Annotated in this window: 56 protein-coding genes and 1 tRNA gene (2 of these 57 cut by a window edge); 28 read left to right on the top strand and 29 right to left on the bottom strand. The window is 67.3% G+C overall.

The window, feature by feature from the left end; translation table 11 throughout:
- On the top strand, positions 1 to 2,563 hold the 3' portion of the coding sequence (locus N5D20_RS00990) for a TonB-dependent receptor (RefSeq protein WP_279914945.1). The gene continues 176 nt to the left of window position 1, outside the view; only the last 2,563 of its 2,739 coding nucleotides appear in the window; its start codon lies off the left edge, out of view; the stop codon is at positions 2,561 to 2,563.
- Positions 2,564 to 3,193: 630 nt separating this feature from the next.
- Here the strand turns inward: N5D20_RS00990 and ychF are convergent.
- The 9 genes from ychF to N5D20_RS00945 all read right to left on the bottom strand — a co-directional run bounded on the left by ychF (position 3,194) and on the right by N5D20_RS00945 (position 10,757).
- Positions 3,194 to 4,285, bottom strand: coding sequence for a redox-regulated ATPase YchF (gene ychF / locus N5D20_RS00985; protein ID WP_043403185.1), 1,092 nt, complete (start codon positions 4,283 to 4,285; stop codon positions 3,194 to 3,196).
- Between the two features lie 98 nt (positions 4,286 to 4,383).
- Complete coding sequence (locus N5D20_RS00980) at positions 4,384 to 4,965, bottom strand: DUF4375 domain-containing protein (RefSeq protein ID WP_237707035.1); 582 nt, start codon at positions 4,963 to 4,965, stop codon at positions 4,384 to 4,386.
- Between the two features lie 41 nt (positions 4,966 to 5,006).
- Positions 5,007 to 5,585: an aminoacyl-tRNA hydrolase gene (gene pth / locus N5D20_RS00975; protein WP_019338143.1), complete on the bottom strand. Its 579-nt coding sequence runs from the start codon at positions 5,583 to 5,585 to the stop codon at positions 5,007 to 5,009.
- A 48-nt stretch (positions 5,586 to 5,633) separates the two neighbouring features.
- Positions 5,634 to 6,251: a 50S ribosomal protein L25/general stress protein Ctc gene (locus N5D20_RS00970; RefSeq protein WP_014036085.1), complete on the bottom strand. Its 618-nt coding sequence runs from the start codon at positions 6,249 to 6,251 to the stop codon at positions 5,634 to 5,636.
- A 110-nt stretch (positions 6,252 to 6,361) separates the two neighbouring features.
- Positions 6,362 to 7,321 carry a ribose-phosphate diphosphokinase gene (locus N5D20_RS00965; protein ID WP_005415400.1) on the bottom strand — a complete coding sequence of 320 codons (960 nt, stop codon included), beginning with the start codon at positions 7,319 to 7,321 and terminating at the stop codon, positions 6,362 to 6,364.
- 140 nt (positions 7,322 to 7,461) lie between these two features.
- Positions 7,462 to 7,538: transfer RNA gene (locus N5D20_RS00960), tRNA-Gln, on the bottom strand.
- A gap of 11 nt (positions 7,539 to 7,549) precedes the next feature.
- Complete coding sequence (ispE, locus tag N5D20_RS00955; RefSeq protein ID WP_109815179.1) at positions 7,550 to 8,419, bottom strand: 4-(cytidine 5'-diphospho)-2-C-methyl-D-erythritol kinase; 870 nt, start codon at positions 8,417 to 8,419, stop codon at positions 7,550 to 7,552.
- Complete coding sequence (lolB, locus tag N5D20_RS00950) at positions 8,416 to 9,075, bottom strand: lipoprotein insertase outer membrane protein LolB (protein ID WP_279914946.1); 660 nt, start codon at positions 9,073 to 9,075, stop codon at positions 8,416 to 8,418. The genes ispE and lolB overlap by 4 nt, the downstream gene beginning before the upstream one ends.
- Positions 9,072 to 10,757 (bottom strand): tetratricopeptide repeat protein, encoded by a 1,686-nt coding sequence (locus N5D20_RS00945; RefSeq protein ID WP_029550819.1) that lies wholly within the window; start codon positions 10,755 to 10,757, stop codon positions 9,072 to 9,074. Before N5D20_RS00945 ends, lolB begins: the two co-directional genes overlap by 4 nt.
- 63 nt (positions 10,758 to 10,820) lie before the next feature.
- On the opposite strand from N5D20_RS00945, the gene hemA reads away from it, so the two are divergent.
- From hemA to ppk2, 4 genes are read left to right on the top strand one after another with little or no spacing between them, the layout of a single operon-like run.
- Positions 10,821 to 12,104, top strand: a complete 1,284-nt coding sequence (hemA, locus tag N5D20_RS00940; protein ID WP_010481752.1) for a glutamyl-tRNA reductase — start codon at positions 10,821 to 10,823, stop codon at positions 12,102 to 12,104.
- On the top strand, positions 12,082 to 13,164 hold the full coding sequence (gene prfA / locus N5D20_RS00935; RefSeq protein WP_010481754.1) for a peptide chain release factor 1: 1,083 nt from the start codon (positions 12,082 to 12,084) through the stop codon (positions 13,162 to 13,164). The genes hemA and prfA overlap by 23 nt, the downstream gene beginning before the upstream one ends.
- Before the next feature lie 5 nt (positions 13,165 to 13,169).
- Positions 13,170 to 14,876, top strand: a complete 1,707-nt coding sequence (locus N5D20_RS00930) for a tetratricopeptide repeat protein (RefSeq protein ID WP_279914947.1) — start codon at positions 13,170 to 13,172, stop codon at positions 14,874 to 14,876.
- 46 nt (positions 14,877 to 14,922) lie between these two features.
- Positions 14,923 to 15,705, top strand: coding sequence for a polyphosphate kinase 2 (gene ppk2 / locus N5D20_RS00925; protein WP_019338137.1), 783 nt, complete (start codon positions 14,923 to 14,925; stop codon positions 15,703 to 15,705).
- A gap of 544 nt (positions 15,706 to 16,249) precedes the next feature.
- On the opposite strand, the gene N5D20_RS00920 is transcribed toward ppk2, so the two are convergent.
- Positions 16,250 to 16,819, bottom strand: coding sequence for a TlpA disulfide reductase family protein (locus tag N5D20_RS00920; protein ID WP_019338136.1), 570 nt, complete (start codon positions 16,817 to 16,819; stop codon positions 16,250 to 16,252).
- A complete protein-coding gene (locus tag N5D20_RS00915) occupies positions 16,816 to 18,090 on the bottom strand; it encodes a YihY family inner membrane protein (protein ID WP_019338135.1) in 1,275 nt (424 codons plus the stop codon). Before N5D20_RS00915 ends, N5D20_RS00920 begins: the two co-directional genes overlap by 4 nt.
- 77 nt (positions 18,091 to 18,167) lie before the next feature.
- Between N5D20_RS00915 and wrbA the strand changes: the two genes are divergently transcribed.
- The 3 genes from wrbA to N5D20_RS00900 all read left to right on the top strand — a co-directional run bounded on the left by wrbA (position 18,168) and on the right by N5D20_RS00900 (position 19,658).
- Entirely contained in the window at positions 18,168 to 18,761 is a 594-nt protein-coding gene (gene wrbA / locus N5D20_RS00910) for an NAD(P)H:quinone oxidoreductase (RefSeq protein ID WP_010481764.1), read from the top strand.
- Complete coding sequence (locus tag N5D20_RS00905) at positions 18,758 to 19,093, top strand: DUF2069 domain-containing protein (protein ID WP_043398172.1); 336 nt, start codon at positions 18,758 to 18,760, stop codon at positions 19,091 to 19,093. Before wrbA ends, N5D20_RS00905 begins: the two co-directional genes overlap by 4 nt.
- 79 nt (positions 19,094 to 19,172) lie before the next feature.
- Positions 19,173 to 19,658 (top strand): asparaginase domain-containing protein, encoded by a 486-nt coding sequence (locus N5D20_RS00900; RefSeq protein ID WP_010481766.1) that lies wholly within the window; start codon positions 19,173 to 19,175, stop codon positions 19,656 to 19,658.
- Between the two features lie 119 nt (positions 19,659 to 19,777).
- On the opposite strand, the gene N5D20_RS00895 is transcribed toward N5D20_RS00900, so the two are convergent.
- The 6 genes from N5D20_RS00895 to sufT form a co-directional block, all read right to left on the bottom strand.
- Positions 19,778 to 21,517 (bottom strand): S8 family peptidase, encoded by a 1,740-nt coding sequence (locus N5D20_RS00895; protein WP_029379778.1) that lies wholly within the window; start codon positions 21,515 to 21,517, stop codon positions 19,778 to 19,780.
- Between the two features lie 365 nt (positions 21,518 to 21,882).
- The gene (locus N5D20_RS00890) at positions 21,883 to 22,905 is read right to left on the bottom strand and encodes a M23 family metallopeptidase (protein WP_010481769.1); all 1,023 of its coding nucleotides are present in this window, start codon (positions 22,903 to 22,905) and stop codon (positions 21,883 to 21,885) included.
- 1 nt (position 22,906) lies between these two features.
- Positions 22,907 to 23,242: a transcriptional regulator gene (locus N5D20_RS00885; protein WP_010481771.1), complete on the bottom strand. Its 336-nt coding sequence runs from the start codon at positions 23,240 to 23,242 to the stop codon at positions 22,907 to 22,909.
- Complete coding sequence (locus tag N5D20_RS00880; RefSeq protein ID WP_049408966.1) at positions 23,239 to 23,895, bottom strand: hypothetical protein; 657 nt, start codon at positions 23,893 to 23,895, stop codon at positions 23,239 to 23,241. The genes N5D20_RS00885 and N5D20_RS00880 overlap by 4 nt, the downstream gene beginning before the upstream one ends.
- A 174-nt stretch (positions 23,896 to 24,069) precedes the next feature.
- On the bottom strand, positions 24,070 to 25,164 hold the full coding sequence (locus N5D20_RS00875; RefSeq protein ID WP_279914948.1) for a branched-chain amino acid aminotransferase: 1,095 nt from the start codon (positions 25,162 to 25,164) through the stop codon (positions 24,070 to 24,072).
- 59 nt (positions 25,165 to 25,223) lie between these two features.
- Positions 25,224 to 25,775, bottom strand: a complete 552-nt coding sequence (sufT, locus tag N5D20_RS00870; protein ID WP_005415385.1) for a putative Fe-S cluster assembly protein SufT — start codon at positions 25,773 to 25,775, stop codon at positions 25,224 to 25,226.
- Between the two features lie 122 nt (positions 25,776 to 25,897).
- On the opposite strand from sufT, the gene N5D20_RS00865 reads away from it, so the two are divergent.
- Complete coding sequence (locus N5D20_RS00865; RefSeq protein ID WP_010481778.1) at positions 25,898 to 26,317, top strand: hypothetical protein; 420 nt, start codon at positions 25,898 to 25,900, stop codon at positions 26,315 to 26,317.
- A gap of 111 nt (positions 26,318 to 26,428) precedes the next feature.
- On the opposite strand, the gene N5D20_RS00860 is transcribed toward N5D20_RS00865, so the two are convergent.
- Positions 26,429 to 27,889 (bottom strand): NAD(P)(+) transhydrogenase (Re/Si-specific) subunit beta, encoded by a 1,461-nt coding sequence (locus N5D20_RS00860; protein WP_010481779.1) that lies wholly within the window; start codon positions 27,887 to 27,889, stop codon positions 26,429 to 26,431.
- Positions 27,886 to 28,206 carry an NAD(P) transhydrogenase subunit alpha gene (locus N5D20_RS00855; RefSeq protein WP_010481781.1) on the bottom strand — a complete coding sequence of 107 codons (321 nt, stop codon included), beginning with the start codon at positions 28,204 to 28,206 and terminating at the stop codon, positions 27,886 to 27,888. Before N5D20_RS00855 ends, N5D20_RS00860 begins: the two co-directional genes overlap by 4 nt.
- Before the next feature lie 98 nt (positions 28,207 to 28,304).
- On the opposite strand from N5D20_RS00855, the gene N5D20_RS00850 reads away from it, so the two are divergent.
- The 3 genes from N5D20_RS00850 to N5D20_RS00840 are packed head-to-tail and all read left to right on the top strand — an operon-like array spanning position 28,305 to position 29,668.
- Positions 28,305 to 28,889, top strand: a complete 585-nt coding sequence (locus N5D20_RS00850; protein WP_029379779.1) for an RNA polymerase sigma factor — start codon at positions 28,305 to 28,307, stop codon at positions 28,887 to 28,889.
- A complete protein-coding gene (locus N5D20_RS00845) occupies positions 28,886 to 29,212 on the top strand; it encodes a hypothetical protein (protein ID WP_010481783.1) in 327 nt (108 codons plus the stop codon). Before N5D20_RS00850 ends, N5D20_RS00845 begins: the two co-directional genes overlap by 4 nt.
- Positions 29,213 to 29,215: 3 nt before the next feature.
- Entirely contained in the window at positions 29,216 to 29,668 is a 453-nt protein-coding gene (locus tag N5D20_RS00840) for a DUF3106 domain-containing protein (RefSeq protein WP_010481784.1), read from the top strand.
- A gap of 85 nt (positions 29,669 to 29,753) precedes the next feature.
- On the opposite strand, the gene N5D20_RS00835 is transcribed toward N5D20_RS00840, so the two are convergent.
- A complete protein-coding gene (locus tag N5D20_RS00835; RefSeq protein WP_010481785.1) occupies positions 29,754 to 30,833 on the bottom strand; it encodes an NAD(P) transhydrogenase subunit alpha in 1,080 nt (359 codons plus the stop codon).
- Between the two features lie 52 nt (positions 30,834 to 30,885).
- A complete protein-coding gene (locus N5D20_RS00830; protein ID WP_279915057.1) occupies positions 30,886 to 33,207 on the bottom strand; it encodes a DUF1631 domain-containing protein in 2,322 nt (773 codons plus the stop codon).
- A 331-nt stretch (positions 33,208 to 33,538) separates the two neighbouring features.
- Here N5D20_RS00830 and N5D20_RS00825 point away from each other — a divergent pair, with 331 nt between their 5' ends.
- From N5D20_RS00825 to N5D20_RS00810, 4 genes are read left to right on the top strand one after another with little or no spacing between them, the layout of a single operon-like run.
- Entirely contained in the window at positions 33,539 to 34,120 is a 582-nt protein-coding gene (locus N5D20_RS00825) for a nitroreductase (protein WP_279915056.1), read from the top strand.
- The gene (locus N5D20_RS00820; RefSeq protein ID WP_019338109.1) at positions 34,117 to 35,052 is read left to right on the top strand and encodes a 5'-3' exonuclease H3TH domain-containing protein; all 936 of its coding nucleotides are present in this window, start codon (positions 34,117 to 34,119) and stop codon (positions 35,050 to 35,052) included. The genes N5D20_RS00825 and N5D20_RS00820 overlap by 4 nt, the downstream gene beginning before the upstream one ends.
- A complete protein-coding gene (locus tag N5D20_RS00815; protein ID WP_010481791.1) occupies positions 35,049 to 35,603 on the top strand; it encodes an NUDIX hydrolase in 555 nt (184 codons plus the stop codon). Before N5D20_RS00820 ends, N5D20_RS00815 begins: the two co-directional genes overlap by 4 nt.
- Positions 35,596 to 36,393 carry an N-formylglutamate amidohydrolase gene (locus tag N5D20_RS00810; protein WP_279915055.1) on the top strand — a complete coding sequence of 266 codons (798 nt, stop codon included), beginning with the start codon at positions 35,596 to 35,598 and terminating at the stop codon, positions 36,391 to 36,393. The genes N5D20_RS00815 and N5D20_RS00810 overlap by 8 nt, the downstream gene beginning before the upstream one ends.
- Positions 36,394 to 36,489: 96 nt before the next feature.
- On the opposite strand, the gene N5D20_RS00805 is transcribed toward N5D20_RS00810, so the two are convergent.
- Positions 36,490 to 37,161, bottom strand: coding sequence for a hypothetical protein (locus tag N5D20_RS00805; protein ID WP_197654809.1), 672 nt, complete (start codon positions 37,159 to 37,161; stop codon positions 36,490 to 36,492).
- The gene (locus N5D20_RS00800; protein WP_279915054.1) at positions 37,158 to 38,576 is read right to left on the bottom strand and encodes an MFS transporter; all 1,419 of its coding nucleotides are present in this window, start codon (positions 38,574 to 38,576) and stop codon (positions 37,158 to 37,160) included. Before N5D20_RS00800 ends, N5D20_RS00805 begins: the two co-directional genes overlap by 4 nt.
- Positions 38,577 to 38,682: 106 nt before the next feature.
- Here N5D20_RS00800 and N5D20_RS00795 point away from each other — a divergent pair, with 106 nt between their 5' ends.
- Positions 38,683 to 39,567 carry a LysR family transcriptional regulator gene (locus N5D20_RS00795; RefSeq protein WP_019337039.1) on the top strand — a complete coding sequence of 295 codons (885 nt, stop codon included), beginning with the start codon at positions 38,683 to 38,685 and terminating at the stop codon, positions 39,565 to 39,567.
- A gap of 71 nt (positions 39,568 to 39,638) precedes the next feature.
- Here the strand turns inward: N5D20_RS00795 and pip are convergent, their stop codons facing one another.
- Together pip and prmC are read right to left on the bottom strand one after the other, a co-directional pair.
- Positions 39,639 to 40,580 carry a prolyl aminopeptidase gene (pip, locus tag N5D20_RS00790; protein ID WP_014646006.1) on the bottom strand — a complete coding sequence of 314 codons (942 nt, stop codon included), beginning with the start codon at positions 40,578 to 40,580 and terminating at the stop codon, positions 39,639 to 39,641.
- 48 nt (positions 40,581 to 40,628) lie between these two features.
- Positions 40,629 to 41,486 carry a peptide chain release factor N(5)-glutamine methyltransferase gene (gene prmC / locus N5D20_RS00785; RefSeq protein ID WP_279915053.1) on the bottom strand — a complete coding sequence of 286 codons (858 nt, stop codon included), beginning with the start codon at positions 41,484 to 41,486 and terminating at the stop codon, positions 40,629 to 40,631.
- A 354-nt stretch (positions 41,487 to 41,840) separates the two neighbouring features.
- Between prmC and ahpC the strand changes: the two genes are divergently transcribed.
- The 5 genes from ahpC to N5D20_RS00760 all read left to right on the top strand — a co-directional run bounded on the left by ahpC (position 41,841) and on the right by N5D20_RS00760 (position 46,805).
- Positions 41,841 to 42,404 carry an alkyl hydroperoxide reductase subunit C gene (gene ahpC, locus N5D20_RS00780; RefSeq protein ID WP_279915052.1) on the top strand — a complete coding sequence of 188 codons (564 nt, stop codon included), beginning with the start codon at positions 41,841 to 41,843 and terminating at the stop codon, positions 42,402 to 42,404.
- 225 nt (positions 42,405 to 42,629) lie between these two features.
- Positions 42,630 to 44,222 (top strand): alkyl hydroperoxide reductase subunit F, encoded by a 1,593-nt coding sequence (gene ahpF, locus N5D20_RS00775; protein ID WP_279915051.1) that lies wholly within the window; start codon positions 42,630 to 42,632, stop codon positions 44,220 to 44,222.
- An 85-nt stretch (positions 44,223 to 44,307) separates the two neighbouring features.
- Positions 44,308 to 45,270, top strand: coding sequence for a LysR substrate-binding domain-containing protein (locus N5D20_RS00770; protein ID WP_010481807.1), 963 nt, complete (start codon positions 44,308 to 44,310; stop codon positions 45,268 to 45,270).
- Between the two features lie 123 nt (positions 45,271 to 45,393).
- Complete coding sequence (gene rnk / locus N5D20_RS00765) at positions 45,394 to 45,798, top strand: nucleoside diphosphate kinase regulator (protein WP_005408156.1); 405 nt, start codon at positions 45,394 to 45,396, stop codon at positions 45,796 to 45,798.
- A 50-nt stretch (positions 45,799 to 45,848) separates the two neighbouring features.
- A complete protein-coding gene (locus N5D20_RS00760) occupies positions 45,849 to 46,805 on the top strand; it encodes a transaldolase (RefSeq protein WP_279915050.1) in 957 nt (318 codons plus the stop codon).
- Between the two features lie 588 nt (positions 46,806 to 47,393).
- Here N5D20_RS00760 and msrA read toward each other — a convergent pair.
- A complete protein-coding gene (msrA, locus tag N5D20_RS00755) occupies positions 47,394 to 48,059 on the bottom strand; it encodes a peptide-methionine (S)-S-oxide reductase MsrA (RefSeq protein WP_049411663.1) in 666 nt (221 codons plus the stop codon).
- A 30-nt stretch (positions 48,060 to 48,089) separates the two neighbouring features.
- Positions 48,090 to 48,353 (bottom strand): DUF2007 domain-containing protein, encoded by a 264-nt coding sequence (locus N5D20_RS00750; RefSeq protein ID WP_010481810.1) that lies wholly within the window; start codon positions 48,351 to 48,353, stop codon positions 48,090 to 48,092.
- A gap of 154 nt (positions 48,354 to 48,507) precedes the next feature.
- Here N5D20_RS00750 and N5D20_RS00745 point away from each other — a divergent pair, with 154 nt between their 5' ends.
- From N5D20_RS00745 to N5D20_RS00720, 6 genes are all read left to right on the top strand, one after another.
- Complete coding sequence (locus tag N5D20_RS00745; RefSeq protein ID WP_010481811.1) at positions 48,508 to 50,256, top strand: glutamine--tRNA ligase/YqeY domain fusion protein; 1,749 nt, start codon at positions 48,508 to 48,510, stop codon at positions 50,254 to 50,256.
- A 43-nt stretch (positions 50,257 to 50,299) separates the two neighbouring features.
- Complete coding sequence (locus tag N5D20_RS00740; RefSeq protein WP_010481813.1) at positions 50,300 to 50,953, top strand: membrane protein; 654 nt, start codon at positions 50,300 to 50,302, stop codon at positions 50,951 to 50,953.
- A gap of 50 nt (positions 50,954 to 51,003) precedes the next feature.
- A complete protein-coding gene (locus N5D20_RS00735) occupies positions 51,004 to 51,726 on the top strand; it encodes a DUF6348 family protein (protein ID WP_010481815.1) in 723 nt (240 codons plus the stop codon).
- A gap of 98 nt (positions 51,727 to 51,824) precedes the next feature.
- Entirely contained in the window at positions 51,825 to 52,385 is a 561-nt protein-coding gene (locus tag N5D20_RS00730) for a nucleoside deaminase (RefSeq protein ID WP_004154307.1), read from the top strand.
- A complete protein-coding gene (gene rlmM / locus N5D20_RS00725; protein ID WP_279915049.1) occupies positions 52,369 to 53,436 on the top strand; it encodes a 23S rRNA (cytidine(2498)-2'-O)-methyltransferase RlmM in 1,068 nt (355 codons plus the stop codon). The genes N5D20_RS00730 and rlmM overlap by 17 nt, the downstream gene beginning before the upstream one ends.
- A 49-nt stretch (positions 53,437 to 53,485) precedes the next feature.
- A complete protein-coding gene (locus N5D20_RS00720; protein WP_019337027.1) occupies positions 53,486 to 53,881 on the top strand; it encodes a hypothetical protein in 396 nt (131 codons plus the stop codon).
- 107 nt (positions 53,882 to 53,988) lie between these two features.
- Here the strand turns inward: N5D20_RS00720 and N5D20_RS00715 are convergent, their stop codons facing one another.
- Positions 53,989 to 55,170, bottom strand: coding sequence for a UbiH/UbiF family hydroxylase (locus tag N5D20_RS00715; protein ID WP_043398105.1), 1,182 nt, complete (start codon positions 55,168 to 55,170; stop codon positions 53,989 to 53,991).
- A protein-coding gene (ubiH, locus tag N5D20_RS00710) for a 2-octaprenyl-6-methoxyphenyl hydroxylase (RefSeq protein ID WP_049411660.1) crosses the window boundary here: on the bottom strand, positions 55,167 to 55,191 show its end. The gene runs 1,184 nt beyond the window's last position; only the last 25 of its 1,209 coding nucleotides appear in the window; its start codon lies off the right edge, out of view; its stop codon occupies positions 55,167 to 55,169. Before ubiH ends, N5D20_RS00715 begins: the two co-directional genes overlap by 4 nt.

Below are 55,191 nucleotides of genomic sequence, written 5' to 3'. Positions count from 1 at the left end.
CGCCGAGCAGATCCGCTCCAGCGGCTTTACCACCGTGCCGGACGTGCTGCGCGCGATGACCCAGAACGGGGGGGAGACCCAGAGCCAGCAGTCCTCCAGTGGCGCTGACTTCTCGCCGGGCGCCCAGCAGGTGGACCTGCGCGGCCTGGGCCCGAATCACACGCTGGTGCTGGTCAATGGCCGCCGCATCGCCGACTTCCCGATGCCGTTCAAGGGCCGCAGCAACTTCACCGATGTCTCCAACATCCCGTTGGGGATGATCGAGCGCATCGAAGTGCTGACCGGCAGCGCCTCGGCCATCTACGGCTCGGACGCGATCGCCGGCGTGGTCAACTTCATCCTGAAGAAGAAGGCCGACGGCACCACGATCGACATGCGCATGGGCACCACCAGCGAAGGCGGTGGCGACTCGTTCGACATGAGCCTGGCCAGCGGTTTCAGCCGCGGCAATTTCAACGCGGTGTACAGCGTCGAGCTGCAGTCGCAGAGCCCGCTGTGGGCGTACGAGCGCGACATCCAGGATTCGACCCAGGACGGCCCCACCGAGGGCTCGCGCATCGCGCGCCGTGCCTATCTGCGCACCGACTACAACGATGACTACCTGGACCCGGGTGCGGCCACCTGCGAAGCGCTGGCCGGGCAGAACCAGGGCAGTACCTACCACGCGTACCGCCCGCGCTACGGCTACTACTGCGGCAGCGACAGCTCGATCGGCTACGGAACCATTCTCAGCAAGCGCCGCGGCGCCAATGGCTACGCCTCGCTGAGCTACGACTTCGACAACGGCCAGCAGTGGTTTGCCGATGTGCAGCTGGGCTACCACACGATGTCGCTGATGCGCGACGTCACCAAGTGGGGCCGCATGGACGCCAATGGCGATGAGTCGGGCTATTTCAACAACCAGGCCACCGGCGAGATCGAGTTCTGGCAGCGCCAGTTCTCCCCCGAGGAAATGGGTGGCCTGCGCAATGCGATGGTGCGCAGCACGCAGAAGACCTTCAGCGTGACCACCGGCTTCAAGGGCAATCTGGCCGGCAACTGGGACTACGAGGCAGCATTGAGCCATTCGCAGTACCAGTCGCGGATCAGCTGGGCACAGATCATCGCCGCCAAGGCCAATGACCTGTTCCTGGGCCCGCAGCTGGGCGTGGACGACGACGGTTTCCCGATCTACAACGCCGATCCGTCACGCCTGTACCGGCCACTGACCCGCGCCGAGTACGACTCGATCGCGGCGCGTACCACTTACACCCCGAAGTCGCGGACCGAGACGGCCGCGTTCACGCTGACCAATTCCGCGCTGTTCGGCCTGCCGGGCGGTGACGCCGGCTTCGCCGCGACCGTGGAAGTGGGCCAGCAGGCGTACTCGCTGAATCCCGATCCGCTGGCGACCCAGTACTACTACTACAGCTGGAAGGATTCGGACGGCAACGGTTCGCGCAACCGCTGGGCCACGGCGGCCGAGCTGCGCATGCCGCTGCACGAGACGGTCAACCTGAGCGTGGCCGGCCGCTACGACCAGTACCGCTATTCCGGCCACACCATCGGCAAGGCGACCTGGAGCGGCGGCCTGGAATGGCGCCCGATCGACACCCTGCTGGTACGTGGTTCGTATGGCACCGCGTTCCGCGCGCCGGATCTGCACTACGTGTTCGCCGGCCCGGGCAACGACGAGACCAGCGCCGTGGACCTGTACAGCTGCCGCGCCGACGATGCCGCCGACTGTTCCGACTACGAGCACAACCTGATCCGCAGCCGCACCGGCAACCGTCAGCTCGACCCGGAAACCAGCACCTCGTGGAGCGCCGGCTTTGTCTGGTCGCCGGCGATCGGCCTGGACCTGTCGGTGGACTGGTTCGACATCGACATGCGCAAGCAGGTGCAGGACATGGACGTGCGCACGATACTGGCCAGTGAAGCGAACTGCCGCCTGGGTACTGCCGACATCAACTCGCCGACCTGCGTGGACGCGCTCGACCGCATCACCCGCACCAGTGATGGCCGCCTGTACGGCGTACGCGTCGCCCCGATCAACGTCGCCCGCGAGTCGACCTCCGGCATCGACGTCGGACTGCGCTACCGCCTGCAGACCGGCATTGGTGATTTCATCCTCAACGGCACCCACACCTGGGTGAAGAAGCACGATTTCCAGCGCTACCCCGGTGATCCGATCCAGGACCAGTTCGCGGTCAACAGCAACTTCGACATCCCGCGTACCAAGACCAGCCTGAGCGTGACCTGGGAGAAGGAGGCGTGGTCGGCCACGGTCTATGGTTCGCGCCTGGGCAAGCTGCCGACCTCGGACAGCTACGACCAGGTATTCAAGTGGGACAGCGGTGACAGCCCGTACATCAAGGCGACCTACCGCTACAACGCGTCGCTGCAGTACCGCTTCGACGACCACGCGCGCCTGTCGCTGTCGGTGGTGAACGTCTTCAACAAGATGCCGCCGAAGGACGCCACCTACACCGCGTATCCGTATTACGACGTGTCCTGGTTCGACAGCGTCGGCCGCACCATCAACCTGCAGTACACCCACAAGTTCGGTGGCAGCGCATTGTAAGCGCGGTTACGCAGGACGTGGACGACGGGGCCCGCCATTGGCGGGCCTTGTTGTTTGGGAACCTGGCTCTGGTAGATGCCCACCTTGGTGGACACTGATATGCCACGCGCCCACCAAGGCGGGCGACTACCAGAGCGGGCCACGCGGGTTTTCCACACCGCACGTGGAAAGCGATGGGAACTTGGTGTGGACAAGTGGGCGCGATCCTTGTCTCACAGGCATTTCCGGGCGTGGTGATTTTTTGTCCATGCCCTTCGATCGTTTTCCACACCAGACGTGGAGAGCAATGGGAACTAGGTGTGGACAAGTGGCTGTGAGTGTTGCCACGCAGGCGTTTGGAAGCGTGGCGAATATTTGTCCACGCTCCGCGGACAAGCCCTGCAGAACCGAGCCCATGCTCGGCTCCGGCCGGCATCAGCCGAGCATGGGCTCCGCTCTACAGCGGCATACCGGGTTTTCCACACCGCGCGTGGAAAGTGGTGGGGGTTTGGTGTGGACAAGTGAGCGCGAGTCTTGCCGCGCAAGCGTTTCAATGCATGGTCATTTTTTCGCCAGCCACCGGCTGCGGTGCCAGAAACGCGAACGCCCCGCACAAGGCGGGGCGTCCGGGGTCGATCCGATGCCGCTGGATCAGACGTTGAAGCGGAAGTGCAGGATGTCGCCTTCCTGCACGCGGTACTCCTTGCCTTCCAGGCGCAGACGACCGGCTTCCTTGGCACCGGCTTCGCCCTTGTACTTGATGAAGTCGTCATACGCGATGGTTTCGGCGCGGATGAAGCCCTTCTCGAAGTCGGTGTGGATGACCGCGGCAGCCTGCGGAGCGGTGGCGCCCTTGCGCACGGTCCACGCGCGGACTTCCTTCACGCCTGCGGTGAAGTAGGTCTGCAGGCCCAGCAGGCTGTAGGCCGCGTTGATCACGCGGTTCAGGCCCGGCTCGCTCAGGCCCAGGTCCGCCAGGAAGGTATCGCGGTCTTCGTCGTCGAGCTGGGACAGCTCTTCCTCGATCGCGGCCGACACCGGCACCACCTGCGCGCCTTCGGCGGCGGCATGCGCGCGCACGGCTTCCAGGTGCGGGTTGTTCTCGAAACCGTCTTCCAGCACGTTGGCGATGTACATCACCGGCTTCAGGGTCAGCAGGAACAGGTCACGGACCAGCGCCTTCTCTTCGTCGTCCAGGCCCACCGAACGGCCAGCCTTGCCATCCGACAGCGCCGCCTGCAGCTTGGCCAGCACCGGCTTGCGCGCCGCTGCGTCCTTGTCGCCGCCCTTGGCCGCACGCTCGGCACGGTTCAGCGCCTTCTCGACACTGTCCAGGTCGGCCAGCGCCAGCTCGGTGTCGATGGTTTCGATGTCCGAGATCGGATCGACCTTGCCGGCCACGTGCACGATGTCGCCGTGCTCGAAGCAGCGCACCACGTGGGTGATCGCATCGACTTCGCGGATGTGCGCCAGGAACTTGTTGCCCAGGCCCTCACCGCTGGCGGCACCGGCCACCAGGCCGGCGATGTCGACGAACTCGACCGCGGTCGGGATGACCTTCTGCGGGTTGATGATCGCTGCCAGCTCGTTCAGGCGCGGATCCGGCACCGGCACGATGCCGACGTTCGGCTCGATGGTGCAGAACGGGAAGTTCGCCGCGGCGATACCCGCCTTGGTCAGCGCATTGAACAGGGTCGACTTGCCGACGTTGGGCAGGCCGACGATGCCGCATTTGATACCCATGGGTTGAATCCGGGTTTGAGTGTAAGTGGATGATTCGGGATTCAAGACTCGCCTGCGGGCATGCCCTCAATCCCCAATCGTCCTTCCAGTAGCCCGCGCTAGAACGCGGCGTACAACCTGTGATGTTCTGCGTACGCTTTCAGCAGTTCTTCCAGCTTGCCGTCATCGACCAGCGCATAGAATCGCCCATCCAGCGCATCAAGTGCTGTTTCGACTTCATCGTCGAGCCACCCGTCAGCACGATAGATCTGCAGGCGCCTCTGCGCATGATGATCTGCCATGGCCTCATTGCCAAACAGTAGCTGCTGGGCCGCCAGCACGATGTCGCGCACGTCAAGCTGCTGTATCTCCTCAAGCCCTGCAAGCGCTTCAGCAATGTAGCCGCCAGCAGAATTATGGAAATAGGCATCAAGCCCTCCACGGTAGACATCATTGATGAGCGCGTTGATCGCAAAGAAACGCTGATCGTGCACTGACAATCCAGCAAATCCACAACCGCTCCCGTGGACCTGTTCGACCAACCAATGCCAATGCCGCCCCTCTGCAGATTCCTCGAACCGCTTGCGCTCTTCACGAATTTCCCGATCTCGCGTCTTCGCCATTTCCATGCTTTGCCGCGTGCCATTCCGGCACGGCATGCAGAGCCCGTCGTTCCGGGCCGCCGTCGCCAGCAGGATCATGGCGCCACACGCAGTGCAGGGAGTACGCGGGTCGGTCATGATCAGCGCGGGGTGTGCAGTCGCTTCATCGCTTCGCTGAAATCGCCCTGCACCGCCAACGGCAGCACGTCGATCGCATCGTCGATGGCGCGCGAAATCAGCACTTCATCGTCCTTGGAGGGGCGTCCCAGCACCCAGCCCACCACGCGATCCTTGTGGCCGGGATGGCCGATGCCCACGCGCAGGCGATGGAACTTGCCGTGACCGAGCAGGCGGATGGTGTCACGCAGGCCGTTCTGGCCGCCGTGGCCGCCGTCGAACTTCAGCCGCGCCACGCCGGGCGCCAGGTCCAGTTCGTCGTGGGCCAGCAGGGTCTCTTCCGGTTCGATCTTCCAGAACCGCTGCGCGGCGGTGACCGACTTGCCACTGAGGTTCATGAAGGTGGCGGGCTTGAGCAGCCACACCGTCTGCCCGGCGATCTCGACCTTGGCGGTCTCGCCGAACAGCTTGCTGTCCACATTCCATCGTGCACCGGCTTTTTCAGCCAGGGCCTCAACGAAATGAAACCCGGCATTGTGCCGGGTCCGGGCGTGTTCCGATCCGGGGTTGCCCAGACCGACGATCAGTCGCAGTCCTGCCATGGTTCCTTCCAATACGGTGCCTGCCCGGAGGCAGGCACCGTAGCGGTATTACTCGGCGGCAGCCGCTTCTTCGTCAGCCGCGTCGGCCTTGCCGGCCTTGGCGGTGACGATGGCGTCGTCGTGGTCCTTGCCCAGCGCCAGGGCCGGGATTTCCACGCCCTTCGGCAGCTTGATGTTGGACAGGTACACCACGTCACCGGCCTTCAGCTCGCCCAGGTCGACTTCGATCGACTCCGGCAGGTCCTTCGGCAGGCAGGTGATGGTCACTTCCTTCAGTTCGTGGGTGACCACGACGTCGGCAGCCTTGCCGGCCGGCGAGGTGTCTTCGTTGATGAAGTGCAGCGGGACCGAAGCGGTCAGGGCTTCGTTCTCGTTCACGCGCTGGAAGTCCAGGTGCATGATCAGCTGCTTGTACGGGTGGCGCTGCATGTCACGCAGCAGGACCTTCTGCACCTGGCCGTCCAGGTTCAGGTCCAGGATCGAGGCATAGAACCACTCGTTCTGCTGGGCCAGCCAGATTTCGTTGTGGTCCAGGCTGATGGCGACCGGCTCGGCGTTGCCGCCGTACACGATGGCCGGGATCACACCCGCGTGACGCAGGCGGCGGCTCGCACCCTTACGCTGCAGTTCACGCTTGGTGACCTTGATTTCATGGGTCTTCGACATTTTCGACTACTCAGGTTGTTGCCGCGCCCTGCGGCGTGGCGGTTGAAGATGCTTCCGCGACCAGAAGCACCCGGGGTATGTCCCTGCCATTGCCGGCAGGGACGAAAAACTCAGTCGACGTACAGCGAGCTGACCGACTCACCGAAGGCGATGCGGCGCATCGTTTCGGCCAGCATTTCCGCCACGCTCAGCTGGCGGATCTTGCTGCACACCCGCGCGGCGTCCTTCAGCGGGATGGTGTCGGTCACCACCAGCTCGTCGAGCTGGGAATTGGTGATGTTGTCCACTGCCGGGCCCGACAGCACCGCGTGGGTGCAGTAGGCGGCGACCTTGAGCGCACCGCGCGCCTTCAGGGCAGCGGCAGCGGCGCACAGGGTGCCGGCGGTATCGACGATGTCATCGACCATCACGCAGGTCTTGCCTTCGACGTCACCGATGATGTTCATCACGGTGGAGACGTTGGCGCGCGGGCGGCGCTTGTCGATGATCGCCAGGTCTGCGTCATCCAGGCGCTTGGCCACCGCACGGGCGCGGACCACGCCGCCCACGTCCGGCGACACAACGATCAGGTTCTCGGTGCCGTAGGCGCGCCAGATGTCGGCCAGCAGCAGCGGGGACGCATACACGTTGTCCACCGGAATATCGAAGAAGCCCTGGATCTGGTCGGCGTGCAGGTCGACGGTCAGCACGCGATCAGCGCCAGCGGTGCTGAACATCTTCGCCGCCAGCTTGGCGGTGATCGGCACGCGCGAGGAACGCATGCGGCGATCCTGGCGCGAGTAGCCGAAGTACGGCACCACGGCGGTCACGCTGGCCACCGATGCGCGCTTGAGCGCGTCGATCAGCACCAGCAGTTCCATCAGGTTTTCCGCGCTCGGCGCACAGGTCGGCTGGATCACGAACACGTCCTGCTTGCGGACGTTCTCTTCGATTTCCACCTGCACTTCACCATCGGAGAAGTGCGAGACCAGCGCCTTGCCCGGGCGAACCCCCAGTTCCTTGCAGATGTTCTGCGCCAGACGTTTGTTGGCGTTGCCGGAAAAGACCAGCAGGTTCGGGGACTCTTGCATCATGATTGTCTCGGGCGGGGACGAGTGGCGGGGATCCGGAGTCGGCAAGGACCCTGATGGACCCTTGCTGCTGACAACACCGCGGTTGTTTCCACGTCCCGCGCGGGCGATGCGCTGGAAGGCGCGGACACAGCCGCTATTGGCAGGGGCGGTAGGATTCGAACCTACGAATGCCAGGATCAAAACCTGGTGCCTTGGGCCTCTTGGCGACGCCCCTGCATTGATAAATCAGTGTTGCTCGAGTGCATCCAGCAGTGGCGAACGCGCAACGCCCGCTGCCACCCTTGCCCGCAACTCCTTCGGCAACTTCGACCGTCCCTGCTCTGCGGCAGACTGCGATGCGAACTCGACGAAACAACCACTTCCCGAACCGGTCAGCCGCGCCGTGCCGATATCGCTCAACGCGGCGAACGCTGCCTCGACGGCAGGCTCACGGCGGCGCAGCACCGGTTCGAACGCGTTCCCGACCAGGGTCCCGGAAGCGAAGTCCTCTATTTTCGCCACTGGGCTGTCGCGCGTCAAATCCGGGTCTGCGAACAGGGCCGGGGTGGGAACATGAACGCCCGGTTCAACCACCACATACCAGGCCGGTTCCAGCACGATGGGCTGCAGGCGTTCGCCCACCCCTTCGGCCCAGGCATTGCGCCCGCGCACGAACACCGGCACGTCCGCGCCCAGGCGCAGGCCCAACGCAGCAAGCGCGTCCTCATCCAGACCGGCCCGCCAGAGCCGGTTCAGCACCACCAGCACGGTGGCGGCATCGGAGGAACCGCCGCCAAAGCCACCGCCGGCAGAAACGCGCTTTTCGACGATGATGTCGGCGCCTTGCGCGATATTGGCCGCGTCTTTCAGAATCCGCGCGGCGCGCACCGCCAGATCATCCGCCTCGGCAACGCCGGCCGGCCCCTCGCCCTCACGACGCACCTGCCCGTCTTCACGCAGGCGCAGACCAATGCGGTCGCCCCAGTCCAGCAGCCGGAACACGGTCTGCAGCTCGTGGTAGCCATCGGCGCGGCGACCGGTGATATGCAGGAACAGGTTCAGCTTGGCCGGGGCCGGCCACCAGGACCAGCCCGCGTCATCGCACCCGGCACTCATGGGGCGCCCTGCCCCCACTGATCCACCAGCAGGCGCACCTTGGCGTCACCATGGCTGGCTTCTATCCGGCGTGGCAGCGCCGGACGCCCGGCCTCGGCCGGGTACCAGTCCAGGTATTGCACCTGCCAGCCCATCTGCTGCACACGACGCGGCCGGCCTTCACCGTCGCGCTCGACCTTCTCCGGACCGCCAGCATCGCCAGCCACCAGGCCACGGATCCACTGCGGCAGCTGGTTGACCGGGATGTCCCAGCCAGTGGCCTCCAGCAGCAGCTGCTGGGCGTCCTCGCCGTCACGCGGCCCGCCGGCCAGTCCCTCAAGGCGACCGGCTTCGGAATGGGTATCGCCGGTCAGCTTCCAGCTCTGCCGGGTCACCGGCGCGCTCAGCTCGACCACATAGCGGCGCCCCTCCTGCTTCCAGTCGATGCGACCGCTGCCGCCGTCCTTGCCCTTGCTCACCGCGACCCGGCCCTGGAAGGCCCAGTCCGACTGTGCCTGCAGCGCGGCCACGCGCGCCGCCTCGGCCCGCGCCGCTTCGGCCGAAACCGTCTCGACCACCGCCGGTGGCGCGGTCTTCTGCGTACCCACGCTGGTACAGGCGGTCACCGCCAGGGTCACGGCCACCAACAGCATCGGCCGGATCAGGGAAACACTCATGGATTGAATTTCTCGCGGGCGCGCAGCAGCGCGCGGTTTTCAGGATCGAGCTTGGCCGCTTCTTCGAAGAAGTGGCGGGCCTCGTCATGCTTGCCCAGCACCCACAGCACTTCGCCAACGTGGGAAGCGATCTCCGGGTCCTTGGCCAGGGTCCAGGCCCGGCGCAGCTGCACCAGTGCTTCTTCCTTGCGGCCCAGGCGATACAACACCCAGCCATAGCTGTCGACGATGGCGGCGTTGTCCGGTTCGGCCACACGGGCGCGGTCGATCAGCTCCAGTGCTTCCTGCAGGCGGCCGGTGCGATCGGCCAGGGTGTAGCCAAGCGCGTTCAAAGCCGGCACGTTCTCCGGGTCGGTCACCAGGATCTTGCGCAGATCGGCCTCGGCGCGCGGAATGTCATCGCGGCGTTCCCAGGTGAGCGCACGGGCGTACAGCAGTCCGTTGTCATCCGGGTAAGCGGCCAGGCCGCGGGCCAGCGCATCCAGTTCACCGGCGCTGTCGTCGGCGCGCTGGCGCAGTTCCGCTTCCAGCAGGTAGGCGTCGCGGCGCACGTCGTCGTCAACCACCGCATCGGACTGGATCGCGTGCACCTCATCCAGTGCCAGCGGCAGGCGCCCGGCCAGGGCCTGGGCGTTGGCCGCACGCAGGCGTGCTTCGCTCAGCTCATCGCCGCCGGGCACGCTGTGATACCACTGCACCGCCTCGGGATAACGCTTCAGGTACTCGGCGATCTTGCCCAGCAGCAGACGCTGCGCCGGGTCCGGCTTGGCCGCCTGCCGCGACAGTTCGTTGTAGAGGTTGGACAGCGCCGCCTTGTCGCCCTGCTTGGCCAGCAGCGAAGCGCGCATGCCCCAGGTCTGCACGTCCTGCGGGCCGAAGGCCAGCACGCGCTCGGCCGCGGACGGCTGGCCGAGGCTGTCGTAGGCAATGGCCACCGCATTGCGCAGTTCCGGGTCCTGGCGGGTCTTAGGCTCCACATCGTGCAGCAGCGACAGCGCCTTGCCGGTCTCCCCGGCCTGCTGCAGCTGGCTGGCACGCAGCAACGCCACACGCGGTTCTTCAGGGAAGCGCTTGACCACTTCATCGATCATGCGCCGCGCCAGTTCGGGCTTGTCCATGCGCAGGGCGAGGCGGCCGAACTCCTGCCAGGCTTCGATCTTCGGTGGAATGGCGTTGGCGTCGACCAGCTCACCCAGCACCTGCGCGGGCACCGCCGGATCGCGCCCCCCACCGATCAGGGCGGCCAGGGCAAACTTCCAACCGCGCTCGTCGGAGTCGGCCAGCAGGCCCTGCAGTTCGGTGCGGGCAGCCTTCACATCGCCCTGGCGCATGGCCAGCGCACCGGCCGCACTGCGCATGGTCAATGAGCGCGGGGCCCGCTGTTGCCACAGAGCCAGGCCCTTGGCCGCGCTGGCATCATCGTTGGCGAGCATGGAAATGCGGGTCGCACGCTCGGCCAGGCCGGCGTCGCCGTCGGTCTGCTGGGCCGCCTGCAGGTACCAGCGCGCGGCCTCAGCCAGCTTGCCGGCCTGCAGGGCGAACTCACCGGCCATCACCGGCTCCAGCGCCAGTTCCTCAGTGGCCGGGGCCCTTACAGGGGCCTTGGCCGGCACCGCCGCCAGGGCCTGGCTGCAGGCCAGGGACAGCAGCAGAACACTGGGGATGCGAATCAATGCGGGCATCGTCGGCATCGGGGCCTTAAAATGTCGTCCAATGGCCAGCAGCTTATCGCAAGCAACTGAACAATGACCCTGTGGGTGCTCGGACTGAATCACCAGACCGCACCGGTGGAGCTGCGCGAGCGCGCGGCCTTCGCCGGTGAGGCGTTGCCGCGCGCGCTCGGTTCGCTGCGCGATACTCCGCAGATCGCCGAGGCGGTGCTGCTGTCCACCTGCAACCGCACCGAGCTGTATGCCGTGGCCGATTCGGCACAGGCGCTGGACCAGTGGCTGCACACCCAGGCCGGCGACCTGCAGGGCTACCTGTACCAGCACGCCGATGCCGAGGCCGTGCGCCACCTGTTCCGGGTCGCCACCGGCCTGGACTCGATGGTGCTGGGTGAGCCGCAGATCCTCGGCCAGGTGAAGGATGCCTGGTCGACCGCGCGCGACCACGGCCTGCTCGGCCAGCGCCTGGACCGCCTGTTCCAGCAGACCTTCTCGGTGGCCAAGCGTGCGCGCACCGATACCCAGGTCGGCGCCAACCCGGTATCGGTGGCGTCGGCTGCGGTGCGCCTGGCGCAGAACGCGTTCGCCCGGCTGGACGATTCCACCGTGCTGCTGGTCGGTGCCGGCGAGACCATCGAACTGGCTGCACGGCACCTGAGCGAAGGCAAGGTACGCCGGCTGCTGATCGCCAACCGCACCCTCGCCCACGCGCAGGAACTTGCCAGCCGCCATGGCGGCGTGGCCCTGCCGCTGACCGAACTGGACCGCCACCTGGGCGAGGCCGACGTGGTGTTCTCGGCCACCGCTGCGCGCGAACCGGTGATCCATCGCGAGATGGTGGCCAAGGCCCTGCGCGCGCGCCGGCACAAGCCGATGCTGCTGTTCGACCTGGCCGTACCGCGCGACATCGAGGCCGAGGTCGGCACGCTCAACGATGCCTTCCTCTACACCGTGGACGATCTCGAGCGTGCGGTGGAAGACAACCGCCGTGGCCGCCGTGAGGCCGCCGCCGAAGCCGAGGCGATCATCGACCTGCAGGTGTCACGCTTCGTCGAGACCCAGCAGGCCAGCGCCCACCAGGCGCCGCTGCGGCAGCTGCGCGCGTTCGGCGAAGCCACCCGCGCCGAGCTGCTGGAGCGCGCACGCCAGCAACTGGCCAACGGCAAGCCGGCCGATGAAGTGCTGGAGCTGCTTGCCCACGGCCTGACCAACCGCCTGCTGCATCCGCCGACCGCCGCCCTGCGTGCGGCCGCGCTGAGTGGCGATGCCGACCTGACCCGCGCCGCCGAGCGCCTGTTCCCGGCCACGCCGGGTTACCGCCACCCACCCGTGAGACCCGATGACGCCGACCCTGCGCCGTAAGCTGGAAGCGCTGGCCGAGCGCCGCGAAGAACTGGAACGCCTGCTCGCCGAACCCGATGTGGTCGCCGACAACACTCGTTTCCGCGACCTTTCGCGCGAATTCGCCCAACTTGAACCGATCGCCATCGCCCTGGCTGATGAAGCCCGTGCCAAGGCCGATCTGGCAGCCGCCGAAGGCATGCGCGCCGACCCCGACCTGCGCGAGCTGGCCGACGAGGAAATCGCTGCTGCACAGGCGCGCCTGCAGGAACTGGAGCAGGAGCTGGCGCTGCTGCTGGTGCCGCGCGACCCGCGCGACGAAGGCAACCTGTTCCTGGAAGTGCGCGCGGGTACCGGCGGCGACGAGGCAGCGATCTTTGCCGGCGACCTGTTCCGCATGTACGCCCGCTACGCCGAACGCCAGGGCTGGAAGGTCGAGATCGAATCGGACAGTCCGGGCGAGCACGGCGGCTACAAGGAAGTGGTGGCGCGCGTGGTCGGCCGTGGAGCGTTCTCGCGCCTGAAGTTCGAATCGGGTACGCATCGCGTGCAGCGCGTGCCGGCCACCGAATCTCAGGGCCGCATCCACACCTCGGCGGCCACCGTAGCGATCATTCCCGAGGCCGATGAGGTCGATGACATCGTCATCAACCCGGCCGACCTGAAGGTGGATACGTTCCGCTCGTCCGGTGCCGGCGGCCAGCACGTGAACAAGACCGAATCGGCCATCCGCATCACCCACGTGCCGACCGGCGTGGTGGTGGAATGCCAGACCGAGCGCAGCCAGCACGCCAACCGCGACAAGGCGATGAAACGCCTGAAAGCACAACTACTGGACGCCGAGCGCCAGCGCCAGGACGCGGCGCAGGCCGAATCGCGGCGCCTGCAGGTCGGCAGCGGCGACCGCAGCCAGCGCATCCGCACCTACAACTTCCCGCAGGGCCGGATCACCGACCACCGTGTGGAAGGCCTGACGCTGTACGACCTGCCCAACGTACTGGCCGGCGACCTCGATCCGCTGCTGCAGCGGCTCAGCCACGAGCACCAGGTCGACGCCCTGGCCCAGCTGTCGGCGGGCTGAGCACGATGACGGCCTGGCAGCAGCGACAGCACCTGCAACAGGCGATTGCACGCCAGCCCGGCGACTTCGTCGCCTGGGTCATGCTGGCCGATGTGGAACTGGAAGCCGGCGACATCGCTGCCGGCGAACAGGCCGCGCGACGTGCCCTGCAGCTGCGCCCGAATCACCCTGAAGCACTGGCACGGTTGGGTCGCGTGGCCTGGATGGCCGGCGCGCATGCCGACGCGGCGAAGCTGCTCGGCCAGGCCTCGGCGCTGGCCCCGCAGCACCCCGGCATCGCGTTGTGGCTGGGCCATGCGCTGGAAGATGCCGATGATGCAGAAGGCGCGGCGGCGGCCTATCGCCGTGCACATGCGCTGATGCCGGACGAACCCTATATCGCCGCGCAGCGCCTGGCCTGGCAGCGTCGCCTCTGCGACTGGCAGGACGTGGATGCGCTGGCCACACAGGTGCGTGGCGCCCTGGCCACCGGGCAAGGCGTGGTCGAACCGTTCGCGTTCCTCAGCGAGGATGCCAGCGCGGCCGAACAGCTGGCCTGCGCGCGTGCACGCGCCGCAGTGGTTGCTTCGGGGGTACGTCCCCTTCCTGCCGTGAAGGTGCGCGCGCACGGCCCCCTGCGCGTCGGTTTCCTTTCCAATGGTTTTGGCGCCCATCCCACCGGGCTGCTGACCGTGGCCCTGTTCGAGCAGCTGCGTCATGACCCGGCGTTGCAGCTGCATCTGTTCGCGTTGAACCGCGACGACGGCAGCCGCATCCGCCAGCGCCTGCAGACGGCCACACAGCTGCATGATGTGGCTGGCCTGCGCCATGCAGACACTGCCGCGCGCATCCGCGCACAGGGCATCGACCTGTTGTTCGACCTGCGCGGCTGGGGCGGCGGCGGCACGCCGGAAGTGCTGGCGATGCGCCCTGCCCCGCTGCAGTTGAACTGGCTGGCTTATCCGGGCACCTCGGGCGCGCCGTGGATGGATGCGGTGATCGGCGATGCCTTCGCCCTGACACCCGCACTGGAGCCGCACTACAGCGAACGCGTGCTGCGCCTGCCGCGCGCCTTCCAGCCGTCGGACAACACCCGCGTGCTGGCGCCTGCGCCGAGCCGCGCCGACTGCGGCCTGCCCGAACAGGGCGTGGTGTTCTGCTGCTTCAACAACAGCTACAAGCTCAACCCGCGCAGCATGGGCCGCGCCTTCGCCATTCTGCAGGCAGTGCCCGGCAGCGTGCTGTGGCTGATGTCCGGCCCCGGCCAGGCCGATGCGCGCCTGCGTGCCGCCGCACAGACCGCAGGCCTGGACCCGGCGCGCCTGGTGTTCACGGCCAAGCTGCCGCATCCTCAGTACCTGGCCCGTTATCAGCTGGCCGACCTGTTCCTGGACACGCATCCGTACAACGCCCACACCACCGCCTCCGATGCACTGTGGGCCGGCTGCCCGGTGCTGACCTGCCCCGGCGACACCTTCGCCGCGCGCGTGGCCGGCAGCCTCAACCACCATCTGGGGCTGGCACGGATGAATGTCGCCGACGATGCGGCGTTCATCGCCACCGCCAGCGCGCTGGGCAACGATCCGGCAGCACTGGCGGCATTGCGCGCTGAACTGGCACGGGCACGCGAAGACAGCGGCCTGTTCGACATGGCCGGATTTGCCCACGACCTTTCGGCGCTGCTGCAGCATCTGGCGGGCGAACAGGGCTGGCAGGGCCTCGACATCGCCTGAGCGATCCCTGCGCTACGCTCGGGCTTCCTCCCCGCGTGGTGTGACGATGGCCAAGCTCAAGCGCAAGGACTACGACGAACTGCTGCTGCCTTTGCAGCTGGAACTGACCGCGATGGCGCGCTGGGTGCAGCACAGCGGGCAACGCCTGCTGGTGCTGTTCGAGGGACGTGATACCGCAGGCAAAGGCGGCGCGATCCAGGCCATCAGCCAGCACCTCAACCCGCGCCAATGCCGGGTGGTGGCGCTGCCCAAGCCCACCGACCGCGAAGCCACGCAGTGGTACTTCCAGCGCTACGCCTCGCACCTGCCGGCCGCCGGCGAGATCGTGCTGATGGACCGCAGCTGGTACAACCGCGCAGGCGTCGAGCGGGTGATGGGCTATTGCAGCGAAACCGAGTACCAGCAGTTCCTGCACCAGGCGCCGGTGTTCGAACAGCTGCTGGTGGACGACGGCATCCTGCTGTTCAAGTACTGGCTGTGCGTGGACCAGGAGCAGCAGGAAAAGCGCTTCGCCGAGCGCCACCTCGATCCGCTGAAGGGCTGGAAGCTCTCCCCGGTCGACCTGAAATCGCGCAGCAAGTACAGCGCTTACACCGAGGCCCGCGAGGCAATGCTGCGCGCGACGCATCGTGAGGCGGCGCCGTGGACGCTGGTGGATTTCAACGACCAGCGGCTGGGCCGGCTGACCCTGGTGCGCAACCTGCTGGACCGGCTGCCGGATACGCGGGTGGATGCGCCGTTGCCGGAGCTGCCGAAGCTGAAGGGCAAGCTGCATCGCGAGCACTACGATGTGCTGAAGCCGATCGAGGATTTCCCGGTCGAGGAATAGGGTGGGTCGGCAGGGCCTGCGGCCCTGCACCTGCCGAAGCCAGAGCAACGGCAACAGCCGGCTCTGGGAGTTTTGCTTGTTGGCTGGGGTGGTGTGGGTTGGCAGGACACGCCGTAAACCCATCCATGGGGGCTCGATGGCGCCATCCATGGCGCCAACGGTCCTGCCAACCCACACCACCCCATCCCCGACGGATTTCCGGTGACGGAGGTAGATCCACGCCATGCGTGGGTGAATCTCCATTGAAATCGAATATTTCGACAATTGAACGAAAAGCATCCACGCATGGCGTGGATCCACGTGTCGACCAAGGTCGACACCCACCAACAGCCGCAGAAATCTGTCAGAGGCGGGGCGGTGTCGGAGTGCGGGGTGTCAGCCGCATGGATGCGGCTGCCAAGCCTACATGGACGTACTTGCGGCGTCCCCGCACTCCGACACCGCCCCGCCACAACACGGAAATCGCACTTTGGCAGTTGCTGTTGCTGTTGCCGTTGCTTGAAAGTTTCGGCGGGTGCAGGGCGCAGCCCTGCCGATACCCAACCTACTTGGCAGCAGCGATCTGCTTTTCGATGTCGGCGGCCGTCACCGGGCCGAGGAAGCTGTGCGCCAGCTTGCCCTGCGGGTCCAGCAGGTGCGTCAACGGCAAACCACGCGGCGTGGCGAAATCCGCCGGCGGGTCGAACGGGTCCACGATCACGATCGGATAGGTCACCGGATGCTTGGTCAGGAACGACTGCATCTCCGGCACCTCGATGTCTTCATAGGCCAGGCCGACCACCTCGATGTTGCTGCGCATCGCGTGCAGCGCCGACAGCTCCGGCATTTCCTTGCGGCACGGTGCACACCAGGTCGCCCAGAAATTCACCACCACCCACTTGCCGCGATGCGCGGCCAGGTCGTAGTCGCTGCCATCCACTGCCTTCATCTTCAGCGTCGGGAACTCGGCGGTGGTGCGCTCGGCCGGGGTTTCATCGACCGGTGCCGGAGTGGTCGGCGTCGGCGCCTGTGCCGGTGGCTGGCTGCTGGCGGGGGTCGGCTCCTGGGCCGGCTTGCAGGCCGACAGCGCCAGCAGCAGGGCCAGCGGGAGCAGCAACGGGGTCTTGCGGGTCATGGCATGTCTCCGGAATCGGTGTAGATATCGCTGACCTTGCGCTTGAGGCGTTCGCGCAGGGGCAGCCGCAGATCGTCCAGTGCCGCCAGCGCAGCACGGCCCAGGCTGTCGTCGCGGTAGGGCAGATGCTGCTCGGCTACCGGGATGCGCAGCTGGGTGCATTCGTACAGATCGGCCAGGCTCACCTGGTCCAGGTCGCGCGAGAGCAGCCATTCGCCGCGTTCATCGCGGCGCAACAGGCCGATTTCCTGCAGGTTGCAGGCCAGGTCCTGCAGCAGCGAGTCGGTCAGCATCGGCTCCAGACGCAGGATTTCATCGTCGGCCAGGCCCTTGCCCTTGGCACGTGCATGGTGGAAGCGGCCGAGCAGGCGCAGCAGGCCATAGAACTCGTAGCCCTGCGGCAGGCGCAGTTCCACCGGCTGGTAGCGGAAGGCCGCCATCGACGAGGACAGCGACGCGCCCAGCAGCACCGCCACCCAGCACAGGTAGATCCACAGCAGCAGGATCGGCACGAACGCCACCGTGCCGTAGAGCTTCTGGTAGGACTGGAAACTGCCCAGATAGGCGCCGATGCCCCACTTCACCAGTTCCAGGATCACCGCCGCGAGAATCGCGCCGGGCACCGCGTGCCGCCATTTCACGGTGTGGTGCGGCACCACCCGGAACATCAGCGTGATGCAGACGAACTCGATCAGGATCGGCGCCAGCCGCAGCGCGAACTCGGCCAGCCAACGACCTTCCTGGGTCCCGAACAATGGCATCGCGAACACACGCGCCGACACCGCCAGCGAAGCGGCAGCGAGCATCGCGCCCAACGTCAGCACGGTCCAGTAGACCAGGAAGCGGGTCAGCTTGGGCCGGGTCGAACCGACCCGCCAGATCTGGTTGAAGGTCTCTTCAACGCTGTTGAGGGTGATCAGCAGCGATACCACCAGCGCGATGAAGCCAGCGGCGGTGAGCTGGCCGGCACTGGCCGAGAACTGCCGCAGGTAGCCCTCCGCCGCACGCGCGGCGTTGGGCACGAAGTTGGAGAAGACGTAATCGCTGAGCTGGTCGCTCCAGCGGTCGAAGACAGGGAAGGCCGAGAGCACGCCGAACACCACGATGGCCAGCGGCACCAGCGCGAACACCGTGGTGTACGCCAGCGCCGCCGCTGCCTGGAACAGGCGGTCGTCGAGGAAGCGATGCCACAGGAAGCGGCCGAAACTGATGGCCCGTGCGCGATCCCGCGCGCGCTCCATCCACAGGTTGAGCGTATCCAAAGGTTCCATCGGCGAAAGGGTACCCGATGCGGAATGCTCGCAGGATAGCCATACTGGTGGCCACACGACGAGGAGAAGCGGGCACGATGGGCGAGATTCTGGTGCTGTACTACAGCCGGGGCGGTTCGGTGGCACGGCTGGCGCGCCAGATCGCGCGGGGCATCGGCGAAGTGCCGGGCATGACCGCGCGCCTGCGCACGGTGCCGCCGGTGGCTGCGGTGACCCAGACCGCGCAGCCGCCGGTACCCGACGATGGCGCCCCCTACGTGAGCGTGCAGGACCTGGTCGAGTGCCAGGGCCTGCTGCTCGGCAGTCCCACCCGCTTCGGCAACATGGCAGCCCCGGTGAAGCACTTCCTCGACGGGCTGGGCGCCGAATGGGTCAACGGCACCCTCTCCGGCAAGCCAGCCGGCGTGTTCACCTCCACCGCCTCGATGCATGGCGGGCAGGAATCGACCCTGCTGTCGATGCAGGTGCCGCTGCTGCATCACGGCTGCGTGATCGTCGGCATCCCGTTCACCGAGCCGGCGCTGAGCCACACCACCAGTGGCGGCACGCCCTATGGCGCCAGCCACGTCGCCGGTGCCGCCGACGACCCGCAGCCGACCGACGACGAGGCGGTGTTGGCGCGCGCGCTGGGCCACCGGGTGGCCGACATCGCGCAGCGGCTGGCCCGATGAGCGCCGCGCCGCGCACGGTCCTGCTGCTGGCCCTGATGGGGCTGGCCGCGCTGTTCGCCGGCTGGTTCATCAATGACAAGCACTGGCTGGCCACCCAGCTGGTGTTCACCGCGCCGCCACTGGCACTGGCCATCGCACTGCGCCTGGGCTGGCGCAAGGCCGGTTTCTGGGCCTCGGTGCTGGCCCTGGGCTGGTTCAGCCACGGCGTGATGAGCGCCTGGAGCCACCCGGAGACGCGCTGGCTGGCGCTGATCGAGATCGCGCTGGCCCTGCTGGTGATCTTCAGCACCAGCCTGCCAGGGCTGCGCGCCCGCTTCGGCAAGCGACGCTGACGCTGCGCCCGCCGGGCCGTATCATCTGTGTTCCTGGCCCCGCGCCGCTGCACCTGTCCTGGTTTCGCGCATGCACATGATGGAAGAGCTCCTGGTCGTCACCACCGGTGGCACGATCGACAAGATCTACTTCGACGACAAGTCGGACTACCAGATCGGCGACCCCCAGATCGGCATGATCCTGCGCGAGCTGGGCGTGACGTTCCGCTTCAACGTGATTCCGATCCTGCGCAAGGATTCGCTGCACATCAACGATGAAGACCGCGAACTGATCCGCGCCACCATCGCCGCGCAGCCGACCCGGCACGTGCTGGTGACCCACGGCACCGATTCGATGGTGCAGACCGGCAAGGTGCTGGCGACGATCCCGGACAAGACCATCGTGATGACCGGCGCGCTGAGCCCGGCGCGTTTCCGCGGTTCGGATGCGGAGTTCAACATCGGCTGCGCGATCGGTGCGGTGCAGTCGTTGCCGAGCGGCGTGTACATCGCGATGAACGGGCGGATTTTCGACCCGCAGCACGTGCGCAAGAACGTGGCCGCGAACCGCTTCGAATCGGTTTGAGGAACGGCGTGCCGACCAGGGTCGGCACCCACCACGACGCGGCGGCACGCACACCGCGCGGCCCCATGCAAAAACGCCCCGGCCTAAGCCGGGGCGTGCCCATGGAGAGGGGCTTGGGCTCAGTACTGGGCGTTGAGGGTCAGGCCCGAGAAGGTGCTGTACGCCTTCACCCGCACATACCAGGTGCCGGCGGCGGGGCTGTTGACGGTGCAGGTTTCAGCATTGCCGCTCAGGTACGGACGGCAGGTGTACACCGTGTCGGTCGGGGCACTGCCCTGGCGCAGATACAGGTCGGCGTCACCGCTGCCGCCACTGATCGCCACGCGCAGCTGGGTGCTGCCGGCCGGAACGTTCACGGTGTAACTCAGCGAAGCGCCGCTGGCAGCGCCCAGGCCGGTCACCGGAACGTTGTTCTGCAGCACGTTGCCACCCGGGTTCGGGCCGCCGCCGTTGATCGCTGCAGCGACCGCCGCGTCGGCGTCGATGATGCCGGCGCCGCAGCCACCCGAGCAGGCGCCCGGCAGCGGGCGTGCGGTGCTCTTGATGATGCTCTCCACCTGCGCCGGGCTCAGCGGGCTCGGGGCTACGGATTGCATCAGCGCGACCACGCCGGCCACATGCGGTGCTGCCATCGAGGTGCCGTTGTACGAAGCGTAGCTGGCACTGCCCGGGGTGGTGGTGCCGCTGTTGAGGGTGGACAGGATGCCCTGGCCCGGTGCCGAGATATCGATGCCGTTGCCATAGTTGGAGAAGCTGGCACGCGCACCGGCCGAGGTGGTGGCCGCCACCGCGATCACGTTCGGGCAGTTGGCCGGCACCGACGAGGACACGTTGGTGTTGCTGTTGCCGGCGGCGACCACCACGGTGGTGCCACGGCCGACAGCGCCATTGATCGCGTTCTGGTAGGTGGTCGAGCAGCTGCCACCGCCGCCCAGCGAGAGGTTGATGACCTCGGCCGGATTGGCATTGGCCGGCACGCCGCTGACGCTGCCGCCGGAGGCCCACACAATCGCGTCGGCGATGTCAGAGGTGTAACCGCCGCATTTGCCGAGCACGCGCACCGGCACGACCTTGGCGTTGAATGCGGTACCTGCCACGCCGGTGCTGTTGTTGGTCACCGCCGCCACCGTACCGGCCACGTGGGTACCGTGCCAGCTGGAGTTCGAGCCCGGGTAGCCCGCCTGGCACTCGTTGTCGCCGTACCAGTCGCCCTCATCGTTCGGGTTGTTGTCGCGGCCGTTGCCGTCGCGCGCCATCGCCGCGTCGCTGATGAAGTCGTAGCCCGGCAGGATGTTGGCATTGAGGTCGGCATGGTTGGTGATGCCGGTGTCGATCACCGCCACGACCACACCGGTGCCGGTGGCCTTGTCCCAGGCCGGCCGGATGTTGATGCCGGCATTGGAGGTGCCGAAGCCCCATTGCTCGCTGAAGCGGGTGTCGTTCGGGGTCAGCGTGGCACGCATGATCTGGTCGACTTCAACGTATTCCACGTTCGGGTCGGCGGCCAACTTGCGCATCAGCTGCTCGGATTCGGCCTGGTCGAGCGGACGATCGGTCTTGACCAGGGTCGGGCCGACGGCCAGCTTGCGGACCTGCTGCAGGCCCAGCGCGCGGCCCTGGCTGCTGGCCAGGCCGGCGGCGGCACTCTTCAGTGAAGAGGCCAGTGCGGTGGTGTTGGCCACCGGCGCGCTGCCGTCGCGGTACTTCACGATGAAACGCTGGTGGGTCTGCGCGGACTGCAGGCCGCTGAGCTGGACATCACCGGCCAGCGCAGGCGTGGCCAGCAGCAGCGATGACAGGACGGACGCACCAAGGACCACCCACACTCGACGCACACGCGGTTGCGTTACCTGGGACATCGTATTTCCCTTTCTTGTGGTGTGAATGCCGGAATCGGCAGAAGCACCGGCCCGAACCCTGGGCTGGCTTGCATTGGCGAGGTTCGAAGTCCGGCGAGCCAGCGGATCCCCCTTCCGATCCGCCGTGCAGATGACGCTAAAGACCAAAACCGGACACCACAAGATTTTCAGCGTCTTTTCAGCAAGATGAAATGTTCGTTCTGAGACTTCCCGGGTCGAGGGTTTGTGAAGGTGAAGGAACTTTCTCGTGCCCTGCACGCACCTGACTGGGTCATCACATGTCCTGCAATGACTTTGCCGACATCGGCGTCCACTGCTGTCACCAACGACCGCGGAGCGCCTGCCCGCCGCGTCGGACGCGCTGACTACTTTGCCTGCGGAACGCGCGCCGGCCGGATGCGCTGCCCTTTGACCGGCTCGCCGCGTGCAACCGGCTGGCCATCGGCCACGTAACCGGAGAACTGTGCCGGCAACGCTTCGCCGACACCGAACACGGGCCCGGCCTGCAGCTGGTAGTGCAGGTGCGGCTCGGAGGAGTTGCCGCTGTTGCCACAGTCACCGAGGTGCGCGCCGCTGCGGACAACCTGTCCCTGCGCGACGCGCACACTGCCCTGGCGCAGGTGCGCCAGCACCGAGTACTCCTCATTGCCGTGGTCGAGGATGACGCGGTTGCCGGTGAGCTGGGCGGCATTCATCTGGCCCGGCACGTTGTCGGCCACACCCTCGATCACTTCCACCACCGTGCCATCGGCTGGCGCGAGGATCGGGCGACCGAAGCAGTAGTAGTCATCGTTGCGCAGCCCATCGCCACGGTGCGAGCGGCCATCGCGGAGCACCAGCAGATCCAGCGCGAAGCGCTGGCCGGCATGGGCCGCATGGTAGTTCTGTTCGACAGTACGCCCGCCCCAGAACACGAAGTACTCATCGTCGAACGGCAGTTGCAGCCGTGTGCGGGTCTGGTAGTCGAGGAACCCGCTCGCCGCTGCCTGCGGCGGTGCGGTCTGTAGCGGGCGGATGTAGAAGCCGCCGATCCGCCCTTCGGCATCGATGGCCCACAGCACCTGGATGATGGCCGGGCTCCTGGCGAAGCGCGCCTGTCGCAGATAGGTGTCGAATCCATCAACCTTCTCGACCTTCTCACTGACCAGCTCGGTTTCTGCGCCCCAGCCCGCCAGCACCTGCTCGCGCAGCGCCACCAGGCTCTGCGGGGACTGCAGCCCCGCCTGCATCTGCGGCGTCATCCGTTCCCACAGTGCGTCGACGTGCCCTTCGTAGAACTGCGTGGTCAGCGTGGCGCCTTGTTGGCGCGGATCTGTGGCCGCAGCCGCACTGGTGAGAGCAGAGAAGGAAACAACCAGAACTGCAAACAGGCGCGGAAGCAATGTCATGTCAGGGGTCCTTTCGATCCGGATCGGGAAGGCCGGCAACGATGGCCGCCAGCTGCGTGCGGTACTCGGCCAGGGCAGTGCGGCCCCTCGGCGTCAACTGCAAGGTGGTCAGTGGGCGCTTGCCGCGGAACGACTTGTCGATGGCAACCAGACCTGCCGCTTCAAGCTTGCTCAGATGGCTGGAGAGGTTGCCCTTGCTCAACCCGCTGAGATGCTCGACAAATCCGAACTCGGCGGATTCGGCACCTGCCAGGATCGACAGGATCAGCAGGCGCGCCGGCTCGTGGATCAAGCGGTCGAGCTGGAGCAGAGCTCTGGAATCAGGCAGCTGGGTCATTCGACGTTCGTCCGCGCCGCCATGAACGCGCGCATCTCCACCTGCAGCCGCTGGAAGCGCTGGTGGTCACGCCAGCCGACCACGATCAGTGCGATGGATGCCAAGGGGAACACCGCGGTGCTCGGGCCGAAGCCGTACGCCTGCCCGGTGAAGGCCAGCGCGGCCTGGCACAGCAGGAACACGCCCACGATGAACTCCAGCGGTGTCCGCAGCCAGCGCCACACCACCCAGGGCAACAATGCCACCACGACCAGGTAGCCAATGGCGCGCAGGTCCCAGGCGCGTTCGCCCATCGGTACCAGCCGGGTCAGCACGCTGCCGATCACCAGCACGCTTACCAGCGCGGTGAAGGCGATGAAGAAGCGCTGGAAATTGCGTTCGACCGGCGTGACCTGCTCTTCGACCTGGCCCAGCCGCTGGTAGTAGCGGCGTGCCATCCATTGCTTGCCGACGATCCACAGCACCGGCACGGCAATCAGCAGGATGCGCAGCGCCAGGGTGGTCGGCAACAGAGCGCCAGCAAGAAACGAGGCCAGGCAGGCGATGCCGCCTGCCATCGCCGACAGGCCCCCGGCACTTCGCGAATACCGCGAGTACTCACGGGTCAGCGCCTGCAGGCGCGAGGAAGGATCAATGACGGACGGCTGCTGCATGACACGCTCCATCGGGGTCGCTTGAATTTAGTTTGCATTGCAAACCTATTTGCGTCAAGCAATCGTCTGCTGCGGCCTGGCGGGCGGGCCCACAACGCAGAAAGCCCGTCACTGGGACGGGCTTTCCAGAGGCGCAGTCGAGCATGGCTCGACGCTACGGTTCGGTGTGGGTGATCAGCCCAGCTTGACCAGCCAGTTGTGGCGGTCCGGCAGGCGGCCGTACTGGATGTCGGTCAGTTCCTTGCGCAGCGACATGGTCACTTCGCCGGCCGGGGCGTTGATGTCCCCCACCGAGAAGCCCTCGCCCTTCAGCTGGCCGATCGGGGTGACCACCGCCGCGGTGCCGCAGGCGAACACTTCGGCGATCTCGCCGGAGGCAACGCCGTCCTTCCACTCGTCGATGCTGACCTTGCGCTCTTCGACCTTCATGCCGCGGTCGCGGGCCAGCTGCAGGATGCTCTCGCGGGTAATGCCCTCAAGGATGCTGCCCGAGAGCTGCGGGGTAAACAGCGTGCCGTCCTTGTAGACCAGGAACACGTTCATGCCGCCCAGTTCTTCCAGGTACTTGCCTTCCACCGGGTCGAGGAACAACACCTGCGAGCAGCCCTGTGCCTGCGCCTTCTGCTGCGGCAGCAGCGAAGCCGCGTAGTTGCCGCCGCACTTGGCGGCGCCGGTGCCGCCCTTGGCTGCACGCGCGTATTCGGTGGACAGCCAGATCGACACCGGGGCGACGCCCTTGGCGAAGTAAGGGCCAGCCGGGCTGGCGATGACGTAGTAGCCGGCCTTGTGCGCGCCACGCACGCCGAGGAAGGCTTCGTCGCCGATCATGAACGGACGGAAGTACAGGCTCGACTCATCGGCCGACGGCACCCAGGCGCTGTCGACGGCGATCAGCTGCTTCAGCGATTCGACGAAGATTTCCACCGGCAGTTCCGGCAGCGCCAGGCGCTGCGCCGAACGCTGCAGGCGACGGCCGTTGGCATCCGGGCGGAAGGTCCAGATCGAACCGTCGGCATGGCGGTAGGCCTTGATGCCTTCGAAGATTTCCTGGCCGTAATGCAGCACGGCTGCAGCCGGGTCCAGCTGCAGCGGGCCGTAGGCGCGCACGTTGGCGTTGTGCCAGCCGGTGTCCTTGTCCCAGCGCACTTCCACCATGTGGTCGGTGAAGTGCAGGCCGAAGCCCGGCTTCTCCAGGATCTGGGCGCGCTCTTCAGCGCTGCGCGGGTGGTCCGAACGGGTGACGGCGAAGCTGGGAATGGACTGGGACACCGGAGATTTCCTGTTCTGGTTGCGGGTAATGCCGGGCCCGCGTCACTGCGGGCCGTGGGTCAAAGCATGCCGGTCTCGAGCCGGGCCGCCTCGGACATCATGTGCTGGTTCCACGGCGGGTCGAATACCAGGTCGACGTCGGCCTCGGCCACCGTCGGGATCATTTCGAGCTTGCTGCGCACGTCGTCGACCAGGATCTCGCCCATGCCGCAGCCCGGTGCGGTCAGGGTCATCTTCACATCGATCTCGCGCTTGCCTTCGTCCAGGTGCTTGATCTCGACTTCGTAGACCAGGCCCAGTTCGACGATGTTCACCGGAATTTCCGGGTCGAAGCAGGTGCGCAGCTGCTGCCACACCAGCTGTTCCACCTGTTCATCCGTGGCATCGGCGGGCAGCTCCAGCGGTGCCGGCGCCTCCTTGCCGATGGCGTCGCCGTCCTTGCCAGCGATGCGGAACAGGTTGCCCTCGACAAACACCGAATAACTGCCACCCAACGCCTGGGTGATGTACCCATAGCTGCCGGCAGGCAGGGTCACGGTATCGCCCTGCGGGACCATCACGGCCTCGCAATCGCGTTCGAAGTGGACAGGTTCGCTGCTACGGGAATACATGGGGACCGATATGGGGCCGTGGCCGGGGCCACGCAAGACGGCATTCTAGCCCAGCCGCCCTGCGGCCGCCGGTGCACTGCGGCAAACCACAGTATCCTGTGGGTGATCTTCAGGGAGCTTCGATGTCCTCCAATGCCGCGCGTGCCAGGACCGTGACCTGGCTCTGGCCCATCATGCTGTTGCTGGGTCTGGTTGTTGCTCCCCTTGCCTGGATGGTGCTGGCGCTGATGACCGGCCGGCAGGTCGGCTGGATGGCGGTACTGACCGCCCTGGAACTGGTGTTCATGCTGCGCATGGGTACGCTGGGCCCGGGCCGGTTGCGCATCGCGCTGGTCGTACTGGGCACGCTGCTGGTGGCCGCCGTGGCCAACTGGGCCATCGCCAGCGCCTGGATGGGCGGCTCGATCGGGCTGGATCTGTGGGACGCCACGATGCGGATGGGCCCGCACCTGGCCTGGACCCTGATCACCCTCGCCAATGGCGCAATGGAATGGCTGTGGCTGGCCCTGGGCGTGGCCGTGGGCGCCTGGCTGGCGCGCTGACCGCGCAGATTCACGCCACGCGTGGATGAGGGTAGCGCCGGGCCATGCCCGGCGAGCGCAGCGGTCCGCACGAAACGCCGCCGGGCATGGCCCGGCGCTACCGGTACGGCCTCAATGCCCGCCGTCGAGCGCCTTCAGTTCGCTCACCAGCGAGGCTGCCGCTTCCGCACCGTCGCCGTACAGCATGCGGGTGTTGTCGGCGTAGAACAGCGCATTCTCGATGCCGGCAAAGCCGGTGCCCTTGCCACGCTTGATCACCACCACGTTGCGCGCGTTGACCACGTCCAGCACGGGCATGCCGTAGATCGGGCTGGCCGGGTCGGTGCGCGCCACCGGATTGACCACGTCGTTGGCACCGATCACCAGCACCACGTCGGTGTTGGCGAACTCCGGGTTGATGTCGTCCATGTCGGCGATCAGGTCGTAGGGCACGCCTGCCTCGGCCAGCAGCACGTTCATGTGCCCGGGCATGCGCCCCGCCACCGGATGGATCGCGAACTTCACCTTGACCCCGCGCTGGCCCAGCCGCTGCGCCAGTTCCCAGATCTTGTGCTGCGCCTGCGCTACCGCCATGCCGTAGCCTGGCACGATCACCACGCGTTCGGCGTAGGCCATCATCGCCGCGACATCCGACGCTTCAATCGGCTTCTGCGCACCCGTGATCGCCTGCGCTTCCCCGCCGGCACCGCCGCCGAAGTTGGAGAACAACACGTTGCGGATCGGCCGGTTCATCGCCTTGGCCATCAGCCGGGTCAGCAGGATGCCCGCCGCGCCGACCATCATGCCGGCGATGATCAATGCCTCATTGCCCAGCACGTAGCCTTCGAACGACACCGCCAGGCCGGTGAAGGCGTTGTACAGCGAGATCACCACCGGCATGTCGGCGCCGCCGATCGGCAGCGTCATCAGCACGCCCAGTGCCAGCGCCAGCACGAAGAAGGCGACGATCGCCCAGGTGTGGAGCGTGCTCGCGGCGATGATCGCCAGCACCACCACCGCCAGTGCCACCAGCAGGTTCATCACCTGCTGGCCGGGCCAGGTCACGCGCTTGTCCAGGCGCCCATCCAGCTTGGCCCAGGCGATCACCGAGCCGGACAGCGACACCGCACCGATGGCCGCGCCGACCACCGCCAGCAGCAGCACCATGCCCGACGGCTGCCGTGCGGCCAGGTCGGCCAGCGCCTGCGCGCTCCAGTGGCTGGTATCGCGGTTGGCCAGGAAGGCGTAGCGCAGCAGTTCCACTGCACCGACCGCCGCCGCCGAGCCACCGCCCATGCCGTTGTACAGCGCCACCATCTGCGGCATGTCGGTGATGGCAACCTTGCCGGCCGACCACCAGGCCAGGCCCGCGCCGAGCAGCAGCGCCACCAGGATCAGCGCCACGTTGTGCAGTTCGGGCAGGAAGAACGTCGCCACCGTGGCCAGCAGCATGCCCAGCCCGGCCCAGCGGATGCCGCTGCGCGCAGTCAGCGGCGAGGCCATGCGCTGCAGGCCCAGCAGGAACAGCGTGGCGGCGACGAGGTAGCTGGCCTTGACCAGCCAATCGAGCAGTTCGACGGTGCTGATGTTCAAGCCTGCGGCTCCTTCGGCTCGTCCTTGCCGCCCTTGGGCGCGCTCGGCTTGAACATTTCCAGCATGCGTGCGGTGACCACGTAGCCACCGGCAGCGTTGCCGGCACCGAGCACCACGGCGAGGAAGCTCAGGGCTTTCTCCAGCGGTGTCTGCGCGTGCCCCAGCACCACCATCGCACCGATCAGCACGATGCCGTGGATGAAGTTGGAGCCCGACATCAGCGGGGTATGCAGGATCACCGGCACCCGCGAAATGATCACGTGGCCGGCGATGGCTGCCAGCATGAAGATGTACAGCGCTACGAACCCGTCACTCACTGGCAACGCTCCTGCTCTGTCTTCGTCGTCCCATCATAACCACGGGCTGAACCCGGTGCGCGCCCGGCGTCAACCGAAGCCGCGCTCACGCGTTGTCGATGGTGACCCCGAGTGAGGAACCGTACCCTGTGCTGGTGAGCAGCCCCGTTCCCCCGAGCGCCGAGACCGATGCCCTGCCGGCGTCGCTGGAAGCGTTCCTGGCCAGCGTTGGCCCGCGTGCGTTCCGCTTCGCCGAGGCTGGCCTGCGCCAGCGCGAAGACGCCATGGACGCGGTGCAGGACGCGCTGCTGCGCATGCTGGACTACGCCGACAAGCCGGCGGCCGAATGGGCGCCGCTGTTCTGGAGCATCCTGCGCCGGCGCGTGATCGACGTGCAGCGCCGGCGCCGCTTCCGCCTGCCATTCTGGCGCGACAACCAGGACGCGGAAGGCAGCGAGATCGATTGGGCCGATCCCGGCCCGGACCCGGCACAGGCGCATGAACAGCGCCAGCAGTACCAGCAGCTGGTGGACGCGTTGCGCCGCCTGCCCGCCCGCCAGCGCGAAGCCTTCACCCTGCGCGTGCTGCAGGACCTGGACGGGGCCACCACCGCCCGCGCCATGGGCTGCAGCGAAGGCGCGGTAAAAACCCATCTGGCACGCGCCCGCCAGGCGCTGCAGGATTACCTGGAGATCCACCCGTGAACCGCTCCCTGCCTTCCGATGACACCCTGCGCAGCCTGCACGCACAGTCGCTGCACGCGCTGTCGCCGGCAACGCTGGCCCGGCTGCGCCAGGCTCGCCACGGCGCCACGGCCACCCATCGCGGGCGCTGGCGCTGGTGGCTGGCCAGTGCCTGTTCGCTGGTGGTGGCACTGGGTATCGGCCTGCAGTTCAGCGGCCATGGCACGCTGACGGGCTCTGCGCCGGCACCTGTGCTTGCCTCGGTGGAAGACAACAGCGCGCTCTACGACGAAAATCCCGATCTGTACCTGTGGCTGGGCGATACCGACCTGGCGATGGAGTGAACCATGCCCCGATTCAATCTCCTGCCGCTGCTGCTGACCTTGTCGCTGCTGCCGGCCCTCCCGGCACTGGCGCAGAGCGCCGCGCCCGCCCCTGCCGCACGCCCCGCGCCGCTGCCGGCTTGGGAACAGTTGAGTGAAGCACAGCGGGAATCCCTGCTGGCACCGCTGCGCGACCGCTGGAACAGCGCCGATGCCGGCCAGCGCCAGCGCATGCTCTCGCATGGCCAGCGCTGGCAGTCGATGAGCCCTGAGGAACGCGACAAGGCCCGACGTGGCCTGCGCCGCTTCGAGCACATGAGCCCGGAACAGCGTGAGCAGGCCCGGGCCCTGTTCGGCCAGATGCGGGATCTGCCGCCCGCGCAGCGCGACGCACTGCGCGAGCGCTGGTCGCAGATGACGCCGGAACAACGCAAGGACTGGGTGCGCGAGAACCCGCCGCCGGCGAAGCCGCGGTAACGCCTCCGCTTCGGTAGCGCCGGGCCATGCCCGGCGGATTTCCGCATACCGCTGCGCTCGCCGGGCATGGCCCGGCGCTACCGACTCACGCCTGCCAGCGCGTCTTCGCCAGCAGCTCGTCGTCCCAGTCGAAACCGAGCTGGCCTTCGCGCACGAACAGCGCGACGAAGTTGAGCAGGTTGCGCGCATACATCTCGCTGGCCTGCGTTGCACCGCGGCTGGCCAGGCCCAGCGGGCCATCGATGGTCACGCCCCGATGCTCGATGCACTGCCCCGGCTGGGTCAGTGCGCAGTTGCCGCCGCTCTCCGCCGCCAGATCCACGATCACGCTGCCGGTGGCCATGCCTTCCACCATTGCGGCAGTCACGATCGTCGGCGCCGGTCGCCCCGGTACCGCAGCGGTGCAGATCACCACATCCACACCACGCAGGTGGTCGGCCAGGCGGCGCTGCTGCTCGGCACGCTCTTCATCGGTCAACGCGCGCGCGTAACCGCCCTCGCCCGCCGCGCTCACCCCGAGGTCGAGAAAGCGCGCGCCCAGCGACTGGATCTGCTCGCGGGTTTCCGGGCGCACGTCGAAGCCTTCCACCTGCGCACCAAGACGCCGGGCAGTGGCAATGGCCTGCAGGCCCGCCACGCCCGCACCGATCACCAGCACCTTGGCCGGTCGCACGGTGCCGGCAGCAGTGGTCAGCATCGGGAAGAAACGGGGCGCGCGTTCGGCCGCGATCAGCGCCGCCTTGTAGCCGGCCATGCCGGCCTGCGAACTGAGCACGTCCATCGCCTGCGCGCGGGTGGTGCGCGGCAGCTGCTGCAGCGGGAACAGCTGCAGGCGGTCGCCAGCGGCCAATGCCGCAAGCGCCGGATCACTGGCCGGGGCCAGCAGGCCAACCACGCTGGCAGCGGGCTTGAGCTGCTCCAGGACCAACGCCGGCGGCGCCTGCACGCACAGCAGGATATCGATCTCGCCCCAACGGCCCGCGTCGAACACACGTGCGCCGGCATCGTCATAGGCCGCATCGGTGAAGCCTGCGGCCAAGCCGGCGCCGGCCTCGTACCAGACGGTAATGCCGAGGGCACCGAGCTTGCGCGCGGTTTCCGGCGTCAACGCCACGCGCCGTTCGCCCGGCGCGGTCTCCTTGATCCCCAGCAACGCCACGGCCATGCAGGTCCCCGCTGATCGGTGAGTTTTCCCGATCCTAGCAGGCAGCCACCGCTCAGTGCAGGGTGGCGCTGCCTGGGTCCAGCCGATCGATCACGCCCTGCATCGCGCTGTCGAAGGCGCCATCGTCGACGTGGGCGCGCAGCCGGCCCAGCCGCACCATCACCGCCAGTTCCTCCGGCGAGGCCACGCAGAAGCGCACGCCGCGGCGGTTGACGAACAGCAGGCGCGAGGAGATCGGGCTGACCCAGGACAGCTTGCCGGCCTGCACCTTGCCGTCCTTGTCGACGAAGTCCAGCCAGTTGCCGATTTCCATGCGGCGGAAGCGGTCGGCGTCGGCGTTGTCGAAATCGTCGGCGTCGATCTGCCCGCCCAGCTCGACCGCGGGCGATTCAGCCACCGGCGGCGCCGGCAAGGCAACCTGCGGCAGTTCCGGCAGCGCGCGCTGCAGTTCCGGGCGCGATTCAGCAATGCCCTGCAGGGTGTCATGCAAGGCGTCGATGGCACCGGTGGCGGCATCGCCGTGCACGCCGACACTGGCAAATACCTTGGCCAGCACCGGCTGCCAGGCCTGCAGCCACGGCTTGCCGACGATCTGGCGGCGGGCCTCGGCCACTTCCTCCAGCAGGCCGTCAGCCAGGCTCAGTGCCTCGGCCACCGACGCGCCCTCCTCGCCCTCGCGCAGCAGCGCCAGGGTCAGGTGGTGCTGCCACGGCTGGCGCAGGAACTCGGCGATGGCCGGCGGCAGGGTGGCATCGCCGATGCGGCGGTCCAGTTCGGCACCGGCACGGCTGCGGGCCATTTCCAGCTTTTCCTGGCCGCGCTGCGTTTCGGCGGCGCGACGCTCGGCGATTTCCACGCGGCGGCGATGCTGCACGAGGAACTCGCGGAATTCTTCTTCCAGGGTCAGGAAGATCGCCAGGTTCTCGTTGAACTCGGCCACCAGCCGTTCGATGATCTCCTCGACCTTGGCCATCAGCATGCGCTCGGCCTGGCTTTCGCCGGTATTGCCTTCGCAGGCTTCGGCCAGCGAGTTGAGCAGCTTGCGTGCCGGGTGGGTCTTCTGCACGAACATGCGGCGGTCGAGCATCGCCACCTTGACGAAGGGCACCACCAGGCGGCCGATCAACTCGCGTGAGCGGCCTTCCAGCTCGCGTTCGTCCAGCATCACGTCGAACAGCATGCCGACCAGATCAATCGCATCCTCGTCCTGCGGGTCCAGCCGGGTCTGGCCGGGATCGACGCCAAGACGGGTGGCGCTGGACAGCACTTCACTCTTCAATCGCTGCGCCAACGATTCGCCGTCCTCGCCGATGGCCGCACGCAGCGTCGCACTGGGCGTGGCCTGCAGCAGCGACAGCACCGACATCATCTCGCGCTGGCTCAACGGGCGGTGCTGGCCAACCGCGACCTGCGCGGCCGAGGTGGCGTCCTCGCGAACGTGGCGGGTCTGCTGCAGCAGCTCATGCAGGGCCTCCAGCAACATCCCCTGCTGGCCGGCATACGCCTCGCCGCTGCCGGCATCCTCGCCCCCGAGGTGCTGCTGCATGTGGCCACGGCGCTCGGACCAGCGCGCGGCGAACCGCTGCGCCCAGGCTGGCGCGGCCTGTTCATCATCGCTGAATTCGGATTCGAAGCCCGCCGCGTGGCGCGGCTCGACCAGATCGTCCGCCCCCGGCGCCATGCGCGGGTCGGGCGCGGCCGACAGCGGACGCCGCGGCGCCCCCATCTGCGACATCACGCCAGCGGCGGCCAGCTGCTCGTCCAGCTTCTCGTAGATGCGGCCCACCGGCGCGCGCAGGTCGCGTTCGCACAGCTTGATCAGCACCAGGTGCACTTCCGGCGCCAGCTCGCAGCCGGCAAAGGCCTCATGGATGGCCACACCCAGGTGCTCGGGGCTGACCGGATTGTGGTCGGCATCCAGCTCGGCGCCGCCGATCAAGCGGCCCAGGCGCCGGTCCAGCCGCGCCAGCGCCGGCTTGAAGTCGCGCAGCAGCACGGTGGCGAAATTGCGCACCGCCAGCCGCGACTCCAGTACATGTTCAGCCAGCAGGCTCAGGCCATCCTCGGCCGGTCCGGACAGGGTGGCTTCGGCCGACAGCGGCTCGCCACTGGCCAGTGCATCCCAGGCCCGCTGCAGGTGGCCGGCAAAGGCGGCGGCGATGTCCTCACGGCGGCGGCGCAGCTCGCGCATCGCATCCAGGAACAGCAGCTGCGACGAGCCTGCATTGCCGGCCCGGTCGAACAGTGCATCGTCGAAACGCGCCAGTGCGGCCCCGAAAGCCTGGCACAGCGCCGGCAGGACCATGTCCCGGGCACGCTGAAGCTGGACCGGGTCACGGCCCGGCGATCCCATCGGTGTGGGCGCGCTCATCATTCGGGAAGGCTCCCCACCTTCTCTGATACGACAGACAGCATGGACATCGCGACGACCGGCACACCCCATGTACCGGTACGTCGATGGTAGGCCGGCCAGCCCGTCACGGACAGTGAAACAGTCCTCACTTCAAACCTCATGACCGGCGGCCCGGCAAGATAGATATCGTAAGCCGTGCGAGGCCCACGAGGCGAGAGGAAGCGGTCGTCCCTTTCCCGCCAGTGGCATGATGTTCATCACAGTTTGATATTCAGGGGCGAGACGCGACACAGACGGCGTCATTGACCACCCCGACTATAATCAAACACCCGTGATGACCGGTTCAGATTCCATGCCCGACCCCGCTGCCCTGCTTGCCCTGGATGCCCGCCGCTCGGTGCCCTTGCGGCAACTGGGCGAGCCCGGACCGGATCCGGCCACCCTGCAGCGCATGCTGGCCTCGGCCGTGCGCGTGCCCGACCACGGCAAGCGCGTACCGTTCCGCTTCCTGAAAATCGCCGGCGATGCACGTCACACTCTGGGCGACTTCCTGGCCGAGCGCAGCCGCCAGCGCGACCCGCATGCCGGTGAGGCGGTATTCGAAAAGGACCGCCAGCGTTTCAGCCATGCGCCGCTGGTGATCGTGGTGGTGGCCAGTCCGCGTCCGGACCCGAAAGTGCCCGAACAGGAACAGCTGATGACCGCCGGCTGCGTCTGCTTCGCCCTGCTGCAGGCCGCGCAGGCGCTGGGCTTCGGTGCGCAGTGGCTGACCGCATGGATGGCCTTCGACCCGGCCGTGCAGGCCTATCTGGGGCTGTCCGAGGGCGAAGGCATCGCCGGTTTCATCCATATCGGCACGCCGAAGGCCGCCGTCCCCGAACGCGAGCGCCCCGATCCGGCGGCCCTGCTGCGTGACTGGACGCCGCCAGCATGAGCCTGCCGGCAGCGCCGCCCTCGCTGTACCTGGTCGACGCCAGCATCTACGTGTTCCGCGCCTGGCACTCGCTGCCGGACCAGTTCCAGGACGCGCAGGGCTGGCCGACCAACGCGGTGCACGGCTTCGCCCGCTTCCTGCTGGACCTGCTCGAGCGCGAGCGCCCGCGGCACATCGCCATCGCCTTCGACGAAGCACTGGACAGTGGCTTCCGCCACCGCCTGTATCCGGCCTACAAGGCCAACCGCGACCCGGCGCCGGAGGCGCTCAAGCGCCAGTTCGTGCACTGCAAGGCGCTGTGCGCGGCGTTGGGCCTTGCAGTGCTGGCCCACCACGAATACGAGGCCGATGACCTGATCGGCAGCGCGCTGCACGTCCACCGTGGCAGCCACCGCGGGGTGATCATTTCCGCCGACAAGGACCTCTCGCAGCTGCTGCTGGATCACGACGAGCAGTGGGACTACGCACGCAACCAGCGCTGGGACGTGGCCGGGGTGAAGGCACGGCACGGCGTGCACGCTCACCAGATTGCCGACTACCTGGCACTGTGCGGCGATGCGGTGGACAACATTCCCGGCGTCAGTGGTGTCGGCAGCAAGTCCGCCGCCGTGCTGCTGGCCCATTTCGGCAGCATGGATGCGCTGTACGAACGCCTGGACGAAGTGCCGTTCCTGCGCCTGCGCGGTGCCGCGCAGATGGCCGTGCGCCTGCGCGAACAGCGCGAGCACGCCCTGCTCTGGCGCCAGCTGACCACCATCGCGCTGGACGCACCTCTGGAAGGCAGCCAGCCCGGCCTGCTGCGCCAGGCGGCCGACCCGGAGCTGCTCGGTGGCCTGTGCCAGGCCCTGCGCTTCGGCCCGATGACCCGCCGTCGGCTGTTCGATGCCGCCGGCGTACCCGACATTCTTCCCACCCACAGCGAGCCCGCATGAGCCAGCGCAACACCGAAGCCCCGCGTGTCGTCTATGAAGGCAAGTACCAGCGCATGCTGGTGCGCGGCACCTGGGAGTACAGCGAACGCACCCATGCCGGCGGCCTGGCAGCGATCATCATCGCCGTCACCCCCGAGGACAAAGTGCTGTTCGTCGAGCAGTTCCGCGTGCCGCTGCAGGCCCCCACCATCGAGATGCCGGCCGGCCTGGTCGGCGACATCCACGCCGGCGAATCAATCGAAGTTTCGGCCGTTCGCGAGCTGGAAGAAGAAACCGGCTGGACCGCCGACCACGCCGAAGTGCTGATGATCGGCCCGACATCTTCCGGCGCCAGCAGCGAGAAGATCGCCTTCGTGCGCGCTACCGGCCTGCGCCGGATCGGCGAAGGCGGCGGCGATGACAGCGAGGACATCACCGTGCACGAGATTCCGCGCAGTGAGGCTGCGGCCTGGCTGGTACAGAAGATGGGCGAAGGCTACGAGCTGGACGCCAAGCTCTGGGCCGGGCTGTGGATGATCGAGCATCACCTGGACGGACGCCCGCGTGGCTGACGCCGACCTGCATGCGCTGCCGGCGCTGCTGGGCGCCGATGATCCGGCAATCTACGCGATCCACCGGGCGCAGGGCGCGTCGCCGTACCTGCTGCTGGCCGACCACGCCGGCCAGCAGGTGCCGCGAGCATTGGAAGGCCTTGGCCTGGCGCAGGCCGAGCTGGACCGCCATATCGGCTGGGACATCGGCATTGCCGGCACCACCCGCGCACTGGCCGAACGGCTGGACGCCTGGGCGATCGAACAGACCTATTCGCGCCTGCTGATCGACTGCAACCGTCCGCTGGCCTCGCCGACGCTGATTCCGGAAGTGAGCGACCACACCGTGGTGCCGGGCAATGCCGGGTTGTCGGCGGCGCAGCGGCAGCAGCGTATCGATGCGATCCATGCGCCCTACCATGCGCGCATCGACGCCGAGCTTGATGCACGCCGTGATGCCGGCCGCCCCACGCTGCTGGTGATGATGCACAGCTTCACCCCGGCGATGAACGGCGCGCAGCGGCCGTGGCATGCTGGCGTGCTGTACCACCAGGACACGCGCTTTGCCCATGCCCTGCTGCAGGCACTACGCGACGAAGGCGACCTGGTGGTGGGTGACAACGAACCGTATTCGGTCAGCAGTACCAGCGACTACGCGGTGCCGGTGCATGGCGAAGGCCGTGGGCTGGTACACGTGGAACTGGAAATCCGCCAGGACCTGATTGCCGATGTGGCCGGGCAGCAGGCGTGGGCGGAGCGGCTGGCGCGGATCTTCAACGCGTTGCAGCCGCAGTTGCTGGCGTTCGATTGAACGTCATCCACCCGACCGAAGCTCGGTAGCGCCGGGCCACGCCCGGCGAGCCGCATCGCGGCGGCGCAACGGAATGCCGCCGGGCATGGCCCGGCGCTACCGCAGCGTAGGCGCGTCCATCCACGGGAACGGTTTGAAACCCTGAACCTGCAGCGTTGCGCCGACGGCGGTGAAATCATCCTTGAACGCCTGCGCGCGGCGACGATCCAGCGCTTTACCCAGCACCAGCGGCAACGCGCGGCAGCACGCCAACGCCTCGCCCACCGGGATCTCCAGAAGGCGCGCCACGCGCTGCGCCGCCGCTTTGATCTGCGCCTCCGGGCACGCGTTCAATGCCATATCGAAGGACGCGAAGATGCCTGTGCCCACACCCGCCTCGCGTGCAGCCGCCTGTTCCGCAGCTTCCGCTTCGCCCAGGGCCTCGTCGATACCCTCGACCTGCTGGAACGCGTCGTACTCGGCGTAGTACGCCAGCGCCTGTGCGTAGTCCTGCAGCGACGACAGCGGGCGTTGCCGCTTCTGCACATCCAGCACGTCGGCAAACGTAGCCGGTTCCAGATACGGGAACAGCCCCATCGCTGCCGAAGCGGCCGATCGCTCGCCATCGTCATCCAGCGCTTCATCACTGGATGACGGCAACCACAGCCGTGCCGCCAGCAGGTCCTCGTCGCTGGCCATCACCCAGCCGAAGGCGTTCCACACCTCATCATCATCGTTGCAGGCGGCGAAGGCATGCAGGGTCTGTCGCAGGTCCAGCAGTTCGATCATGCGTCGGTGCTCAGGCAGGCGGTCGCTGCCGAGTCTACCGGCGCCGGGCGTAGGCCCAGCGCGATCACCACGCCGAGCGCGGCGAACAGCGCGGCGCCGTACTGTGCATTGACCATGCCCTGCAGGGCATCGGGACTGGTTGCTGCCTGCGTGCCGCGCGCGGCGTTGGCGATCATCACCAGTACCGCCAATCCCAAGGCGCCGCCGATCTGCTGGGCGGTGGCCGCCATGCCGGACGCGACACCTTGCTGCGGTCCCGGCACCCCCTGCCCGGCCACGATCCACATCGCCGTCCAGCTCATGCCCTGGCCGATGCTGAGCACCACGATGCCCGGCAGCAGCGGCCAGTAGCCGGCGCCATGCGGCATTGCCAGCGCCACCGCGGCGATGCCGATGGCACCGGCGGCGAAGCCCCGGGCCAGCACCTGCCGTGGCGAACGGCGCCGCAGCATGCGTTCGGCAATACGGATGCCGAAGGTGCACACCAGCGTCGGCAGCAGGAACGCCATGCCAGCCTGCAGCGGGCTCCAGCCATAGCCATCCTGGAAGTACAGCGCCAGGAAGTAGTACTGCACGCCGTAGCTGCTCATGAAGGCAAAGGTCAGGCCCAGTGCCGCGCGCAGGCCGGGCAGGCGCAGCAGCGAAAACTGCATCAGCGGATCACGGCTGCGCTTCTCAATCTGCACGAACACGGTCAGCAGTACCGCTGAAAGCAGCAGGCAGATGAGCGTGGCCGGCGCCGTCCAGCCCCACTCCGGCCCTTGCACCAGGGTGGTAACCAGCAGGCTGCCGCCGGCGGTGACGGTGAGGCAGCCGGCCAGGTCGAACGAGCGCCCCTGCACTCGGGGACCATCGGCCGGCAGCCAAGCACCGGCGGCGACGGCGCAGGCGGTGGCCAACGGCACGATCACCGCCAGCACCGCCGGCCAGCCGAATGCCTGGGTCAATACGCCACCCAGAAGCGTGCCCAGCGCCAGGCCGACAGCGCTGGCCATGCTCCAGATCGCCAGCGCGCGGTTGCGCACCGGGCCTTCGGCGTACAGCGTGTTGATCAATGCCAGCGTAGCCGGGAACAGCAGCGCCGCACCGACGCCCTGTGCGGCACGCGCGATGATCAGCAGGGTCGCACTCGGCGCCAGCGCACCAAGCAGCGAGGCCAGTGCGAACAGCAGCATGCCCAGCCGGTAGAAACGGCGGCGGCCGACCAGGTCGGCGGCACGGCCCCCCAGCAGCAGGCTGCCGCCGAAGGCGACGGTGTAGGCACTGACCACCCATTGCAGCTGCTGCGCATTGATCTGCAGCGCGCGGCCCATGTCGTGCAGGGCGACGAAGATGATGGTGGCGTCCAGGGCGATGATCAGCTGCGCGGTGGCCAGCAGGGTCAGCGCCCAGCGCGGGTATTTGAGGGGAGGCATCGGCGGGTTGGAGCGGTGGGGGGAGCGCAGTCTCATTGATGCGGACAACTCAATAAACCCCCTGCCGCCCATATCTGTCATGATTTTCAGCATGAATGCAGCCTCGATGGACCTCAATGCGGTGCGCATGCTGGTGCAGGTCGCCGAAGCACGCAGCTTCACGGTGGCCGCCGGCCAGCTCGGCCTGAGCCAGTCCGGCCTGTCCCGCGCGATCGGCCGGCTGGAGGCCACGCTGGGGGTGAAGCTGCTGCAGCGGAATACCCGCAACGTGGCGCTGACCCCGGATGGCCGCCAGTTCGTGGAACAGGTGGCCCCCCTGCTGGCCGGCCTGGACGATGCCGAGCGGCAACTGGCCGACCGCCCGTGCACGCCCTCGGGCACGTTGAAGATCAGTGCGCCGTCGATGTTCGGGCGCAAGGTGCTGGTGCCGATGCTGGCGCCGTTGCTGCAACAGCATCCGCAGCTGCAGGTGGAAGCCGTGCTCAGCGACCGCCTGGTCGATCTGGTTGAAGAAGGTTTCGATGCCGCGCTGCGCACCGGCGTCATCGCCGATCAGCGCATCGTCGCGCGGCCCTTGCGGCCGCTGCGCTGGGTGACGGTGGCCAGCCCCGCCTATCTGGCCCGCTGTGGCGCACCGGGCGATGTAGCCTCGCTGCAGGATCACGCCTGCCTGGCGGTGCGCAACCTGCGCAGTGGCCGGCTGGTGGACTGGCAGTTTCTGCAGGACGGGCAACTGCGTGAGGTCACACCACCGACGCGGATGGTGTTCGACAGCGGCGATCCGCTGGTGGAAGCGGCCATCGCCGGTATCGGCATCGTGCAGGTGATGGATTTCGCGGTGGCCGATGCGTTGGCCGACGGCCGCCTGCAGCGCGTGCTGCAGCCCTTCGAGGGCCGCAGCCGCGAACTGTCGTTGATCTACCCGCCGTCGCGCCAGCATTCGCCGAAGCTTCAGGTGCTGGCCGACGCGTTGTTGGCCGGGGACTGGTAGCGCCGGCCGCTGGCCGGCGTCTGCGCGATCCAACCCTTTCCCGGTTGCCGGCCAGCGGCCGGCACTACCGATCAGGCAAAGCTATCGGTGGCGCGTACCAGCGCATCCACGTTCTCGGCTTCGAACGCCGAATGACCCGAGGCCGGGGTGATTTCCAGCTTCGCCTTCGGCCATACCTTGGTCAGGTCCCAGGCGTTGGCCAGCGGGCAGACCACGTCGTAGCGGCCGTGCACGATCACGCCCGGAATATCGGCGATGCGGTGCGCGTCGCGCAGCAGCTGGTCTTCCACTTCGAAGAAGCCGCCGTTGACGAAGTAGTGGTTCTCGATGCGGGCAAACGCCAGCGCGAAATGCGGGTCTTCGTGGCTGTTGATGAAGTCATCATCGACATGCAGGAAGCTGGTCGCGCCTTCCCACACCGCCCACGCCTTGGCCGCTTCCAGGCGGGTGGTTTCGTCGTCGCTGGTCAGGCGGCGGTGGAAGGCCGAGATCAGGTCATGACGCTCCACCGACGGAATCGGCTTCAGGTAGTGCTCCCACGCATCCGGGAACAGGCGGTTGGCGCCTTCCTGGTAGAACCATTCCAGCTCCCAGCGACGCAGCATGAAGATGCCGCGCAGGACCAGTTCGGTCACACGCTGCGGGTGGGTTTCGGCGTAGGCCAGGGCCAGGGTCGAGCCCCAGCTGCCACCGAACACCTGCCAGCGATCGACCTTGAGGTGTTCGCGCAGCTTCTCGATATCGGCAACGAGGTCCCAGGTGGTGTTGTCCACCAGATCCGCGTGCGGGGTGGAACGGCCGGCACCGCGCTGGTCGAACAGGATGATGCGGTACTTGGACGGGTCGTGGAACTGGCGCATCTTGTCGCTGCAGCCGCCGCCCGGGCCACCGTGCAGCATCACCACCGGCTTGCCGTCCGGGTTGCCGCACTGTTCGAAGTACAGGGTGTGGCGATCGTCGACCTTCAGGGTGCCGACGTCGTAGGGGGTGATGGCGGGGTACAGCGTACGCATGCGTGCAGCTCCAGGGTGATGCCCTGCCGGGGCAGGAGAACCTCCATTCTAGGCCGGACGCCGGCCCAGGGTGATGCGGTCGCGCTGCTCCAGGTCCTGCACGGTCTGCACCTCGACAAAACCCGCCGCGTCGAACAGCGCGCGGATCGCCTCGCCCTGGTCCCAACCGTGCTCGATCAGCAGCCAACCATCAGGCAGCAGGTGGGCCTGGCCACCGTCGACGATGCGGCGGATGTCATCCAGGCCATCCGGACCCGAGGCCAGCGCGGTGGCCGGTTCGAAGCGCAGGTCACCCTGTTCCAGGTGCGGGTCGTCGCTGGCGATGTACGGTGGGTTGCTGGCAATCAGGTCAAAACGCGCGCCCTGCAGCGGCGCATACCAGTCGTGCCCGCCCTCGGCGAAGCGCACGTTGCGCAGTTCATGGCGCGCGGCGTTGCGCTTGGCCACGGCCAGCGCGCCCGGGCTGGCATCGGTGGCCAGCACCTGCGCCTGCGGCCGCTCGCTGGCCAGCGCCAGGGCGATCGCACCGCTGCCGGTGCCGAGGTCGGCCACCTGCAGGTCGCGATTGGCCGGCAGGCGCTCGAGCGCCAGTTCCACCAGCAGCTCGGTTTCCGGGCGCGGAATCAGCGTGGCTGGGTCGACCTCCAGGTCCAGCGTCCAGAAACCGCGGCGGCCGGTCAGGTAGGCCACCGGCTCACCGGCCACGCGGCGGGCCAGCAGTGCTTCGAAGGTGGCCTGATCGGTGGACGGCAGCGGGTCGGTGGCGTGCGCGAACAACCAGCTGCGCGGGCGCTCCAGTACGTGCAACAGCAGCAGTTCGGCCTCGTGGCGGGCGTCGATGCCGCCCAGGCGGGCGCTGGCCTCGGCCACGATCTGGCGCAGGGTGGGTTCGGTTTGGGAAGACATGCCTCAATTGTAGAGCCGAGCCCATGCTCGGCTACTTCTGGAACAGTCGAGCGTAGGCTCGGCTCTACAGGTCCACCGTCGAGCATGGCTCGACGCTACAAAAAGCTGGAATCCGTTCAGGTTTCGCCAGAGGGTATAAGGAGGGGCTATCAGCCCTCTTCACACATCCCGGGCGATTTTCCTTGTCACACAAGCAGTTGCAGGATGGGAGCGGCATGGTTCAGTGCTGGCTCATGGCCTTTTGATAGACTCCATCTATCAAATAGATGCAATCAATGGATTGTTCTTATCGCCAGCGAGTCGGTAACCTAGCTCCTGTCGATTCACCCACTCCCCTTCACCAGAGGAAAAACGATGTCCCTGATCAACACCCAGATCCAGCCGTTCGAAGCCAACGCTTACCACAATGGCGAGTTCATCAAGGTTTCCGACGCCAGCCTGAAGGGCCAGTGGTCCGTCCTGATCTTCATGCCGGCCGCCTTCACCTTCAACTGCCCGACCGAGATCGAGGACGCGGCTGACCATTACGCCGAGTTCAAGAAGGCCGGCGCCGAGGTCTACATCGTCACCACCGACACCCACTTCTCGCACAAGGTGTGGCACGAAACCTCGCCGGCCGTCGGCAAGGCCCAGTTCCCGCTGGTCGGCGACCCGACCCACAAGCTGACCCGTGCCTTCGGTGTGCACATTGAAGAAGAAGGCCTGGCCCTGCGCGGCACCTTCATCATCAACCCGGAAGGCGTGATCAAGACCCTGGAGATCCACTCCAACGAGATCGCCCGTGACGTGTCCGAGACCCTGCGCAAGCTGAAGGCTGCCCAGTTCACCGCCGCCAACCCGAACCAGGTCTGCCCGGCCAAGTGGAAGGAAGGCGAGAAGACCCTGACCCCGTCGCTGGACCTGGTCGGCAAGATCTAACGCAGTACCGGCCTGCCGTGGCCCCACGCCACGGCGCGCCTTTCATCCCCGTGCCGGTCCCCCCGCCGGCGTGGGGGTGAACCCAAGACAGCCAACGCGCGCCAGCCTTGGCCAGCCAGCCCCTTCCACGGTCGCTGTCTTGGGTTCACCCCTACCCCCTGCTGGTCCGCTACCTTCTACAGCGGTGCCACGCCCCCTGTTTGCCTGAAGCCAGGAGATGACCCGATGTTGGACGCCAACCTGCAGTCGCAGCTGAAGACCTATCTGGAGCGCGTGACCCGCCCGATCCAGATCACCGCGCACGCCGACGACGGCGCCAAGTCGCAGGAAATGCTGGAACTGCTGCAGACCCTGGAAAGCCTGTCGGACAAGATCTCGCTGCAGGTGCTGCGTGACGGCCAGGGCCGCGTGCCGTCCTTCGACCTGGGCACCCCGGGCCAGGACATCCACCTGACCTTCGCCGGCCTGCCGATGGGCCACGAGTTCACCTCGCTGGTGCTGGCGCTGTTGCAGGTGGGCGGCCACCCCTCCAAGGCCACTGCCGAGCTGATCGAGCAAGTGCAGAACCTGGAAGGCGAGTACAAGTTTGAAACCTACTTCTCGCTGTCCTGCCAGAACTGCCCGGACGTGGTGCAGGCGCTGAACCTGGCCGCCGTGCTCAACCCGCGCATCCAGCACGTGGCCATCGATGGTGCCCTGTTCCAGGACGAAGTCGAGAAGCGCGAGATCATGTCGGTGCCGACCGTGTACCTCAACGGTGAAGTCTTCGACCAGGGCCGCATGACCCTCGAGCAGATCGTGGCCAAGCTGGACACCAACGCCAGCAAGCGCGATGCCGAGAAAATCGCCGCCAAGGACGCCTTCGACGTGCTGGTGGTGGGCGGTGGCCCGGCTGGTGCGGCAGCAGCGATCTACGCCGCACGCAAGGGCATCCGCACCGGCATCGCCGCCGAGCGTTTCGGTGGCCAGGTGCTGGACACCATGGCGATCGAGAACTTCATTTCGGTGAAGGAGACCGAAGGCCCGAAGCTGGCCACGGCGCTGGAACAGCACGTGCGCGAGTACGAGGTGGACATCATGAACCTGCAGCGCGCCAGCGCGCTGGTGCCGGCCGGTGAAGACGGCCTGGTGCAGGTGCAGCTGGAGAACGGCGCGGTGCTGAAGTCGCGTTCGGTGATCCTGTCCACCGGCGCACGCTGGCGGCAGATGAACGTGCCGGGCGAGGACCAGTACCGCAACAAGGGCGTGGCCTACTGCCCGCATTGCGATGGCCCGCTGTTCAAGGGCAAGCGCGTGGCGGTGATCGGCGGCGGCAACTCCGGTGTGGAAGCGGCCATCGACCTGGCCGGCATCGTGTCGCATGTGACCCTGCTGGAATTCGATTCCAGCCTGCGCGCCGATGAAGTACTGCAGAAGAAGCTGCGCAGCCTGGCCAACGTCACCGTGCTGACCAGCGCGCAGACCACCGAGGTGCTGGGCGACGGCAGCCGTGTCAGCGGCCTGGTCTACAAGGACCGCGTCGGCGGCGACGCCCACCGCGTCGAGCTGGAAGGCATCTTCGTGCAGATCGGCCTGCTGCCCAACACCGAGTGGCTGAAGGACACCGTGGCGCTGTCGCCGCGTGGCGAGGTCGTCATCGACGACCGCGGCCAGACCAACCTGCCGGGTGTGTTCGCTGCTGGCGATTGCACGACGGTACCCTACAAGCAGATCATCATCGCCATGGGCGCCGGTTCGACCGCCGCACTGAGCGCGTTCGACCACCTGATCCGCTCGTCGGTGAGCAGCAGCAGCGGTGCCGTTGCTGAAGCTGCCTGATCCACCGTTCCCAGATCACCGGGAACATTGTCTGCCTGTCGGGTAACCAAGCCGTCAGCCGGTCCGTTACCCCTGGGGTGTAAGGATGAACCTACGTGATCTGAAGTACCTGGTAGCCCTGGCCGACCACAAGCATTTCGGCCGGGCTGCCGCCTCCTGCTTCGTCAGCCAGCCAACGCTGTCCACGCAGATCCGCAAGCTGGAAGAAGAGCTGGGCCTGCCGCTGGTGGAACGCGCACCGCGCAAGGTGATGCTGACCCCGGCCGGCCAGGAGGCTGCCGCGCGGGCGCGGGTGATCGTGTCCGAAGTGGAACAGCTGAAGGAAGCGGCGCGACGCAGCCGCGACCCGGAAGCCGGTACGGTGCGCCTGGGGATCTTCCCGACCCTGGGCCCGTACCTGCTGCCGCATGTGATCCCGCGCATCCGCGATCGCTTCCCGGAGCTGGAACTGCTGCTGGTCGAGGAAAAGAGCGATGTGCTGCTCGACCGCCTGCGCGAAGGCAAACTCGATGCTGCGCTGCTGGCCCTGCCGGTGATCGACGACCAGCTGCACGCCGAGTTCCTGTTCGAAGAACCGTTCCTGCTGGCTGTTTCCGGGCGCCACCCGCTGGCCCGTCGCGAACACCTGGACGTGCAGGAACTGGCCACGCAGAAGCTGCTGCTGCTGGAAGACGGGCATTGCCTGCGCGACCAGGCACTGGAAGTCTGCCGCCTGTTCGGCGCCAACGAGAAGTCCGAGTTCCGCGCCACCAGCCTGGAGACGCTGCGGCAGATGGTTGCCGCCGACGTCGGCATCACCCTGCTGCCGAGCCTGTCGGTGCAACCGCCGGTCCCGCGCTCGAACAACATCCGCCTGCTCGATTTCACCGGCGAAGGCCGTCCCAGCCGCCGCATCGCCATGATCTGGCGCCGCAGCTCGGCCATGAACGACTTCCTGATGGAGCTGGCCGACCAGTTCAAGCGCCTGCCGCAGGCGCTGTTCACCCTGGAGGCGGTCAACACCGCCGGCGACACTGCCGCCCTGCCCGGCCCCGCGCTGAACGGCTGAGCCCCCGCAGTACCGGCCTGGAATCGGCAGGAGTCGATTCCGGCCGCATTTGTCCCCACAATACAGACAGGCGGCGCCAGCAGGTGCCGCCTTTTGCATGGCTTTCAACCAAGGAGCTTCACCATGAGTACCGCCAGCGGCCTGCCGCCGTCGATCACCGTTTCCACCTTCGACATGGACCGCCTGGACGCCATGCTCGAATCCCCTGCGCTGAGCCAGACGCCTGCCGCGCTCGCGCTTGCTGAAGAACTCAACCGTGCCACCGTGCTGGCACCGGACCAGATTCCCGAAGGCATCGTCATGATGCATTCGCGCGTGGAGTGCGAAGATGAAGTCTCGGGCGAGAAGCACGTCCTGACGCTGGTCTTCCCCCGCGAAGCCAACGTCGATGAAGGCAAGGTTTCCGTGCTGGCCCCGGTCGGCAGCGCCCTGCTCGGCCTTTCGATCGGCCAGAGCATCGACTGGAACGCGCCCGGCGGCCGCAAGCTGCGCCTGCGCGTGACCGCGGTCCACAACGACCGCCCCTGATTACCGCTGCGCACCGCGCGCGATTCGATCCCCCTGCACCAGGAGCCGTAATGAGTACCCCGTCCAAACTGTCCCAGCTGCGCGAACTGTCCGTGGTCGTTGCCGATACCGGTGACTACGACGCCATCAAGCGCCTGCAGCCGGTGGACTGCACCACCAACCCGACCCTGGTGAAGAAGGCGCTGGACCTGCCGGTCTACGCCGAGCTGATCGAACGCGAACTGGCCTGGGGCCGCCAGCAGAGTGGCGACCGCGAAGCCGTGGTGCATGCCGTGGCCGACCGCCTGACCATCGGCGTCGGCGCGCTGCTGAGCACGCTGGTGCCGGGCCGCGTGTCCACCGAAGTGGATGCCGACCAGGCTTACGACACCGCCGCCACCGTGGCCAAGGCCCGCCAGTTCATCCAGATGTACGCTGATGCAGGCGTGCCGCGCGAGAAGATCCTGATCAAGATCGCCGCGACCTGGGAAGGCGTGGAAGCCGCGCGCATCCTGCAGGCCGAGGGTATCGACTGCAACCTGACCCTGATCTTCAACCCGACCCAGGCGCTGGCCTGCAGCGAAGCCGGCGCGTTCCTGATCTCGCCGTTCGTCGGCCGCATCCTCGATTGGTACGTGGCCAACGGCCAGACCCCGGCCAGCATCGACGAAGACCCGGGCGTGAAGTTCGTGCGTGGCGTGTATGCCGAATTCAAGCGTCGCGGTTCGTCGACGGTGGTGATGGGTGCCTCGTTCCGTTCGACCGCGCAGATCGAAGCACTGGCCGGCTGCGACCGCCTGACGATTTCGCCGGACCTGCTGGAGAAGCTGGACGCCGACCACGGCGAGCTGCCGCGCAAGCTGGTGGCCGGTGCCGCCGACGGCGTGGCGGTGACCCCGATCGATGCAGCGAAGTTCGCGGCGGATCTGGCGGCCGATCCGATGGCGACCGAGAAGCTGGCGACCGGTATCGATGCGTTTGCCAAGGATCTGCAGGCGCTGCGCGAGCGCATCCGCGCGGCACTGTGACGATTCCGGCCAACGGCTGAGCCCCTCGTGGCGGGGGGCTTGGTCGCGAAGAGCGGGTCATGTGGTTGGCAGGGTGGGTAGGCCGTGCAGGGGACGCTGCAAGTACGTCCCTGTAAGCTCGGTCGCCGCATCCATGCGGCTCACGCCCCTGCACGGCCTACCCACCCTGCCTTCGACAGTTTCCTGCGGCCGCCCGCCACGGAAGAAGGAAAGAAGAGCAACAGCGGGTCGCGCGCTTCGCTTGCTCGGAGCCGAGCATGGCTCGGCTCTACAAGGGCAATGCAGAACCAAACAAAAAGGACGCGGCGAACGCCGCGTCCTTTTTGTTTTCCATTAGTTCGTCAGTAACCCAATGCTGTTGCCCACCGTCACCGGGAAACTGTCGAAGGCGGGACGGGTGCAGATGGCGGGACCGTCCACGGCATGGATGCCGTGGCCGAGCCCCCAGGGATGGGTTCACGGCGTGTCCCGCCATCTGTACCCGTCCCGCCAAACCCACAGTAACCCAGAGCCGCTTTGGCTTTGGCTTTGGCTTTGGCTTTGGCCGTTGCTTTCAGCTTCTGCCCGCCGCAGGCGGACCACCGCGCGTCAGCGCGGCACCTCCACATCCAACCCGATCGGGCAGCTCACGCCGGTGCCACCAATCCCGCAGTAACCGTTCGGGTTCTTCGCCAGGTACTGCTGGTGGTAATCCTCGGCGTAGTAATACTCAGGCGCCGGATACACGATCTCGGTGGTGATCGGGCCGTAGCCAGCCGCGTCCAGCTGCGCCTGGTAGGCCTCGCGGCTGACCAGCGCTGCCTTGTACTGCGCCTCGTCGGTGGCGTGGATCGCCGAGCGGTACTGGGTGCCGGTGTCGTTGCCCTGGCGCATGCCCTGGGTCGGGTCGTGGCTCTCCCAGAACAGCTGAAGCAGCCGCTCCAGGCTCACCACCGCCGGGTCGAACACCACCTGCACCACTTCGGTGTGGCCGGTCAGGCCCGAGCAGACCTCTTCATAGGTCGGGTTCGGGGTAATGCCGCCGGCATAGCCGACCGAGGTGCTGTACACGCCCGGTTCGGTCCAGAACTTGCGCTCGGCGCCCCAGAAGCAGCCCAGCGCGAAACGGATCTGCTGCAGGCCGGCGAAACGGTCCTTCAGCGGATGGCTGTTCACGAAGTGCTGGTTGCTGTGCAGCGGCAGCGGTTGGTCACGCCCCGGCAGTGCTTCTTCCGGGCGCGGCAGGCGCTGCTTGAAGGCGCCGATGCCGAGGATGCCCTGGCCAATTCCCAACATGATGCGCTCCTACGCCGGAAGTCCGGCTATGTCGTCTGCATCTGAGATGGGGGCGTCCGGCGCGTGGCCCAAGTCCAGCGCCGCCACGATGTCCTCGGCCTGCGGCCGCGCCGCGTCGGGGATGCCCACCCGCAGCACGCCGAACAGCGGCAGCTCGCCCATGCCACCCAGCAGCGACTCGCCGAACACGAAGGCCGGGATGCCGGCATCTTCCAGCGCGTGCTTGACCAGGTGGGCGTCGAACAGGTTGTCGGCCTTGTACACGATGTGCATGCGGCGGCTCCATGGGACATGGGGTCCAGCATACGCCCGGGGGCTGAATGGTGGTGGTGACGGCGCGTGACCATTCCGCCGGCCAGCCCTACCGGGCAGCCCTGCCCCGTACGCGCTAGACTGTTGGTCTTTCTGCCTTTCTTTTCGCCGACTCATGTCCGAGCACACCCCCGCCAGCCCCGAGACCCCCGCCGACAGCCACGAAAAGCGCGATTTCATCCGCCAGATCGTGCGCGAGGACCTGGCCAGCGGAAAGCACCAGGCGATCAAGACCCGCTTCCCGCCGGAGCCGAACGGCTACCTGCACATCGGCCACGCCAAGTCGATCTGCCTGAACTTCGGCATCGCCGGTGAATTCAGCGGCGTCTGCAACCTGCGTTTCGACGACACCAACCCGGCCAAGGAAGATCCGGAATACGTGGCCGCGATCCAGGACGACGTGCGCTGGCTGGGCTTCAGCTGGAACGAGCTGCGCCACGCCTCGGACTACTTCCAGACTTATTACCTGGCCGCCGAGAAGCTGATCGAACAGGGCAAGGCCTATGTCTGCGACCTGTCGGCCGAGGAAGTGCGCGCTTACCGCGGCACCCTGACCGAGCCGGGCCGCCCGTCGCCGTGGCGCGACCGCAGCGTCGAGGAAAACCTCGACCTGTTCCGCCGCATGCGGGCCGGTGAATTCCCGGATGGCGCGCGTACCCTGCGCGCCAAGATCGACATGGCCAGCGGCAACATCAACCTGCGCGATCCGGCGCTGTACCGCATCAAGCACGTCGAGCACCAGAACACCGGCAACGCGTGGCCGATCTACCCGATGTACGACTTCGCCCACGCCCTGGGTGATTCGATCGAGGGCATCACCCACTCGTTGTGCACGCTGGAATTCGAAGACCACCGCCCGCTGTACGACTGGTGCGTGGACAACGTCGATTTCGCCCATGACGATGCACTGACCCAGCCGCTGGTCGACGCCGGCCTGCCGCGCGAAGCAGCCAAGCCGCGCCAGATCGAGTTCTCGCGCCTGAACATCAACTACACGGTGATGAGCAAGCGCAAGCTGATGGCGCTGGTCACCGAACAGCTGGTGGACGGCTGGGAAGACCCGCGCATGCCGACCCTGCAAGGCCTGCGTCGCCGTGGCTATACCCCTGCGGCGATGCGCCTGTTCGCCGAGCGCGTGGGCATCAGCAAGCAGAACTCGCTGATCGACTTCAGCGTGCTGGAAGGCGCGCTGCGCGAAGACCTGGACAGAGCCGCGCCGCGCCGCATGGCGGTGATCGATCCGGTCAAGCTGGTGCTGACCAACCTGCCGGAAGGCCACGAAGAACAGCTGACCTTCAGCAACCACCCGAAGGACGAGAGCTTCGGCAGCCGCGAAGTACCGTTCGCACGCGAAGTGTGGATCGACCGCGAGGACTTCGCCGAAGTACCGCCGAAGGGCTGGAAGCGCCTGGTCCCCGGTGGCGAAGTGCGCCTGCGCGGCGCCGGCATCATCCGCTGCGATGAAGTGATCAAGGATGCCGACGGCACCATCACCGAGCTGCGCGGCTGGCTGGATCCGGAATCGCGTCCGGGCATGGAAGGCGCCAACCGCAAGGTCAAGGGCACCATCCATTGGGTCAGCGCCGTGCACGGTGTGCCGGCCGAGATCCGCCTGTATGACCGCCTGTTCTCGGTGGCCAATCCGGACGACGAATCGGAAGGCAAGACCTACCGCGACTACCTCAACCCGGAATCGCGCCGCACCGTCACCGGCTATGTCGAGCCGGCCGCGGCCAGCGCCGCGCCGGAGCAGTCGTTCCAGTTCGAGCGTACCGGCTACTTCGTGGCCGACCGCCGCGACCACACCGAGGCCAAGCCGGTGTTCAACCGCAGCGTGACCCTGCGCGACACCTGGTCGGCCTGAGGACCTGCGCGGGCGCCGGGAAGGCGCCCGCACGAACCCTACGATGATCACCGCCCTTTCCGCCCTGCTCTGGTTCATCTCGCAGCATCCGCTGCTGACGTTCTTTTCGGCGATGGTGCTGGCCGGGCTGGTCTCGTGGTGGCGGCGCTTTCCGGGCTACGCCATCGTGGTGTTCCCGCTGGCGATGCTCAACATCTTCCTCGGCCACTTTCTCAACGCCGCCTTCCTCAACGTGGTGGGCGAGCGCGGTGAAGCGGTGATCGTGAAGTCCGAGCGGACCAGCTCGACGATGAACGAGCAGTACATCTGGCGCTACGAAGCGGTACTGCGCACTGCAGAAGGCCGCGATGTGGAAGTGGTGTTCCACACCAACACCGCCTCGCTGTGGCCGCTGGAGAACGCGATCCGCATCCCGGCGCCCGACCAGCCATTCGTGGTGAAGTACACGCCGGGTTTCCCGCGCAACTTCGTCATCCTCACCAACGAATCCCCGCACGGCATCGCCCAGGCCCGTGCCACTGCGCGCGAGCGCGTGGAGGTGGCGGCACGCAAGCTGCACTTCAGCCCGGGCAATGCCGGTTTCCGCGCGGACTATCGCCGCGAGCTGGAAACCTGGCTGCGCGACCACGGCAACGATCCGCAGCAGCAGCCCGACGCGCTGCGATATCGCGCCGAACTCGACGCGCTCGACCGCTAGATCCCCAGGCCCTGCCTGGATGTTTCACCCCATCCACCCACAGGCCTGACATGACCACGACCTCCGCCGCCCTCCTCCCGCTGCTGCAGCAGGTCCTGCAGGACGCCGGCATCGCCAGTCGCGTCGACGGCGGCGCGCTGCTGCTGGACAGCGGCCTGCGCCTGACACCGCATGCGATGGCGGCACACGCGCGCGACAACGGCGGCTGGCAGACCTCCACGGTCATCGAGATCGAGCACCCCGTGCTGTTCGCCGATGGCCTGTTCGAGTACCAGCACGCCAACGGTGCCGATGAGCAGGCGTCGCTGCTGTCCGGCTTCCAGACCTGGGTGCGGGTGGATCTGGCGACCCTGCAGACCGCGATCGGCGCCGAAGATGCACAGGGCCTGCCGATGCTGGGCCTGACCTATCCGGCCAGCGACGACGGCGAGGAACACGAACGCACCGTGGTGCTGGGGCCGTTGGCGCACTACCGCGCGCAGGAGGTGGATGCCTCCACCTGCAGCGAGGACGACCACGGTTCCTGCCCCTGCTGTCTGTTCACCAAGAGCATGGACGCCTTCGACGACCTGCTGAAGGCGCGCCAGTTCCTTGCCATCCGCCTGTTCGCCTCGCGCGACGCCGATGGCCTGTGCGAGGCCGATTGCCGGGTCAACGGCCACGACTTCGCCGGCGCCCTTCCCCTGCTGCGCGCCTACGCGGCCAGCTGGCCGCAGGCCGGGCTGGAATTCCGCAAGCAGTACGTGGTGATCCGTACCGGTTCACCGGGCTGATCCGCCGCCACACCCGATACAGGCCGGTGCAGCTACACTGCGCGCCGGTTTCCCAAGCAACCGCACTTTCCTCCATCCCACTACGAGGCACCCCCGCGATGCTGTACGCGCAAGTCCACCTGACCCTTCCCGCCTGGATCCACGACCAGATCGACCTGGATCGTCGATATCCGGGCGATGAAGCCAAGGTCGCGCTGGCGATCGAGCTGTCGCGGCTGAACGTCGAACACGCCAGTGGCGGCCCGTTCGGTGCCGTGGTGTTCGGCCCGGATGACAAGGTCATCGCCGCCGGCGTGAATCGGGTGATGCCGCATGCGACCTCGCTGGCGCACGCCGAGAACATGGCCTACATGCTGGCCCAGCAGCGCCTGCAGACCCCGCGCCTGAACGCGGTGCTGTCGCCGGTCACCCTGGCCACCAGCTCGCAGCCGTGCTGCCAGTGCTACGGCGCCACCGTATGGGCCGGCATCGACCGCCTGCTGATCGGCGCCAACTCGGCCGACGTCGAGGAACTGACTCCGTTCGACGAAGGCCCGCTGCCGGCGGACTGGGTGGGTGAACTCAACAAGCGCGGCATCGAAGTCGTGCAGGGCTTGAACCGCGACGCTGCGCGCAGCGTGCTGCGCGCCTATGGGGAAAGCGATGGCGCCCGTTACTGAAACCGGCATCGGCCTGCTGTGCCTGTGCCGGCAGGGCTTCGAGCCCGAGCTGGCCGGCGAGCTGCAGTTCCGCGCCGGTGAAGCCGGTTTCGCCGGCTACGCGCGCACCCAGCGCAATGACGGCTACGTGCTGTTCATGTGCGACGAGGCGGCTGCGCTGGCACCGCGCCTGCGCTGGCGCGAGCTGATCTTCGCGCGGCAGAAGCTGGTGGTGCTGGCCGAACTGCCGCAGCTGGACCCGGCCGACCGCATCACCCCGATGCTGGAGGTGCTGGCCGATGCGCCGCGCTTCGGCGACCTGTGGGTGGAACACCCGGATTCGGATGCCGGTAAGCCGCTGTCCGGCCTGGCCCGCGCCTTCGGCAACGCGCTGCGCCCGGCGCTGCGCAAGGCCGGCAAGCTGACCGACAAGCCCAATACGCGCCTGCCGCGCCTGCACGTGGTGTTCGTCGACGGTACCCACGCCTTCGTCTGCGTGGCCGACCCGGCCGACAGCGCGCCGTGGGCGCTGGGCATCCCGCGCCTGAAGCTGCTGCCCGAAGCGCCTTCGCGTTCGGCGCTGAAGCTGGACGAAGCGCTGCTGACCCTGCTGACGCCGGAAGAGCGCGAAGCGCTGGCCAAGCCCGGCATGCGTGCGGCCGACCTGGGCGCCGCACCGGGCGGCTGGACCTGGGTGCTGACCCGCCAGCACATGCACGTACTGAGCATCGACAACGGTCCGCTGCGCCAGCACGTGCTGGACACCGGCCTGGTCGAGCACCTGCGCGCCGATGGCTTCCATTGGCATCCGGAGCAGCCGCTGGACTGGATGGTCTGCGACATGGTCGAGCAGCCGCGGCGCGTGGCCGAGCGCATGGCCACCTGGTTCCGCGAAGGCTGGTGCCGGCACGCGATCTTCAATCTGAAGCTGCCGATGAAGAAGCGCTGGGACGAAACCCGCTTGTGCCTGGACCTGTTCCAGGACCAGGCCGGCAAGCCGCTGGTGGTGCGCGCCAAGCAGCTGTATCACGATCGGGAAGAAATCACGGTGCTGGCCTCGCCGCTGCGCTGAACCCATTGCATCCGCCGGGCATGGCCCGGCGCTACCGGGGAACGGAACCATGCGCTACCACTCGCTCACCCTGCTGATCACTTTGCTGTCAGCCGCACCGGCCATGGCCCAGCACCTGCCGCACACCCCGGCGCAGAGCCAGCCGCTGGGCCCCACCGGCGGCGCGATCCGCCAGCAGCCACTGGATGCCGGTCGGGTCAGCGGCAGCGTCGAGATTGCACAGCCGGCCGGCGAGGCACAGGTGACGGTGCGTTCGCTGGAGCCCAGCAGCGTGGTTGGCCAGTACCGCATCCACTTCGCCGCGCTGGATGTGAACGGCGATGGTTTCATCAGCCGCGAGGAAGCGCAGGCAAATCCGGCACTGGCCGATGAGTTCAATGCATTGGACGTGAAGCGTCGCGGCAAGCTGGATCGTGCAGACCTGGCCGGTTGGCTGGTCGACTGAAAAAAGGGACGGAGGGGATCAAGTCGTTTGTGGCACAAACGACTTGATCCCCTCCGTCCCTTTTTTTGTTCACTGATGCCGGAAGCGTCGTGCGGCATGTATTCCGCTTACACCCCAGCGGCGCGCTTCCAGAACGCCTGCACCAGCGGCGGCCATTTGCCGACACAGCCCAGCGCACGACCGCGGGCCAGGGTCAGGTGCATTTCGTCGTTGGAGAACAGGCGGTTGATCGCATCGAAGCTGTAGGCGGCGATGTGGTTGTCGCTGCGCCGTTCGCGCGCCCAGCGCTGCAGGCGCTGCGGCGACAGCCGCGGCTGGCCCCGACGCTCGGCGGACGGCGCCAGCCACTGCTGCAGGGCGGCGACATCGCGCAGCCCCAGGTTCACGCCCTGCCCGGCCAGCGGATGCACCACATGTGCGGCATCGCCCAGCGCCAGCACGCGGCCGGCCACATAGTGACGGGCCAGCTGGCGGCGCAGCGGGAACGCCGCACGCGGCGAGGCCAGACGCAGTTCGCCCAGGCGTGCAGCGAAGGCGCGGGTCAGTTCGCGGTTGAAGCTGTCCTCGTCCAACGCCAGCACGCGAGCCGCTTCATCCTCGGGCAGGGTCCAGACGATGGAGCTGCGGCGCTCGGCCACCGGCAGCAGCGCCAGTGGACCGCTCGGCAGGAAACGCTGCCAGGCCGTGGCCTGGTTGGGAAGATCGCTGTCCACGTAGGCCACCACGCCACGCTGGTGGTAGTCATGCTTTTCAACCTCGATCCCGGCCAGCTGGCGCAGGGTCGATTCGGCACCGTCGGCGGCCACCGCCAACGCCGCTTCCAGGCGGCGACCGTCATCCAGGCGCAGGCGCACGCCATCCTCGTCCTGCTCCAGTGCTTCCACCCGTGCCGGGCAGTGCAGCTGCACGCCCGCCGCCGGCAGCGCCGCCCACAGGCGGTCCTGCAGCAGGCCGTTCTCGACGATGTAGCCCAGTTCGCGCCGGCCGAAACGATCAGCGTCGAACAGCAGATCCTCGCCACCGGCCGCGTCCCACACCTGCATGCGCCGGTAGGGCCAGGCGCGGGCCTGCGCGATCGCCGGCCACACGCCCAGGCGGTTCAACAGCTGCACGTTGTCGGCGGCAAAGGCGAACACGCGCAGGTCAGGCTGTGCGGCCTGCCACGGCGCCGGTTCACGGCCTTCCACCAGCGCAACCGACAGGCCGGCATCGGCCAGCGCCAGCGCACACGCGGCACCGACCACGCCACCACCGACGATGGCCACATCAAGACGCGTGCGCCGGCTCATGCGGCTTCTCCACGGCACAGG

The sequence above is a fragment of the Stenotrophomonas sp. GD03877 genome (assembly GCF_029840555.1).
Taxonomy (GTDB): Bacteria; Pseudomonadota; Gammaproteobacteria; order Xanthomonadales; family Xanthomonadaceae; genus Stenotrophomonas; species Stenotrophomonas geniculata.
This window is presented reverse-complemented; position numbering and strand designations above follow the sequence as displayed.

Excerpts from the sequence above, each read along its gene's own strand:
- ychF (WP_043403185.1), bottom strand. The coding sequence starts at position 4,285 with ATGGGTATCAAATGCGGCATCGTCGGCCTGCCCAACGTCGGCAAGTCG.
- N5D20_RS00980 (WP_237707035.1), bottom strand. The coding sequence starts at position 4,965 with ATGATCCTGCTGGCGACGGCGGCCCGGAACGACGGGCTCTGCATGCCG.
- pth (WP_019338143.1), bottom strand. The coding sequence starts at position 5,585 with ATGGCAGGACTGCGACTGATCGTCGGTCTGGGCAACCCCGGATCGGAA.
- N5D20_RS00970 (WP_014036085.1), bottom strand. The coding sequence starts at position 6,251 with ATGTCGAAGACCCATGAAATCAAGGTCACCAAGCGTGAACTGCAGCGT.
- N5D20_RS00965 (WP_005415400.1), bottom strand. The coding sequence starts at position 7,321 with ATGCAAGAGTCCCCGAACCTGCTGGTCTTTTCCGGCAACGCCAACAAA.
- ispE (WP_109815179.1), bottom strand. The coding sequence starts at position 8,419 with ATGAGTGCCGGGTGCGATGACGCGGGCTGGTCCTGGTGGCCGGCCCCG.
- lolB (WP_279914946.1), bottom strand. The coding sequence starts at position 9,075 with ATGAGTGTTTCCCTGATCCGGCCGATGCTGTTGGTGGCCGTGACCCTG.
- N5D20_RS00945 (WP_029550819.1), bottom strand. The coding sequence starts at position 10,757 with ATGCCCGCATTGATTCGCATCCCCAGTGTTCTGCTGCTGTCCCTGGCC.
- hemA (WP_010481752.1), top strand. The coding sequence starts at position 10,821 with ATGACCCTGTGGGTGCTCGGACTGAATCACCAGACCGCACCGGTGGAG.
- prfA (WP_010481754.1), top strand. The coding sequence starts at position 12,082 with ATGACGCCGACCCTGCGCCGTAAGCTGGAAGCGCTGGCCGAGCGCCGC.
- N5D20_RS00930 (WP_279914947.1), top strand. The coding sequence starts at position 13,170 with ATGACGGCCTGGCAGCAGCGACAGCACCTGCAACAGGCGATTGCACGC.
- ppk2 (WP_019338137.1), top strand. The coding sequence starts at position 14,923 with ATGGCCAAGCTCAAGCGCAAGGACTACGACGAACTGCTGCTGCCTTTG.
- N5D20_RS00920 (WP_019338136.1), bottom strand. The coding sequence starts at position 16,819 with ATGACCCGCAAGACCCCGTTGCTGCTCCCGCTGGCCCTGCTGCTGGCG.
- N5D20_RS00915 (WP_019338135.1), bottom strand. The coding sequence starts at position 18,090 with ATGGAACCTTTGGATACGCTCAACCTGTGGATGGAGCGCGCGCGGGAT.
- wrbA (WP_010481764.1), top strand. The coding sequence starts at position 18,168 with ATGGGCGAGATTCTGGTGCTGTACTACAGCCGGGGCGGTTCGGTGGCA.
- N5D20_RS00905 (WP_043398172.1), top strand. The coding sequence starts at position 18,758 with ATGAGCGCCGCGCCGCGCACGGTCCTGCTGCTGGCCCTGATGGGGCTG.
- N5D20_RS00900 (WP_010481766.1), top strand. The coding sequence starts at position 19,173 with ATGGAAGAGCTCCTGGTCGTCACCACCGGTGGCACGATCGACAAGATC.
- N5D20_RS00895 (WP_029379778.1), bottom strand. The coding sequence starts at position 21,517 with ATGTCCCAGGTAACGCAACCGCGTGTGCGTCGAGTGTGGGTGGTCCTT.
- N5D20_RS00890 (WP_010481769.1), bottom strand. The coding sequence starts at position 22,905 with ATGACATTGCTTCCGCGCCTGTTTGCAGTTCTGGTTGTTTCCTTCTCT.
- N5D20_RS00885 (WP_010481771.1), bottom strand. The coding sequence starts at position 23,242 with ATGACCCAGCTGCCTGATTCCAGAGCTCTGCTCCAGCTCGACCGCTTG.
- N5D20_RS00880 (WP_049408966.1), bottom strand. The coding sequence starts at position 23,895 with ATGCAGCAGCCGTCCGTCATTGATCCTTCCTCGCGCCTGCAGGCGCTG.
- sufT (WP_005415385.1), bottom strand. The coding sequence starts at position 25,775 with ATGTATTCCCGTAGCAGCGAACCTGTCCACTTCGAACGCGATTGCGAG.
- N5D20_RS00865 (WP_010481778.1), top strand. The coding sequence starts at position 25,898 with ATGTCCTCCAATGCCGCGCGTGCCAGGACCGTGACCTGGCTCTGGCCC.
- N5D20_RS00850 (WP_029379779.1), top strand. The coding sequence starts at position 28,305 with ATGGTGACCCCGAGTGAGGAACCGTACCCTGTGCTGGTGAGCAGCCCC.
- N5D20_RS00840 (WP_010481784.1), top strand. The coding sequence starts at position 29,216 with ATGCCCCGATTCAATCTCCTGCCGCTGCTGCTGACCTTGTCGCTGCTG.
- N5D20_RS00835 (WP_010481785.1), bottom strand. The coding sequence starts at position 30,833 with ATGGCCGTGGCGTTGCTGGGGATCAAGGAGACCGCGCCGGGCGAACGG.
- N5D20_RS00830 (WP_279915057.1), bottom strand. The coding sequence starts at position 33,207 with ATGATGAGCGCGCCCACACCGATGGGATCGCCGGGCCGTGACCCGGTC.
- N5D20_RS00825 (WP_279915056.1), top strand. The coding sequence starts at position 33,539 with ATGCCCGACCCCGCTGCCCTGCTTGCCCTGGATGCCCGCCGCTCGGTG.
- N5D20_RS00820 (WP_019338109.1), top strand. The coding sequence starts at position 34,117 with ATGAGCCTGCCGGCAGCGCCGCCCTCGCTGTACCTGGTCGACGCCAGC.
- N5D20_RS00815 (WP_010481791.1), top strand. The coding sequence starts at position 35,049 with ATGAGCCAGCGCAACACCGAAGCCCCGCGTGTCGTCTATGAAGGCAAG.
- N5D20_RS00805 (WP_197654809.1), bottom strand. The coding sequence starts at position 37,161 with ATGATCGAACTGCTGGACCTGCGACAGACCCTGCATGCCTTCGCCGCC.
- N5D20_RS00800 (WP_279915054.1), bottom strand. The coding sequence starts at position 38,576 with ATGCCTCCCCTCAAATACCCGCGCTGGGCGCTGACCCTGCTGGCCACC.
- N5D20_RS00795 (WP_019337039.1), top strand. The coding sequence starts at position 38,683 with ATGGACCTCAATGCGGTGCGCATGCTGGTGCAGGTCGCCGAAGCACGC.
- pip (WP_014646006.1), bottom strand. The coding sequence starts at position 40,580 with ATGCGTACGCTGTACCCCGCCATCACCCCCTACGACGTCGGCACCCTG.
- prmC (WP_279915053.1), bottom strand. The coding sequence starts at position 41,486 with ATGTCTTCCCAAACCGAACCCACCCTGCGCCAGATCGTGGCCGAGGCC.
- ahpC (WP_279915052.1), top strand. The coding sequence starts at position 41,841 with ATGTCCCTGATCAACACCCAGATCCAGCCGTTCGAAGCCAACGCTTAC.
- ahpF (WP_279915051.1), top strand. The coding sequence starts at position 42,630 with ATGTTGGACGCCAACCTGCAGTCGCAGCTGAAGACCTATCTGGAGCGC.
- N5D20_RS00770 (WP_010481807.1), top strand. The coding sequence starts at position 44,308 with ATGAACCTACGTGATCTGAAGTACCTGGTAGCCCTGGCCGACCACAAG.
- rnk (WP_005408156.1), top strand. The coding sequence starts at position 45,394 with ATGAGTACCGCCAGCGGCCTGCCGCCGTCGATCACCGTTTCCACCTTC.
- N5D20_RS00760 (WP_279915050.1), top strand. The coding sequence starts at position 45,849 with ATGAGTACCCCGTCCAAACTGTCCCAGCTGCGCGAACTGTCCGTGGTC.
- N5D20_RS00750 (WP_010481810.1), bottom strand. The coding sequence starts at position 48,353 with ATGCACATCGTGTACAAGGCCGACAACCTGTTCGACGCCCACCTGGTC.
- N5D20_RS00745 (WP_010481811.1), top strand. The coding sequence starts at position 48,508 with ATGTCCGAGCACACCCCCGCCAGCCCCGAGACCCCCGCCGACAGCCAC.
- N5D20_RS00740 (WP_010481813.1), top strand. The coding sequence starts at position 50,300 with ATGATCACCGCCCTTTCCGCCCTGCTCTGGTTCATCTCGCAGCATCCG.
- N5D20_RS00735 (WP_010481815.1), top strand. The coding sequence starts at position 51,004 with ATGACCACGACCTCCGCCGCCCTCCTCCCGCTGCTGCAGCAGGTCCTG.
- N5D20_RS00730 (WP_004154307.1), top strand. The coding sequence starts at position 51,825 with ATGCTGTACGCGCAAGTCCACCTGACCCTTCCCGCCTGGATCCACGAC.
- rlmM (WP_279915049.1), top strand. The coding sequence starts at position 52,369 with ATGGCGCCCGTTACTGAAACCGGCATCGGCCTGCTGTGCCTGTGCCGG.
- N5D20_RS00720 (WP_019337027.1), top strand. The coding sequence starts at position 53,486 with ATGCGCTACCACTCGCTCACCCTGCTGATCACTTTGCTGTCAGCCGCA.
- N5D20_RS00715 (WP_043398105.1), bottom strand. The coding sequence starts at position 55,170 with ATGAGCCGGCGCACGCGTCTTGATGTGGCCATCGTCGGTGGTGGCGTG.